Raw genomic sequence first — 57,671 nt, 5'->3', positions numbered from 1 at the left:
AATAAAACCGGTACACCGTAAAGCTTCGCAGCAATATGGGAACATATTGCTGCTGCACTTTCATCCTCTGCTGCAAGTATTGCAGCTTTTGCAGTTGACTCAACAGGGATATGTTCAATGTCATTAAAGCCATGTTCGCTTAAAAAGTCACGACACTGTCCGAACCCCTTATCTTTAGAGTAGATTTTTTTAATATCTTCAAGTTTATGTGCCTTCGTTGCAAAAGCAACATGGATAGGCATATACAGTTCTGAAACAATTTTCATAGATGATTTTGAAAGCAGATCAAGTGTTTCCCCGACAATACCATCACGGGAGTTTTCAATAGGTACTACTCCAAATTTTGCACGACCCGCTTCAATAGTTTTAAACACTGATTCGATAGAGTTAAGGGAAAGATACTCACTCATAGCACCAAAACGGCTCTCTGCCGCTTGATGGGTAAAACTCCCTTCAGGTCCAAGATATGCAATGCGTTCAGGAAGTTCAAGATTACGAGAAACTGCAAATATCTCTAAAAATATAGCTTCGATTGCCGCTCTATTTAAGATTCCATTTTCCTCTTGACTTAATTTAGTTAAACGCTCAATAATAGCTTTTTCACGCTCAGGTCTGTAGATCGCACCGCCAGTGTCCGCTTTGATCTCACCTACACGTTCAACAACTTTCATTCTTTTGTTTAAAAGTTCTAAAAGCTCTGTATCTATCGCATCTATCGCTACTCTACAATCATCTAAAGTTTTCATTCTCTCTCCAAATTGTGCTTATCTAAAATATCCTGCATATTTTTATAGATATAATCAGGTCGTAAATTCTCATCTAAAAACGGTACTATCTCATCAGCTGTTTGGTACTTTCCGCTTGTAACAAAGAGTGTCTTCATTCCAAGTTCTTTTGCACCTCCGAGATCACCTTTTACATCATCACTGATAATCTCAACAGTTTCAAAACCGGCATCACTTTCTTGTTTTTGTAATCTTTGTAAAGATTCATTGTAAAAAGCGGTACTTGGTTTTCCTACAACTTCATATGATGTACTTGTAGCAAACTCCAGCATCTTAAGCACTGCCCCGACACCCGGATATCTTTTTCCGTTTTTTGCATAGATAGATGTCTCATGCATTCCGACAAGTTTTGCACCTTGAAGTAAAAACTCTATCATCTGTGCATATTCATCAGCACTGAAATCCTCTTTGATCGCAACTAAAACCGTTTTAGGGTTTTCATAATCAAGTTTGTACCCCATAGATACAAGAGTATTTAAAAACTCCTGCGCTCCATATGCAGCTACAGCTTCTTTTTCAACTTTTTCCTCTAAAATCATCAACGGATCAAGATACTTATCAAATCCAAAATCAAATCCGATTGATTGCAGATAGTTATAAAAATCCTTAGAAGCTTTTTTTGTATTGTTCGTGATAACCATGTACGGTACTTGATTTGTGTTTAGATAGTTGATAAACTCTCTACTGCCCTCTATAGGCGATTTATCACTATCACTAATCAAAGTCCCTTGAACATCTATAAAATACAATTTTTCTCTTCCTTAGTTTTCTAAGAACTCTTGTTCAAGAGCGATAAGGTCTTCAAAGCTCTCTCTGCGACGAATAAGTCTTGCTTTTCCATCTTCAATAGCAACTTCCGCACTTCTTCCGCGAGTATTGTAGTTACTTCCCATACCAAAACCGTATGCTCCTGCTGATTTTACAACAAGTAAATCGTTATGATTTAACGGCGGTAATTTATAATCTTTTGCAAAGAAGTCACCACTTTCACATACAGGTCCTACGATATCAACTTCTCTTTCATCTTCAGTATTGTCCGTAATTGCTTCGATTCCGTGATATGCATTGTAAAGTGATGGACGCAGAAGGTCATTCATTGCACCGTCAACTACTACAAATTTTTTCTCACCGTTTTGTTTTTCATAGAGTACTTTTGTTAGAAAATATCCCGCATTAGCAGTTAAGAAACGCCCCGGTTCACAAAGGATTGTCATATCCATTGCAGTAAGTGTTCCTAAAATAGCTTGTGCATAATCGTACGGTTTGATTGTCTCTTCATCTTTATACTTAACACCTAAACCGCCACCGATATCAAAAAATTTCAGTTCAATATCAAGTGCTTGTAGTGAACGTACCAAGTCAGCTACGATCTCAGCCGATTCACGGATAGGATCAAGTTCTGTAAGTTGTGAACCGATATGAAAGTGAATACCTACAGGATCTAAATTCTCAGAATTTTTTGCTTTGATATACATTCTTTTTGCAGAATTAAGATCTACTCCAAACTTGTTGTCATGAAGTCCCGTTGAGATATACGGGTGTGTTTTTGGGTCAATGTTTGGATTTACACGGATAGAGATACGTGCTTGTTTACCTAACTCTTTAGCAACAAGTTCAACACGTCCAAGTTCCGCTTCACTCTCAAGATTGATGTAAAGGATATCTTTTTCAATTGCTTCACGAATCTCATCGTCAGTTTTTCCGACACCTGAGAAGATAATTTTATAAGGTGCAATTCCCGCTAATAATGCACGACGTACTTCACCGATCGATACACAGTCAGCTCCACTGCCCATTTTTGCAAAATGTTTTACAACACTTAAATTTGAGTTTGCTTTTACAGCATATGCAATTATAGATTTTCTTCCACGAAAAGCTTCTTTTAGTTCATCGAACTGTGCTTTCATGTAGTCAAAATCATACACATAAAGAGGCGTTTGATACTCATTCGCCAAAGATTTAAAATCGATCATAAAAATGTCCCAATCTCTTTATAAATTTTTGACGATTTTATCCAAAATGTGCTTATAAGTGCCTAAGTTGATAAACGATGTTTTTTCCACAGCCACAAGGCTATTGAAAGGAGTATAAAAATAGGCCCGATAAGCCCCAGTTCACTCGATATTGTTTTATGGTTTGAAAGCTCTATCAGCATATATAACATCCCCCATACTAAGAGTGTCGATAGAATAGCTCCAAAAGAGAAGAATGATACATTTAAAAAACGGACACTGATAGGTACTAAAAAGAAAATTATTACGATCAAAATCGGTGCAAAAAACGGATAGATAAAGATCCTGTAAAGTGCTCCACGAATATTACTTGTTTCAACACCTTGGGAGCTCAAAAGTTTGTACGCTTCATATGCATCGGAAATCGTAAAATCAACCTGCCCCAGATAAACCTGATCAAGCATTTTAGGTCTGAAGTCTTCAAGAATTTTCAACTCTTTTTCCTCTGTAACACTTATTCCGCTCGATCCAAAGCTTAGATCATCCGGTTTTGTAATTACATCTGCACTTTTAATGCGCCAGAAATTATCTTCGTAATGTGCCTCTTTCGCAGTCAAAATTGACTTGAGTGAACCATTGTTCACCTCAAAAACACGAATACCGAGTGCTTTTTCCTGAATAGGTAAAAGTTTTGAAAAATAGATATACTGCCCTTTATGTATAAAGAAAAGGTCACGGCTTGGATTAAGATATTTGCCGTGAACACGGATATTGTAAGCATACTCTTGTGCCCGAGAAAACTTCGTAAATGCGTGTAAAGATATAAATAGAAAAATGATTAAAGAGGCCACAACCACAAAGGGTTTAAGTGCATCTACTCGTGAATATCCCAATGAATAAAAAGAGACCAAAGCGTTTGAGCGGATAAGATAGATTTTAGTTGCTATCATCCCAAAAACAAGTGAAATCGGCAAAAGCATATCGATCGCAAAGAAAGTCTTATACACGAGGTAAATCAGAACAAGGTTGGCTGATTTTGAGAGTGCATCGGCATTTCCCATATAGTCAAAACCGACCATAAAAAGTACTAATGCAAGTAGTATTACTGAAAAATATTTAAGATAATGAAGTGCTATATATTTATAGGCTAACAAGGTGAGCCTTTCTTAGCATACTGCGAGCTTGTATCTTCTAAAGAGTTTTTTAGTAAAAACTCTATCGCATCTGCAGTATGTCCTATCCACTCATCCAAGTGTTCTTGTTCTTTAGGTGAAAAATCGCTTAAAACGTAAGAAGCAACCTCCCCTTTGTGTTCAGGTTTGCCGATCCCCATTCTCACTCGTGCATATTCGCGTGAGATATGAGCATCTATAGACTTTAAGCCGTTATGTCCGCCGTGTCCACCGCCGAATTTAAAACGGAGTGTGCCAAAAGGGAGGTCTAAATCATCATGTATTACAACAACTTTATCTATCTTGTAAAAGTTTTTTACCTTTATAACAGATTCCCCTGAAAGGTTCATGTATGTAAGTGGTTTTAATAAAAAATGATTTTCTAAAGAAACAGGGTTTTGAAATTTAAAGAGTTCACCCTTAAAATTTGAAGAGGATTGTTTAGAAGCACTAAGTCTTTTTCTTAGCTCGTCAATTACCATAAAACCGATATTATGGCGTGTTTTTTCATAGTCGGATCCAGGGTTTCCTAGTCCGACTATAAGCATAATAAGGGATTCCTTATTTAGCTTTGATCACACTTAGAACCGCTACACGGTCAGCGTCTGTGAAAGTTACGTTTTCGATTGCTGGAAGGTCACGAATAAGTCTTGCATCACCAACATCCATAGGAGTTACGTCAACAACGATTTCATTTGGTAAATCTTCGATTTTAGCTTTTACACGAAGACGTGGTTTAGAAATGAAAACCATACCTTTATTTTTAAGACCGATAGCATCACCTTCTGCTACAACTGGAACCATGTAGTGTGTTTCAACACCTGGTTGAGCTACCATTAGATCAACGTGTAATAGTTTACCTGTAACTGCGTGAGACTCATATGATTGAACAACAACATTCATCTCATTTCCACCAACTTTTACTGGGAATGCAATAGATTCTTTGTTGCGAACAGCACGGATATATTCATTTTCTTTGAATGCAGCATTGATATTCTCAAAACCTTTTCCGTAAATATTTGCAATTAGATAACCATCACGGCGAAGTGCTTTAACACTTTTCTTACCAGTACTCTCTCTAACTATACCTTCTAACATATGAAGTCCTTAATTTTAAAATAGGCGGAATTATACCTAAAATTGAATTAAATTTTACTTTAAGATTTTAGATCAAATACATCATCATCCATAGTGATCTCATGAGATTCACCCATAGCATCATGATTCTTACTTGATATTTTTCCACTCATTAAACCTGAAATTTTAAGTTCAAGGTCAGATGCACTTGTTGCATAATCTAATGCAGCATCTTTTGTAATTACACCTTCGTTGTAAAGGTCTAAAATACCCTGATCGAAACTTTGCGATTTATAGTGATCTTTACCGGCTTCAATAGCATCACGGATCTCAACATCTCTATCTTCCATAATAAGTTTTTCAATTAACGGTGTACGGACAAGAATCTCTAGTGCTGCACGTCTTCCACCATCTTTGGCAGGGACTAGACGTTGTGATATTACCCCTTGTAAAACACCAGCTAAAGAGATCCTAACACGGTTTTGTTCATCTGTCGGGAACTGCGCAATAATACGGTTAATTGTTTCTTTTGCATCAAGTGTGTGCAGTGTTGAGAAAACCAAGTGCCCCGTATCTGCAGCATGAAGTGCCAAGTTGATAGTTTCTCTATCCCTCATCTCCCCGACCAGAATAATATCGGGGTCTTCACGAAGTGCGGCACGAAGTGCATTTGAAAACGAGATCGTATCTTGTCCAACCGAACGCTGATTAATAATACACCCTCTATCTTTGTGAACGAACTCAATTGGATCTTCAATTGTAATAACGTGCTTTTTCTTATTAAGATTCAACTCATTAATAAGTGCTGCAAGAGTTGTTGATTTACCAGAACCGGTAACTCCCGTTACAAGTACAAGACCACGCTCTTTTTTTGTAAAGTTTCGAACAATTTCAGGAAGATGCAACTCTTCAAAACTTGGAATACGGACAGGAATAACACGAAAGACTGCCGAAACCCCGTCCATTTGAAAGAAAATATTTACACGGAAACGGTTGTTTTCATCAAAAGGGTATACAAGGTCAAGCTCTTTTTTCTCAACAAACTCTGCGAATCTTCCTTTGAGTAACTCTTTTGCGAATGTAAGGGCATCCTCTTTAGATAAGATTCCACCTGAGAACTGTTTAATCTCACCGTTAATTCTTGCACGAATTACGGAGTTAGCTTTAATGTGGAGGTCACTTCCCCCAACTTCGATCATCTTTTTAAGATGAACACGTATTTTTTTTAACTGCTCAAACGTTAGTTTGCTTACATCTACTTCATTCTTATTCATAATGCCCCCAATATTTCTTGAAATGCGTCTTTAAATGCTTCTAAGCCATCCTCGATTTGCTGTGTCAAGACAGCATCGAAATCTAAGCCGATATCAGCTATTTTATCAAAATGTGCTTGAATTGTTTGTGATTCAATAGGAAGTACTTTATTTTTCGAGCCGTTTTCATGAAATGCTTTAATTGTATCTATCGGCGCAGTATTTACACTATTATATGCAAGCAGCTGTTCAACATAATAATGTGCAGGAAGAGAATCATCTTTTACACCTGTACTTGCAAAAAGTGTACGGCATCCCGGTACCTGCATAGCTTCTATCTCATTATATATATCTGCCGAATTATAAATACCGCTTAGAGCCACTTCAATTCCGTGTTCTTTAAGATGCTTGTCAATTGCTCTGTCAACACGAGATACAAATATACTGATAACCGTATCTACTTTTGAACCGTGTTTTTCACCACCTTTTTTAAATGCCTCGGCACACTCAATAGCCTGAGACTTCTTAAAGATTAGTGTTGCATTTACAGGTATACCTTCAGCTGTAAGAGCTTCCATAGCGCCATACCCTGCATCAGTAGCGGGAACTTTTATCATTACATTTGGACGATTAATTGCAGCAAAAAGTCTTTTTCCCTCTTCTATTGTTCCCTCTGTATCATCACATAAATGTGGATCAACCTCTATACTCACATAACCGTCATCCCCTTTATCGAATAACGGTCTCATAATATCTGCAGCTTTTTGGATATCGTAAATTGCTACTGCTTCATATTTTTGTTTTGGTTCTAGATCTTCTAATTCTTGTAGTTGTGTAAGGTATGCAGGTGAGTTTAAAATGGCATTTTTAAATATCGCAGGATTTGAAGTCGCTCCGTTAACGATCTTGGCATCGATCAACTCTTGAAATTCATTGTCTAAAAAATCTCTTTCGATAAAATCTGCCCAAAGTGAAAATTTCAAATCCTCTATGTACATATATAAAGCCCTTTTAATATTTTTTGACTCTATTATAACCCAATAATTCTAAAACTCCTATAGAAATTCTCAGGGAAGATAAATTTTATCTAACATCTCTTGATACTCTGAGTGAGCATCACTATCAAGAGTTATCCCACCTCCGCTTTTATAGAGATATCCGTTGGGTGTTTTTTCGATAAAGCGGATCATCACACCGCTGTCAAAACTTTTGCCGTCAAAAAGACCGAAAACTCCGCTAAAATGTCCCCTTTCATACCCCTCTATCTTCTCAATCAGCTCCAGTGTGCTTTTCTTAGGTGTCCCGCTAATGCTTCCCGCCGGCAACAAGGCTTCTAAAATATCCCCTATTCTCTCTTGCCAGTTTTCCTCTAGTTCTCCAGATATGTGGGAACTCACTTGTAAAAGCTTTTTCTCTCCTGCTTCTATCTCATCTATATAGCGGAACTTCTCTACTCTTACATCTTTAGCCACAATAGAGAGATCATTTCGAAGCAGATCAACTATCATAATATGCTCAGCCATCTCTTTTTCATTGGAGAGTATCTTCTCTTCAGCATCTTCAATAGAAGCATCAATAGTCCCCTTCATAGGAAATGTTGCTATTTTATTGTTTTTTATCTGTATAAACTTCTCTGGAGAGAAACAGACAAACTGATCTTTATAACGCAGCTTATAATGAGCATTTGCAAGTGTATAGATCTCTTGCAGCGTTAAATCTATCGAGACCTGTGTCGGTTGTGTCAAGTTCAGTATATAAGTGTTTCCGGCCTTGATATTTTCAATAACCTGATCAAACTTTAGTTTATAGTTGCTAAAATCTATAGGTGTTTTTTTTAAAAAATGGGGATGTTGTTTGTAAGTATAGTTCTCTTCGATCGAAAACTCTATATTATTTTTTTGTAACTTATCCAAAGGGAAAACCTCTACCTTTTCCCCTTTGAAGTCGCTTATAAATAAAAAGGGTTCAGCCCTTTTTCCATAAGCATTTAACTCTTTAAATGGCATTTATGATTATTTATCGGCAATCAATTTTTTGAGTATCGCCATACGGATATTTACGCCGTTACTTACCTGCTCGAGTACTTTACATCTAGGATCATCAAGCATTGCATCTGAGATATCAATGTTTCTGTGAACCGGTCCCGGGTGTAAAAGAATAATGTCACGATCGCCAACTAACTCTTCCGTGATGCAGAAGTCACTTGCATAGTCTTTTAAAGACGCATAATTTTGTGAAGAGTGGCGCTCTGTTTGAGTTCGCAGTGACATAATAGCATCCACTTCATCGATAATATCTTTGAGGTGGTGCGTTGAACGTAAATTAGTTTTAGGTAAAAACTGCGGCGGAGCTACTAAGATAACTTCCATCCCAAAGCGTGTTAAGAGCTCTATATTTGAGTTTGCAACACGTGAACTTTTAATATCACCCACAATTGCAATCTTTTTCCCTTTAACATCACCGAAATGCTCTGTTAAAGTGTATAGATCAAGCAGTGCTTGAGATGGATGAGCGTGTGCACCGTCACCCGCATTTAAAATAGATGCTTTTGTATGGTTTGAAAGTATTTTCGGTACACCTGCATTTTGATGACGAACGATGATTGCATGTGGACCCATCGAGTCAAGATTCATAGCAGTATCTACAAGCGTCTCCCCTTTTTTTGTTGAAGATTTTGCAACATCAAGATGGACAACGTCTGCACCTAAACGCTTTGCAGCGATCTCAAACGAGCTTTTTGTACGTGTTGAGTTTTCAAAAAAGAGAGTGATTATAATCTTATCTTTCAAGATTCGCTCAAATCTTCCATCGCTAAACTTTTTAGCGTCTGCTAAAAGTGCTTTTATCTCATCTACACTAAAGTCATCTGTACGGATTAAGTGGCTCATTCTCTCCCTTTTTTCACTCGTTTTAAGTGGTGTAATTATAGCTAAATCTCTACTATTTTAGCAACAAGTTTTTCTATCTCTGCCGTTGTAAAAACATCAAAATCTCTCTTTTGAAAATATGGCAAAGAGATCTCTTTAAAACTTTGTTTCTCTTCATCTCGACAGTTAAATAGTACTTCATTTTTTATCCCGGAATCATCTAAAGCTTTTTTGTTAACTAAGGTATCGCTGATACATCCAAGGGAACAATGTGTCACAAGTACTGCCTGTGCATTAAGTACTTTAATAAGATCTATCATTATTATTTTCTCATCAACAGGGACAAATAAACCGCCTGCTCCTTCGATTAGTAAAATATCGCACATAGCCTCTTGCTCTTTGATCGCTTCATCTATCTTTTTATAATCAATAGTTCCAAAATGAGATGCGATCACAGGTGCAGCCGGAAGCTCGTAAGAGATAGGAACAATATTTTCAACATCCAGTGACCAGGCAAGAGGATTTATTTGCTTTAAAAGTGTCAGCAGTGCATCACCATCCGGATACACTCCATCTTTTACACCTGTCTCTATTGGTTTAATAACACCAACCTTATAGCCCTGACTAGCTAACTCTTGCATCAAAAGTTTAGTCGTATATGTCTTACCGATATCTGTATTTGTCGCTGTTATAAAAATTCTTTTTGCCAAAATAGATCCATTTTTTAAAGGATTATAACGAAAGAAGATATAAAAAGATTAAAAGTTTGAAAAACTAAAAGGTTTTTGGTTAATGTGCTTTAGATGTGGATGTTTTTGAAAAGGAGGCTACATATAGTAGCTGACTGCACAAATCATCCGCAGATGAAGTGCAGTAAGAAAAAAGAATTAGTTTTTGTCTTGGTCTACGATTTTGTTCGCTTTAATCCAAGGCATCATTTCACGAAGTCTTGCACCAGTTTTTTCAATTGGGTGTGCTTTTAAGTTATTTCTTTCAGCGTTCATTCTTGGGTAACCTGCTTGACCTTCAAGTACGAAGTCTTTAGCAAATTGTCCGTTTTGGATCTCTGTAAGAACTTGTTTCATAGCAGCTTTAGACTCAGCATTGATAACACGTGGTCCAGAAACCATATCACCATACTCAGCAGTGTTAGAGATAGAGTATCTCATATCAGCGATACCACCTTCGAAGATTAAATCAACGATAAGTTTCATCTCGTGTAAACACTCGAAGTAAGCCATCTCTTCTGGGTAACCAGCTTCAGTTAGAGTTTCGAAACCAGCTTGGATAAGTGCAGAAACACCACCACAAAGAACTGCTTGCTCACCGAAAAGGTCAGTTTCAGTTTCATCTTTGAAAGTTGTTTCAATAATACCTGTACGTCCACCACCGATAGCAGAAGCGTAAGAAAGTGCTAATTCTTTAGTAGTTCCGCTTGGGTTAGAACCGATAGCGATAAGGTCAGGAATACCACCACCTTTAACAAATTCGCTTCTTACAGTATGTCCAGGTGCTTTTGGAGCTACCATCATTACGTTGATATCAGCAGCTGGTTGAATTCTTCCGTAGTGGATTGAGAAACCGTGACCAAATGCAATTGTAGCACCAGATTTTAGGTTTGGAGCGATCTCAGCAGCGTAAATCTCAGCTTGGTTTTCATCTGGTAAAAGGATCATAACTACGTCAGCTTTTGCAGAAGCTTCAGCAACAGTTAATACTTCGAAACCTTTTGCAGCAGCTTTATCCCAAGAGCTTCCACCCTTTCTTAAACCAACAACAACGTTAACACCGCTGTCTCTTAAGTTTTCAGCATGAGCGTGACCTTGAGAACCGAAACCGATCATCGCAACAGTTTTACCTTTAATGATGTTAATATCACAATCTTTGTCATAATATACATTTAATGCCATAGTTATTTCCCTTGACTTTAAGAGTTGTCTCTTAAAAAATTTGTCGCATTATACTCAAAATATGGTAAAACTTTTATTAGACTAAACTTAGATTTATTTTTAACTCTATCACTTTAATATCATAACTTGTATAATGCTAAAAAAACTAATGGGGTCAACATGAAAAAATTTAACCTTTTTAAAGAGATCATTATAGTAGATAAACAAGAGTTACTTAGTGCCGTAAACTCACAAAAAGAGTTTGCTATCACTACAAAAGGGGAAATAGTTTTTACTCCACTTGCAGATAAAACAGCTGTTATCTATGTAGGGCAGCATATTCCAAAACCTGCAAGTTCACTGAGCCTGCCTAAACCGACAACTCTTGCAGAAATTCTCGGGCAAAACTATCAAATTGTTGAAGATGAGGAGAGAGTACTTATTAAAGCATTCTCTAACTGGCAAAACCTAATTGCTGCAAATGTGATTAGAGCTTCATACGATGATACTACAGGGGACGGTGTAGGAGAGTTCTCAAACAAAGAGCTTGAAACTATGGGATGGCATGCTACAGAGTTTAACATCACATATAGAGAACTAGTTGAACTTATCGAAGAGAGATGTGAAGGTATATTACTTTGTATCGAGCAGGAAGAACCTCAATACCAATTTAGCGGTCTTGGTTTTATAGAAGATGACGAACAAGCTCAAGAGATTGTTTTCGAGTACTGTCAACAAAGAGTTAAAAAGATGATCGCAGAAGATGAACTCTACGCAAAAGATAATCTTTCTGATGACGAAGAGGAAGCTGCACAGTTTTTCAAAGCTCTTTAATGATACCTGTAAAAATAGAACATAAATTTCGCGGTAAGATAGAACTACCAAACAACAGATACGCTAAAGAGCTCTTTTTTAGGGTAAAACAGGCATATGCCAACCATGAAAATATGGGTGTGCATCTGCTTTTTAACAAACATAAACTCAAAAAATTAAGCTCTTACCAAAAAGGTGGTGCTAAAACTGAGCTTGAAAATATAGAGTTTTATATTGAACTAGGCAAGCTCCTAGAATTTGATACAACAGATGCCCAAAAACTGAAGAACTCCATTCTCCTTACAAATGACTTTGCACACTCTCATTTTAATATCACTAAACGTCTTAAGCTTATCAGCGGTGAGAGAAAAAAAAATATGAAGCGTTCTTATCTTTTTTGGGATATTGAAAACTTTTCGGCAATCTCCTCAATATTTTCAGAGATTATAGAGCCATATAACATCAATGATAAAAATATCTATCTTGCCGCCAATCCAGATTCGCTTTATCTAAAACGTGCTGAATGGGAAGCAAATCTTTACGACTATGGGAAAACACTCAATTCATTTAACTTTATTAAGTGTGATTATGGGAAAAATGTAGCTGATGATCTTCTACTAAAGAACTATGAAGAGCTTAATATTAAAAATGCAAATATATTTCTACTCACATTTGATCGGGAGTTAAAAGAGAGGTTTTCAGAGGCTGCAGATAAGGATTCAAACCTTTATATAATGAAAAAGTAAAGCTTATATTGACTCTTTAGGAACTCCTAGGTAATACCCCTGCACATAATCAACACCCAACTCTTTTACCACATCGAACACCTCTTTAGAGTGTACAAATTCTGCCACAATTTTTTTGTTTAACTTTTTTGCAAAACCTATAATAGTCTCTGTAATAATTCTGGCATTTCTGTCTTTATCTATATTTTTAATAAGAGAACCGTCTATTTTCATAAAATCTGAACGGATATTTGTTATATATTCAAAATTTGCATAGCCACTACCAAAATCATCTATTGCGATCTTCGCATTGTGTGCATATACCTCATCTACAAAATCGAGTACCGTTTGCACATCTTGAAACTCTTGTGTCTCAAGGATCTCGATGGTGAGTTGCTGGGCAATATCATACTCTTTGATTTTTTCAAAAAGAAATTTTTTTATTTTTGCATTTGCAATGTCACTAAAATCAAGATTAATGCTAAATTTCAGCTCGTTCTTACTGAAAAAAGAAAATGTCTGTTCAATCATTGTCAAAGTGATCTTTTCATACAAACGTATCTTACGACTTATATCTAAAAATTGACACGGTAAAAGTATACTTCCATCCGGTTTTTTCAAGCGTACCAGTGCTTCATATTTTCGAATCTCTAATGTATGCACATCTATAATAGGCTGAAAATATGGAATAACATTGCCATCTGCCAAAGCATTTTTTATAAGACTAGCCATTTTTACATTATATTCATACTGCTGTGCCAATTTTAGGTCTTCATTAAAGAGCATAAAATTTTTGCCCTTATTCTTTGCAAGCTTGAGCGTCATATCGGCATTGACTAAACCTGTCTTGTTTGTATTTATAATAGCACCGGCAATTGTCACACCTATATGAATATGGTGTTCATTGAAAAAATACTCTTTACTTTCAATTTCAGATATTAACTGTTTAATATTTTTTTCAATAATGGTTTTATGATTTTTAACATCCAAAATCATGGCGAATTCATCTGATGGCAGCTTATATGCTCTAGAGTTATGTTCATGCGCAAAATGTTGCAACACCTCACCTATTTTTTTCAGTACTTCGTCACCGACCTGATATCCGTAGAAATCATTAATTGTAGTAAAGTCATCTACATTAATCAATAACAATACTTTTCCAATATGCTTTTCTAGTGCATTGATTAGACTTATACGGTTTGGCAGTCCTGTGAGCTGATTTATGTAGGCTTGTTGGAATATATATGCAGAATTTTCCCTCACGCGCTGTTCTAGATGCTCATTTAGATCTGCGAGTTCATTAGAAACAGTATTTGCCAAGTTTGCTAAAACATGTTGTGTAGTTATGATCTCCGATCTATTAAAACTTTCATCTTTCAAGATAACATGATGATCAATTTTCTGACATGTTTCAGAAAGGGTAATAAAAGTCATTGTTTCATTTAAAAGTTGATTTTTATCCTGAAAATGAAAGAACTCTCCATAGGTAAAAAAACCTGAACTGTTTCCTAGTTGAGAAAGTGTTTCTAGTTCATGTCTGATGTAGTTTTCTAAAAATCTTCTACGTGCCATGCAGGAGTAGATAAAAACAGCTTCAGATTGACACAGATTCTGATTTGCAAATGAGTGGATAGCGTATGTACCGTTGTTAAGTATCGCATCAATATCGCCGACACCAAAAGAGACCATATCGTATTCATCTATGTTCCCTGCAAATGTCAAAGAGCCGTCATCATGTTTTGCTAACGGTGCTCTTCCCAAGGACATCCCCTCTTTTTCAAAAACAAGAGGAAACTCTATACCGATCTGAGGCAGTTTATTTGCCAGTTCCTGACCCATATATTTTGCATATACATCGACAATCGGTAAACCGTCAAGTTCATATACTCTGTTATTGACAGCTTTTGTCACTCTCATTTTCTTACCGATAGGTTTCCAATCAAAGAGATAACTCGTTGCCACGTTTAAAGTGGGGTTTATAAGTCCAACACCTACTGCTCCCGAGTTTATGATTTCATAGTTATCAAAAACATATGTCTTTTTTAACTCACCGTTGTCTCCAGAGAGTCCGCCTGCTAAAACTGCATTTGGTACTACCTCTTCTATCCCTTTAACGAAATCTTCACCGTTGGTATTTATTCCGTCTGCGAAACATATTAGTGCTTTTAAATCTTTGTCTTGGACAGATGAAGCTAAAAGTTTTCCCGCCTCATAGACACAATGTTCACACTCACTGTATTTAATAAGTTTTGCTTGTAGTTTTGTAGATTCGAAGATAGAAAATGAAGCGACACTTTTAGATTTATAATATACTCTACTTGAATCAATAACACCGTCTGTAGTAGTACCGATTAATACACAAGAGGGTAATTTTTCTTGTATATATTTTTGAACACTCTTAATAAATTGTAAATCGGTATCTCCACAAAACAATTGTATAAGCAACTGTTTCGTATCTTTAATACTGTTATCATTAATAAAAGATTCTAATTCTTCAATAGTACTAAAAGGTAAATTGATATTTTTCATCTAACCATTCTAGTATCATTTAGCTTAATAATTCTTTTCTATTTAAAAATGTTATGTTTTATCAGTTTTCCTACTTTGAAAAGAGGTATCTTTGCAAGATAATCATAGCAGAAATTGAGTCAACTCGGCCGTCTCTAATGTAACGCATATCACCTTTCATAAGCTCTTCAGCTTCTAAAGAACTGTTTGCCTCATCTTGATAGAAAACTTCACCTGAGAACTCCACAAGGTTTAAAAAATGCTCTATTCGTCTTCGCATCTCATCTTCACTGCTCCCACCAAGTGGAATACCTACCACAAGTGCCTCAGCTTCCCACTCTTTGAGTACATTTTTAAGTTCGTTTGCAGCTTGATTTCTATTTTTACGGATGATCGCTGGGAGAGGTGTCACAATATCTTTGTGAGCTGAATAGGCTAAACCTATCCTTTTAAGACCAAGGTCTATTGCTATATATTTCAACTATTTTCCTAAACAGAATGAGCCGAACATTTTATCAAGCATCTCATCATTTTCAAATGGTCTGGTAATACTTGCCATCGCTTTTACTGCTTCATTGAGATGAAAAGAGAAGATCTCCAACTCTTGATCCTCTAATGGGTAAAATGCTTCGTCTATATTTTCCATCGTTTCTTCTACAGCCGATATCTGTCTTTGCGAAATCAACATTATCTCTTCACTGCTGTTTGAACGATCCATAATTGCTTCTAGTTTTTTGATCAATGGAGTAACATCATCTTTAGAGTTAAGCTCTATATCAAAATCAAATGCAACATTTAGTTTTGTTTCTAAATCTATTTTATTTTTAATACGAATCTGCTGCTTTTGTGTCTCTTCTAAAAGGGAGATAATCTGTTTATCTTCCTCATCCAGTTCTCTTGAGTTGTCAAAAACAGAAACAACAATGTCACTTTGCTCAATCGCCTCTAAACTTCTTTGTATCCCTATCTTTTCGATCTCATCACTTGCATCGCGGATCCCTGCAGTATCAACTATACGGATCAAATGTGTCCCTATTTTTACCTGCTCTTCGATCGTATCACGGGTAGTCCCTGCAATATCACTTACTATGGCACGGTTGTAATTTAACAGACCATTTAAAAGCGAACTCTTCCCAACATTTGGTTTTCCTACAATTGCTACGCGAAATCCTTGCATAAGACCTGCACGTGATTTTGAAGCCTGCAGTGTACGTTCTAGCTGTTTTTTAAGAGCTTCCAGTTTTGCTTTTATCTGCTCTACCAGATCTTCAGGTAGATCCTCTTCAGCATAGTCAATACTCACTTCAGAATATGCAAGTATATGTATAATCTCATCCCGAACACTTTCGATAAACTCTTTTAGAGAGCCTTTTACCTGTTTTGCCAGTATCTTTGCAGCATCTTCACTTTTTGCTTCGATCAGTTGTGAGATCGCTTCCGCTTCAGAGAGGTCTATTCTTCCATTAAAGAATGCGCGTTTAGAGAATTCACCTGCATTTGCAACACGTGCTCCTGCATCTAAACAACTTTGTAAAATAGATTGAGCAACAATATATCCACCATGACATTGGATTTCGACAACATCTTCACCTGTAAAAGAGTGTGGGTTTTTAAAATAGATAATGATCGTCTCATCTATAAGTTCATTGTTCTTGTCATATACGTTGGTAAGTGTTGCGTATCTAGGAGAAAAGTTATCTTTTTTTGAGAGTGTTTTGGCAATGCTCAGCGCTTTTTCACCGCTGAGTCTTATAATTGCAATTGAGCCTATGCCGTTTGCCGTGGCAATAGCTACTATAGTATCATTATCCATTTTTATACGTGATAATCGTTAATGATGATATATTTTAATCCCTCTTTAGTAGAGCGGATCACCACATATTTATCCGGGTATCTATTACGAAGTTCTTTAAGTGCAATCTGCACAAGTACGCCGTCAAGAATCTTTGTTTGAGCACGTCCGTCTCTCTCAACGATCTCATATACACCCTCAAGATATTTAGCAACAGCTTCCTCTTGGTTTTGTAAAAACTCTGCTATTTCTAAACGGAGTTGAAGATCATATTTTGCATTTATCCAGTTAAATAACATATATGAGAGTGCTTTGTATCTATACCCCTCTTTTCCAATAAGAAGAGCGGCATCTTCACCCTTGAATTCTATAAGTAAAGTTGTATCGTCGTATGCACTTACTTCAATCTCTTCAATATCAAAACATATTGTTTTAAAGAGCTGATTGATGTCGTGTTTCACCTCTGCAACAATCTCGGAGATGTTAGTATGGACAGGTTCATCCTCGTAGTCTACTTCATCATATGCATCATCATAATCAGCAGTATAATCAAGACCGCTTCCTAAATCTTCATCCAGGTCCTCTTCTTGATCACTTACAAAAGATTCAGGCAGTATAGTATCATTTAAAACCGTAGGTGTCACAGTTTTTTCTTTTTTTACTTCTTGTTTTTTCTTTTTTGGAGCTTCAGAAATATTTTTTACAGTCGCTACAATTACTGCCTTCTTTTTAAAAAAACCTAAAAAACCACTACTTGGTGCTTGTACAACTTCAACAACCAATTCAGTTACTGAACAATTAAGAGACTCTGCAGCCTCTTTATATGCTTGTTCTAAACTTATAGATTCTATCTTGATCATATCTATTTCCCGCTTTTTTTCTCGACAGTCGCTTTTGCATCTTTCGCATTTTTAAATTGTTGGTTTACAACAAACTGTTGTGCAATAGAGAATAAGTTATTTACAAACCAGTATAGCACAAGTCCTGACGGGAACGTAATAAAGAAGAATGTAAAAATTACCGGAAGGTATTTAAACAGTTTTTCTTGCATTGGATCTGTAAAGTTGTTTGGTGTCATATGTTGTTGTAAGAACATTGAAGCACCCATTAAGATCGGTAAAATATAGTAAGGATCCATACGTGATAGGTCATCGATCCATAAAATCCACTCTGCACCTTGCAGCTCAACTGCATTTAAAAGTACACGGTATATTGCGAAGAATACAGGAATTTGTAATAACATCGGTAAACATCCACCTAGTGGATTTGCACCGTGTTTCTTATACATCTCCATCGTTGCCGCATTCATACGTTGAGGATCTTTTCCGTACTTCTCTTTAATCTCTTTAAGTTGAGGAGCAAGCTCTTTAATCTTTTGCATCCCTATCATACCTTTATGAGTTAAAGGATAAAGTACTGCTCTTACGATGAAAGTAAGACCGATAATAGCCCATCCCCAGTTTCCAAAGATTCCATGTAACCATGCAAGTAATGCAAATAACGGCTTAGCAGCAAAAGTGAACCAACCGTACTCAATTGCATTAACTAGTACTGGATTAATTGTTTCTAAAACTTTATACTCTTTTGGACCGATGTATCCATGAAATACGTTATTGTTCTCTGCTTCGAAATAAACTGCAGGATTGTTATTCACACCACGCTCTACAATCACGTTTGTATCTGACTTAAATCCGTACATAATAGTTGCCGTATACTGATCAAACGCAGATGCCAATTCAACACCTTGGTATACTTGACGCCCTTCAGCCTCACCATCTTCTGTGATATGCGCCACATCATCACTTGTATAGATCATAGAACCCACAACAGTCATAAGCTGTTCAGTAATCTGTGGTCTGTCGCCTACATATACATAGTATCTTACAGGTGAAGATGTTTGTATATCTACATCATAATGTCCATCACTGTAAAATGTTAATTTTTTAGTTACTGTAAGTGTTGAAAGTTTTTGTGTTAAAGTTACTGCAACAGGTTGCTCATTTGTAAGAGTAGCTGCTGAAATACTAGCTGTATATGGAGTATTTAACGCTTCATCGTTAATCTTTTTATCGATAAAACGGATAAAAAGCGGTTTAGTACCATTTTTTGGAATGATCTGAGCATGAAGATCTTCTGCATCTCTAAACTTATCTTCTAGTAACTCTTTTGAAGCTATACGCCCTAATGAATCAATTTTTAAAATAAACTTCTCATTGTTAATTACAACAATATCACTTGAAGCACTCTCATCCACTTTTTCAGCTTCAGATATCTCATGTCCGCTTAGATTTTCAACAGACACTTTTTGTGTTTTTTCTACAGTTTGTTTTTCTTGAACCGGCTGTGGTTGTTCTGGTGGAAATATCGCTGTATACGCAACGAAAAATATGATAGAGATTAGTACAGCTACTAATAATCTTTGATTTGGTGTCATCTTCTCAAACACAAATTACCCTTTATATGAAAAATTTTTAATAATGTGATAACGGTTCTTTTTCTTGGGAACCAACCAATATTTTATAGAATCAAGCTCTATTTTTGAAGGTTTTAACTCTAGTTTATCCAGGACCGGATAGTCGATACCACCGTCAAAAAGTTGATTGCAACGTAGTATTCTAGTCAAAGAGTTATAAAAAGCACTTAAAAGTGAATTATTTTCAAAATTTATCCGTGCATACTCGCTACAAGTTGGGTAGTATCGACACGAGCCGTATCCGATAAGAGTAAAAAACTTCTGATAAAGCCATAAAAGCTTAAGCAATAGTTTTCGCACGATAGAGAACTTTTTTGAAGTCATTTTTGAAGTTTTCATGTGATGTATCAAAGAGAGCTATTTTTGCAACAAAAATATAGATACCATCTTTAAGATCTGGAGAAAATTCACAAAAGCATGCACGCATTCTACGTTTTGCACGGTTGCGCTTAACAGCATTACCCAATTTCTTGGTTGCTGTAAAGCCTACTTTGCGAATTCCATCTTGTGGTAGATAAAATAGCACTACACTAGCTGTATGCTGATTTTTACCTTTTTTATAAACATACTGAAACTCCTTATGGAGTTTTAGTGTGTTAAATCCGCCTAAACTGACAATCTTTTACGACCTTTTGCACGACGGCGATTTAAGATATTACGACCATTTTTAGTAGCCATTCTAGCTCTAAAACCGTGTGTTCTTTTTCTAGGTGTATTATGTGGTTGGTATGTTCTTTTCATGTGGACATATCCTTATTTAATTTAAGAGCGAAATTTTACAAAAATATTACTTAAACACTCTTTAAGGTTACTTTTTAAGCAATTTCAAATCAAACTGTCGTTCTTTTTACTTTTATTATATGATATAATATCATCATTAACTAAACTACTAAAATCTACTAGGAGAGTTTACCATAATTTTGAAAAAGTTTTTCACATCAGTTATACTTACCACTACATTGGTAACTCTTTTAAATGCAGATTCACAACCCTCAAATATAGAACTTTTAGCTAAAGAACTAAATCTATATGCCGGTTCAAAAGCGTCTATTCAATGGAAAAGAGTATTCTCATCACCGCGACATCTTAAGCGCTACAAACTTGAAAATCTTGATCAACATACAAGAGATCAACTTGAAGAGTATCTTATCAACCATGCTGCAGACTCTGAACAACCAATCGTACCAGGAATACTATAATGAAACGTCTAATACCACTTATCACTTTACCTATCTTTCTCGTTGGTTCTGAAGACCTCTCGCTTAAAGTTAAAAACTTAGAAGCACAACTTTTACAGCTTAAAGAGGAGATGAGAACACACCAAGAAGACCTGGATGAGCGCTTTCCGATTATAGAGCAGAATGAAAGGCATGCAATTTTAGATAAACTCAACATTTCTCCTGAACTTTTAGTACGTATGGATAAAATGGATTATACAAGCGGTTTAATAGGTGATGGTGATGCTACACTAATAGATCCAACAGATCCTACTTCTTCATATAGAAGGGATAGATACTCTAAAGATTTTGAACCTGCCGGATATATAAGAATGCGTTTAAATGTAAATGGAGATTTTGGAGATGTAAAATTTTACAGCCGTCTACTCTATGCAAACTCTTCTCAGTCCCATGAAAGACTTTGTATACTCTCTAGAGACATTAAATCAGCTCCGGGCGGAAGTGCTTTTGATCTTGATCGTGCATATATAGACTATACACCTAATAGATACAATGGAGGCACTCTTACCTTTTCATTTGGTATACTGCCTACTACCGGGGGGACACCTTCACACTTTTCACAGAATAAACAACGCTCTTCAATGTTTCCCGCACTTGTTTTTGATATGAATACATATGGAGCTATCCTTACAAAAAAATTTTATGACTCTTTGTATGTAAGAGCGATTGTAGCTAAAGCTTATACCCTTCGAGAAAATTTTTACCCGTATCAATGTAATCGTGAAAATATTGACAATGCAACGGTGTTTGGACTCTATAGTGATCTCTCATTTAACTTTTTAGGTAATTCATTACTCTCTTTTGGTGTAAATGTTTTAGATGATCTTAAAGCTCATCCATATCTGGGTCCCGATATTGATTCTTCACATGCTCATGAACTTGGAACAATGTTCACTTATGGACTTGGTTTAGATATCAATAATTTTTTAGATACTCAAAACATAGTTTTTGTTCATGCTGCAGCTTCAAATCCTAATCCTAATGGAAATATAGATGATTATAAAATTATCAATCCAGTAACAGAGCTTACGGCAGGTAACTACCCTGGCTTTACTGTAGAAGACTATGCAAGCGGTACAATGATCTCTAAAATGGGATACTCTTTCTATCTCGGCGGAAAATATAACCTAAACAAAGAGTTTGCACTTGGAGCTGAGTATAACTACGGAAGTAAATACTGGTTTGCTGCGACTCAAGGTGCTGAAGATATTTTCAATAAACTAGCACTAAGAGGTCAAGCTGCAGAAGTATACGGCTCTTGGAGTTTTCATCAAAACCTCAATGCAAAACTCGGTTATCTTTATATGAAAGAAAACTACACAGGAAGCGGTTGGCATTTCGGTGAGCCTGCGACAAAAGATGCAACACAAAATATTTACTATCTTAGTCTAGAGGCACGCTTTTAATGAAATCAAAGTCGCAGCAATGGGTATATTTCACACTGTTGGTCAGCTTTGGTCTGCTGATGTATTCACTTCTTATCAGTTACAAAAACTTACATAGAAGCAGTACTCTTTTAAAAGATTTATCAACAGAACAAGTTACCCTTAGCTACTATGCGAATCATCTTAACTATACCGTTAAAAAAAATCAATCAGATATTTTACAATACCTCTCTTTACATAATAATTTAGACCTTCTAAATATGCAAGAGGCTCAAAAAAAGATCCAAAGTGATATTAAAAAGTTAAAAAAACTGACACAACTCAAGCCTAATTTTTCAAAAAAACTTGAAAAAACACTCTTAACAATTGAAAAAAGAGCAATAGGTTACAATTTGGTTCAACAATCTCTTATAACAGCGGTTAACTCTCATGATACGGAAGATATTAAAGATGCATTGATAGGTTTTGATATGATCACAAGTAAGTTTTCTCACGATATTTCAATCTTAATGAATGAGGTAAAAACTTCACTAACGCAACAAATTTCAATACTTCAAGAAACAAATCAGCAAAACTCTTTAATTCTTATTTTTTCATTTATTTTTGCCAGTTTTCTTATTATCATCTCTGTATATAAATTTCACTCGGCTAATGTTAAGATCTCCAAACAACTCCTGCTTAAAGAGGAAGCACAAAACGGCTTGAAAAATGCACAAAAACAGCTGCTTTTATATAATGAAAACCTGGAAAATGAGATCACTAAAAAGACCCAAGAACTTCACAAAAAGATATATAGTAACTTCCTAAGCGGCCTTCCAAACAGAAATAAACTTCTTGAAGATGGAAATAAATACGATTTTGCAAAAATGGCAATTCTCAATATTGACAAATTTCAGTCTTTCAATGATGTTTACGGTGAAGAGGTTGGAAATGTTGCACTCAAACAAACAGCACAGTGGCTTATAGAGCATGTTGACACACAAGAGTACTCTTTATACCATTTAGGCGGAGATGAGTTTGTTATCACCTCTATAGATAGATATATCAACAATACAAAGTTTATAGACTTTATTCAAAAACTTCTTAATGAGTATAAAAATGTATCTTTTACATATGAAGATAAATCTTACCAATTCATTATGAGTTCCGGTATCACCTTTAGCGGTGAGAATAAAATGCTTGCTTATGCAGATATGGCACTCAAAGATGCAAAAAAGAAAAATATTCCATTTTCCGTATTTGAAGATGATAAAAAACTTGAGCGTTCACATCAAGAGGATATGGAAATTCAAAAGAAACTGCTTTATGGACTTGAAAACAATGGGCTCACATCTTACTTTCAACCTATCGTTCCTGTTAAAGAGACTACACACCCAGTCAAATATGAATCGTTAGTACGTCTGATTGATGAAGAGGGGAAAGTGATACCACCTTTTAAATTTTTAGATATTGCGAAACAGAATCGTGTCTATTATAAGGTTACAAAACAAGTTATCCATAATACACTTAACACTATCCAAAAGTACAAAGTACCTTGTTCAATCAACCTTTCATTAACAGATATTAAAAATGAACGTACTATAAAATATCTCTATTCCGTTTTAGATGAATTTGATCTCACTGAACTTTTAACAATAGAGCTTCTTGAAACTGAAGATTTTGACAACTATGAAGAGGTGTATTCGTTTTGTATGAAAATCAGAACATACGGGATTAAAATAGCCCTTGATGATTTTGGAAGCGGATACTCTAATTTTACGCATATCCTCCACTTACCGGTTGACTATATTAAGATTGACGCATCACTTATCTCAAATATAGACAGAGATCTTAGTTCACAGATCATGGTTGAAACAATCGTTGTATTAGCAAAAAAACTAAATGTTGAAACTATTGCAGAGTTTGTATCGTCGGAAGATATTTTAGATATGGTGAAATCTTTGGGTGTTGATTATGTGCAGGGCTTCCATATTGGAAAGCCTCTGCCGATAGAGGATCAGTTAAGTACTACATCAATCGCTTGATCGCGAACGATAAATTCAACTTTACTTCCCTCTTTCACACGACCCTCTAGGATAAGGTCAGCAAGTCTGTCTTCAACTATCTCATACAGAGCACGTTTAAGAGGTCTAGCACCGTAAACAGGATCAAACCCAGCTTCTGCAATATACGCTTTAGCATCATCGCTTAGAGTTAATTCTATATCTCTATCTTTAACTTTATTTTGAATCTCTTTAAAGAACAGATCTACGATACCGCGAATTTGATCTGCACCTAAGGCATTGAAGATTACAACATCATCAAGTCTATTTAAAAATTCCGGTTTAAAAGCCTGTTTTAACTCACCCATTACCATAGATTCTAACTCAGGTGATTCGGGATTATTTATAATCTTATCTGAAGCAATGTTTGACGTCAGGATTATAATTGTATTACTAAAATCAACCGTCACCCCTTTATTGTCTGTTAAACGTCCGTCATCAAGTACTTGAAGCAGTACATTAAATACATCAGGATGCGCTTTTTCAACCTCGTCAAACAGAACTACTGAGTATGGTTTGCGACGAACCGCTTCAGTGAGCTGTCCACCCTCTTCATACCCTACATATCCAGGAGCTGCACCAACTAAACGTGAAACTGCATGTTTCTCCATATACTCACTCATATCTATTCTGATCATTGCATCTTCAGAATCAAACAGAAACTTCGCTAAAGTTTTAGCTGTTTGCGTCTTACCGACACCTGTAGGTCCAAGGAACAAGAAACTTCCGATCGGAGAATTTGCAGAAGATAATCCCGCTTTATTTCTCTTAATAGCACGTGCTACGGCGTGTGTAGCTTTAGACTGTCCAACTACATCTTTATTTAACTCATCCTCAACATGTAAGATCTTTTCCTGTTCAGCCTGTAACATTTTATTTACAGGGATATGTGTCCAGCGAGATACAACCGAAGCGATAGATTCTTCATCTACAGAGTTTTTAAGAAGCGTTCCAACCTCTTGCATCTGCTCCCATTGTACATTTAAAGCTTTTTCATCTTCTAGCAGCTTAGGAATCTCACCGTATTCAATCTCAGCCGCTCTGTTAAAGTCACTTTGTGTTTTTGCCTGATCAGCTTCACGGCGTTTTGCTTCGATATCTCCTTTAATTTGTGAGACCCTCTCAAATACCTGTTTTTCACTTTCAAACTGAGATTCTAACTTACGTAACTCCTCTTTTACATCTGCCAACTCTTTTTCAATCTCACCAAGACGTTTTTCATTTGACGGAGTTTTCTCCATTTTAAGGGCTTCTTTTTCAACCATCAACTCGCTTACTTTACGCTTTGCAGCACTTAGTTCATGAGGCTCTGATTCGATCTGCATTTTAAGCTCTGCTGCCGCTTCATCGATAAGGTCAATCGCTTTATCCGGTAAAAATCTATCTGCAATATATCTGTCACTAAGACGTGCTGCCGCTACTAATGCAGAGTCAGTAATATTGACGTTATGGTGTGCTTCAAGACGCTCTTTAATTCCACGAAGAATTTGAAGTGATTGATTTACTGTCGGCTCATCCAGATTAATCGGTAAGAAACGGCGTTGCAGTGCAGCATCTTTTTCAAAGTACTTTCTATACTCTTTTAACGTTGTTGCTCCAATAGTATGCAGTTCACCGCGAGCAAGGGCAGGTTTTAAAATGTTTGCCGCATCCATACTACCTTCAGATGCACCTGCACCGACAATAGTGTGGATCTCATCAATAAACAGGATGATGTTTCCAGAACTCTTTACTTCATCAATTACCGCTTTTAATCTGTCTTCAAACTCACCGCGATATTTTGCACCCGCTACAAGTGAACTCATATCAAGCGCAATTACACGTTTGTTTTGCAGAGATGTCGGCACTTCATTATGATAAATTCTTTGCGCTAATCCTTCAACTAATGCTGTTTTACCAACACCCGGTTCACCCAAAAGCATAGGATTGTTTTTTGTCTTACGAATTAAGATCTGCATCATACGTGTGATCTCTTCATCACGTCCGATTACAGGTGAGAGTTTTCCCTCTGCTGCTTCTTTTGTTAAATCTACTCCATATTTAGATAAAGACTCTAAATTCTCATCTGCACTTTGAGAGTCGATCTTCGCACCTCCGCGAGAAGCTTCTAACTCTTTTTCAAGAGCCATAACATCTAGATACTTTTTGAAGAGCGTAGCATAAGGTTCAGTTTTTAAGTTTGCTAAGATATATGTATCAACCGCAAGATAGCTATCCCCATTTTTTGTCATTAAACCCACACCATTCTCTAACGTGCGTACAAAATTTTGTGAAAGTCTGATATTCTCTTTAGATACAGATGAAGATTTCGGAAGTTTTTCTGCCATCGATTTAATATCTAACTCCATAGCAACCTTATCGATTCCCATCTTATTAAACATTTGATTAAGTACAGAATCATGATTCGTTAAAAGTGCCCATAAAAAATGTTCAGGTGCTACTTCTTGATTATTATTGTGAAGTGCTAAAGATACTGCACTTTCAATTGCTTGTGTCATATTATGTGTTAGTTTCTCAAAAATATTATTACTCATTTATAAATCCTCTCGCAGTGTAAACCTCTGTGATGAGCAAACATAGAAAATGTTTAGCCGGAACAGATAAAGATTTACTCTGTTTATCCTTTTATTAAATCTTATTACGGATACAAGTGTACAACATTTTTAGAAACTGCAATGCAACTTATGTAGCATTGAACTTTTTTGCATACCGTGCGAGCATCGAAGCATTACCAGTCACACCTCCACTGTGGATATATAAGATAGATTCTGTAGTTTGCTCAAGCAATGTCTGCCACATTTGAGGTGCATAAAGCAGATCAAACTCAATACCTGAGTCTTTTAACTTGTTATAGAGTTCGTAAAACTCTTTATAAAGTTTTGCAAAGTGATACTTTCTTTTTGGCTCTAAGATTATCAAGTTCTTTGGAAGTTCTTTAACAAGAGAGAGCATTTGTGTTTGCAAGTACTCTTTATCACCTATGCTGGGGGTTGTATATATTGTGTACTCAGGAAGCGAAAGAGCTAAAAAAAGTGCTGTTGTCCCGGTTCCTGAAGGAGTTGCCAAACTTGTAATATTATTTTTTTCAAGAATCTCTTTTTGCGCTCTTACTTCCTGTGCTAAAACTTCCAACCCTTTTTGTGCCGCTTGGTCAGCCCCTCCTTGATCAACAATGGAGGTTTTATCATCCATATTAATTCTCAAAGAGGCTATAAAATCTTTATACAACTCCTGTTCTATCTCGATATGTTTCATCCCAAGAGTTAGCGCTTCATAATAGTTGCCTACTTCATTTTCTTTTTGTACACCACTTAAAGGTTTAGTATAGTAGATAAACTCCCAAGATTTTTGTTGACACAAAGCAGCAAGTGCAAGCATAGCGTTAGATTGTGTACCGCCGTAAGAGATTATTTTAGTATATTTTTCTTTTGGAGTTTGAAGAAGTGTATAGAGTTTTCTGTATTTGTTACCGGCAAGATGTCGATCAATCAGATCGTCACGCTTGACCAAAAACTCTCTTCCCTCTAAAGAGATTTTAGAGATAGAAGAGTGTTTCATTATTTACTTGATAACTGCTTTTTTTTGTAAAGAGTCCATTTTTTTCTTCATAGTCTCTTTGAATTTTTCCATTTTTAGACGTTGATCGATAAAGGCTTTTACTTCATCAAATTTTCTTGTCATTGCAGATTTTTTATCCTCTAAATAGATTACGTGGTAACCAAACTGAGTTTTTACAGGTTCTTTTGTTACCGTACCTTTTTTCATCGAAAATACTTTATCATTAAAAGCAGGTACCATTTGACCCTCTGTAAAGTAACCTAAATCTCCACCTTTTGGCCCACTAGGTCCTGTTGATTTTGCTTTTGCTTCTGCCATAAATTTATTTTTTAGTTTTTCACCGCTTAAAGATTTTAAACCGCTGATGATGTTCTTTGCTTCATCTTCTGTAGCTACAAGGATATGACGAGCATGTACACTTTTTGGTTCGTTAAATTCTTCTTTATTTTGTTTATAGTAAGTTTTTAATTCTTTATCTGAAATTTTGATCTCATCTAAAAGTTTCTTTTGCCATACTTGAATAGCCAGTTCTTCTTTCATACGCTCTTCAAGTTTTTTATATTCTGTTTTATACTCTTTAGAGTTTAAGATACCGTTTTTCTTAGCATCTTCAAAAATCAGTTCTTTTCCTATAAGTTGCTGTAGTACTTGTTGTCTAAAAGCTGCTTGCTTTTCAGGTGGGACTTGATTGAATCTTCCCTGAGTAGCTCTCATTAGCTCACTATCAACATCCTCTTGCGTAATCGCTTTACCGTTTACTGTAACTAACGTTTGTGCTGAAGCAATTGTTCCAGCAAGAAGAACAACAGAAAGTAATTTTTTTGCTTTGTTCATTATATATCCTTATAACATTTTGTATATAGAAAGTGTAATGAGAATTGGATAACGAATATTAAACGAACCTATACATGTACTTTTAAATGTTTTTCTAAAATAAGCTCTAATTTATCACGAGTTAACGGTTTAGAGAGATAATCATCCAGTCCTTCACTAAGGATCATCTCTCTATCACCATCCATTGATAATGCTGTCAATGCGACTATAGGTGTTTTTTTCGCACCTAAAGACATCACAGCTTTTATCTCTTTTGTTGCTACAATACCGTTCATTTGCGGCATATCTATATCCATAAAGACAATATCAAAATTATGCTTTTTGTACTGCTGTACAGCTTCCAAACCATTTGCAGCAGTCTCTACATCAATATTGTACCCTTGTAATAACAGTTTTATCAGTCTTTGATTGATCATATTATCTTCAACTACAAGAGCTGTTATATTTTCATCTTTTATAGAAAATTCTTCTTTTTCCTCTATATGCATCTCAATATTATTCATAGCATACAGATGTTTTGCCATATAACTTGGAAGAAGCGGTTTATTGATCACATCATCTACAATATGTGTAAGTTTTGTTTGCAGTTTTTCATTTTCATCAAGCAGTATTGAAACAGGTATTTTTTTAAAGTATGTTCCAAGTTCCAAGATCCATGAAGAATCATTTTGGTTTGCAACAATATAGAGTGCATCTACATCTTCATATACATGTTCATCGAGTTGATTTGATTTTACAACATCTAAAGCAAAAGCACGAAGATAGATAGTTAAAAAGTTTGCTTCTTCTATTTTAGACTGGTCAAGCAGTAAAACTTTTACTTTTTTCTTCGGCATCATTTTGTAGTTTTGTCCGCTAGAGTTTTTAAAGTTGAGAACAAAGTTTACATATGTACCGCTACTGTCACTTGTAATACGAAGGTCTGAACCAAGAAGCTTCACAAGTCCAGATGATAAACTTAGCCCAACACCGAGTCTCTCATCTGCCTGATTTCCTGGAGTAAAAGGTTCATTAATAAGTGCAATTTGCTCTTCAGATATCCCTTGACCTGTATCTTTTACACTAAAACCTATGCTACAGTCACCGTTTTGTTGACGTTTAAGCAATTTCACTTCAATGATCACCTTTCCGCCACGCGGTGTAAACTTGATCGCATTTGAAGCAAGTGCATTGAGAATCTGCATAATTTTTTTAGAATCACTGTTAAGTTCTTCTGGAATTTTAGGATCAACAAAGCTCATCACCTTGATCCCTTTCTCTTTTCCTTGTTTACAAAAACTGTATGACAGCATTTCAACTAACGGTAAAAGGTTAAAAGGTTCATTTGAAAGTTCTAATCTACCGCTTTGTAGTTGTGCAAGGTCTAAAAGTGTTTCAATATTTGTCATTAAACTTTTTGAAGAGCGATGGATCATATTGATATATTCACTTTGTTGTGAATCAAGATGAGTGTGTTCGAGAAGATCTACAAAACCTAAAATCCCATTCATAGGAGTTCTAAACTCATGTCCAATATTTGCTAAAAATTTTGTTTTAAGTTTTTCAATCTCTTTTGTTTTTTGTTCAGCTTTGTAGATATCTGTCACATCTTTTAGATGAAGTACATACATTCTGCTATTGAGTTTTGACTGATAGGCTTTTGCATCGATCATTATCACATCAGAACTGTTTTTATCAAGTATACTGACACGGTAACCATCTTTTTTATACTTTCTTATATAATCTAGCCAAGACTTATCTGACTCTGTAAAAATCTCTTCACTCTCATTTAAAAAGATATCTCTGATACTTTCATTTTCTCTATTAAAGTCTGATATATCATGATAGTTCATTTTCTTTAAAAATGTCTCATTAGCCCCTATCCAGCCTGTTCCCTGGAGAAAGTAAAGTAACATATCTTCATTTTCATCTGCAACTTCAAGAAAAAATTCACGACCTAAACTAGCCTCAAGTCCACTATGAAATGTTTCTTGTGTTCGTACAATATCTTTTGGTTCATTTGCAGTTTTATTTGATGAAAAAATAGAGAAGAAACCCATGAGCTACCCTTTGATAAAATTAAAATTTAACATAATCCATCGATTATACCATATAAATTAATCTTAATACAAGTTTGCTAAAATTAGCCCATGAAAAAAGCAACGAAAAAAGAGATAGCTGAGATCCACAAACGTTTTGTAGAGAGATACAGCGATGCGGTAACAGAATTAGAATATAAAAATGCATATGAACTGGTTGTAGCAGTAGCCCTCTCAGCTCAATGTACAGATAAAAGAGTGAACGTAATCACACCTGCACTTTTTGAGAAATATCCATCTCCAAAAGAGCTTGCACAGGCAGACATTGAAGATGTAAAAGCTCTTATTAACACTTGTTCATTTTTTAACAATAAAGCCAAGAACATTATAGAAATGGCAAAAAGAGTTGTTGAAGTGTATGACGGTGAGATTCCAATGAATGAAAAGGAGTTGCAGACTCTTGCAGGTGTTGGACAAAAAACTGCTAATGTTGTTATGATCGAATATACAGGTGCGAACTTGATGGCAGTCGATACGCACGTTTTTCGTGTTTCACACAGACTTGGTCTAAGCGATGACAAAACCCCGATCGCAACAGAAGCGACACTTGTAAAAAAATTTAAAAACGATCTCCATGCACTGCATCAGGGGATGGTACTTTTTGGTAGATACATCTGTCGTGCAAAAAATCCAAAATGTGAAGAGTGTTTTTTAACGGAATTTTGTAAAACAAAGGAAACTTTTAAAGTATAGGGAATACTCTTTGCTTAAGTAGTTGTATGAAAAAAATCAGTTTAACTTTTATTTTATTACTACTCTCATTTTCCGGCTGTGTAAACAAGCACGGAATTTCAATGAAATATTACAGTGATTGTAAAGAGTATTATGATCTGCAGGGGTATTACCATAAAGAGTGCGGGGAAGATGATATTGTAACTTATGAGCAGATGAAAAATGTTATTAAGAAAAAAGAGACACCTCCAAAAGGAAATGTCTGGTAAAGTATTACTTTATAGCGATGAAAGTTGCAAAGTTTGCCCAGCGAAACACCACTTCACAATGAGAAAATCCATTCTCTAAAGCCATCTTTATATTTTCCTCTTCGCTGTAAGGAACAAGCACATTTTCTAAAGCTTCACGCTTTTGCATAATCTCGTACTCGCTGTAGCCCTGCTCTTTTTTAAAGTCATAATAACACTCGATCAGATCTTTATTGAGCTTTGGATGGTGAGAGATCACCTTTTCACTGAAAATAAATACACCCTCTTTTTTTAGTGAATCGGCTATCTTTTTAATAAGCTTCTCTCTTACAAGCGGTCGGATAAACTGCAATGTATAGTTACTAATAAAAGCATCTGCTTCTTTGTACTCATACTCTAATATATCTCCAAGTTCAACTTGTACATCTGCACCGAATGCTTCTATCTTTCTTTTTGCACGTGCAAGCATCGCTTCAGAATTATCAAGTCCTATAAGGTTAGCTTTACACTCTAGGTCTCTGTTTATATTCAACAATAGACTTGCAGTTGAACATCCAAGATCATACACTATACCGTTTTCACTTAAGTTTTTGAGTACAAAAAACTTTGTAATTTTTTGACTCTCTTTATAAAAGGGTACACTGCGTTCCAACATATCGTCAAAAACAGCAGCGACCTCTTCGTCAAATTCAAACTGTTTTTTTATAGGTTTTGTAAATACTTTGTCATTCATAAAGCTAATTTTAGCCAAATTGTTATGATATAATCCACAAATGGACTTAAATACTTCAACATTTATGCTGATATTTTTCATAGGACTTTTTCTAATTAGTTTTTGGAAAATTTACGCTTTTCTACCCAATGAACAACTAAGCGATGATGACAATACTCCCGAAGCAAAAGCAGAGTTGTTAAAAATAGTACTCAAGGTTATACAAAATAGTAAACCAAGTCTGACGTTAAATGAATTGTATGAAAAAGTAAAAAATGATGAAAGTTTTGACAGGGAACATTTTTGGCGATTCAATCCAAATAAATTGCATCACCTTTTACAATACTATTATGCGAAACATCCCGATACACAAAGTATCGAAGATATTTACAAAAAACTAAACTCTTAGTTTCTATCCATAGCGTTAAGGTCTTTGAACGCTTCAATTACACGTTCAACTAAACTCTCTTGACCTGCACGTAACCATTTTCTTGGATCATAGTATTTTTTATTTGGTTTATCTTCACCCTCTGGGTTTCCGATCTGACCTTGTAAGTAATCATGGTTTTTAGCAACATATTCTCTAACACCATTCCAAGTAGCCCATTGTGTATCTGTATCGATATTCATTTTAATAACACCGTATGAGATAGCCTCAGAGATCTCTTCTGGAAGAGAACCTGAACCACCGTGGAATACAAAGTTAACCGGTTTGTCAGATGATGTACTGAATTTTTCTGCTATATATTTTTGAGAATTGTCTAAGATTTTTGGAGTTAAAACAACATTCCCCGGTTTGTATACACCGTGAACATTTCCAAATGATGCTGCAATTGTAAAGTTTGGAGAGATTTTTCCTAACTCTTCATATGCATATGCAACTTCCTCTGGTTGTGTATAAAGAAGAGCATTGTCAATATTTGTATTATCAACACCGTCCTCTTCTCCACCTGTAACACCAAGCTCGATCTCGATATGCATACCGATTTTGCTCATACGCTCTAGGTAAGTTTTACATGTAGCAATGTTTTCCTCTAAAGGCTCTTCTGAAAGATCTAACATATGTGAAGAGAAAAGCGGTTTACCGTATGCTTGGTAATGTACCTCACCTGTACTTAAAAGAGCATCGATCCATGGAAGCAGTTTTCTTGCAGCATGGTCAGTATGAAGAATAACAGCTACACCGTAAGTCTCAGCCATCATGTGAACATACATAGCACCCGCTATAGTTCCTGCGATTGCAGCTTGTTCATTTTCATTACTTAAACCTTTTCCTGCAAAGTAAGAACCGCCACCGTTACTAAACTGAATAATCACAGGAGAGTTTGCTTTTTTTGCAGCTTCTAAAACACCATTGATCGAATCAGTATTTACAACGTTTACAGCCGGGATAGCAAATCCAGTCTTTTTTGCATGCTCATAAACTTTTGTAACATCATCACCAAATAACACACCAGGTTTTACAATATCTAATATACCAGTACTCATACAATATCCCCAAAAAATTTAATTTCGAAATTATATAATACAGTTCATTTAAAACAACTTTATGTTACTATTTCATTCATGAAACAAGAGATAATCACCGATATCATTTTAGTAGACATCATAAACTTTTCCACGCTCACTTCAAAGCAACAGTTGGAGATCATTACCTTTTTAACCAAAAGCTATAGACGTGTAATTGAAAAAATGTTGGTAAGTTCTAAAATGCCCCTTTCAACACTTATAATGAGTTTTGTATCAACAGGAGACGGATTTTACTGCATCCTCGATCCAAAGCTAAAGGGTTACGGAACTTTTTTGGGTCTTAGTTTTAACCATTTCTCAGAACAAATCTCTAAAAAATACCCATATTTTCAAGGTATAAAGATAGCTGTACATACTGGTGGTGTCAGCCGTTTTACAGATATATTAGGTAATGAAAACTATATCGGTGACGGGCTTAATGACTGTTCACGTTTCATTGAGTTTAAAAACTTTACAATTTCAACAGTCATGATTTCAGACACAGCATATAATGAACTGAAAAAATTTTTACGCTATCACCGAGATTTTGAAAAGATATTGATTGAGAGAGAATTTAAACGCTCAAAAGCATATACTTTTCACGATAAACACCAAAATGAGAAAAAAGGCTACTTAGTTTGGCTCAGAAAATCGGGTATAATTACTCCACCAAAAATCGATTTTTTATAACTACATAAGGGATATTATGAGACTTACCTTAGATGAATACGCAAAACATTTCAAAATGTCTAAAGAGATGATCAACTCAAAACTCAGAGCAAAAAAGCTCAACTACATCATAGAAAACGGTGTTACATATATTATAGTTACAAGAAGTTCACTTGAACCTCAAAAGCGTGAAGCGATTCATCAAGAGAAAAAAGAGCAGCAGGTACAGCAAAAAAAACAAGCTCAAATCAATAATGCACCTACACCTGCAAAAGCAAAGACAACGGTATCTATGGTTATCTCTTTATATCAAAAAGAGAACCAGCAACTTAAAGACAAGATAGCCTATCTTGAAGCTAAAATTGATAAATTGATCGATGATAAAGAGCAGATGCTACGTGATGAGATGAGTAAAATAGAACAAGTATACAGTAAAAAAGATGAGCAACTCAAAAATATACTAGAGCTTATCAACACTAAACTAACTATTGAAAGAGAAAATGAGACTATTCACGAGATCGAAACTATCAAACCAATTGATAAAAAGAAAGAGACAAAAATTGTAGAGCTCAAAGAGTATCTTAAAAACCTTGATATTGAGCCGCAACAAAGAAAAATTATTAAAAAACGATTTTTAAGTGCTTACGGAAGCGATATAAGAATCATTAAACAAAACGGAAAAATCTACCTAGATTTCTCAAAATACGACTATTCAGATCTTCTAAACTAATCTTTTAAATCTCTAAGCCTTCAAAGCATCAAATGCTTTGAAGGCTTTTTTTTCATATTTAATATACAGTTTTCCGTGCATATTATTCAAAATAAATATTTTTTATATACATTTATATTATATTTAATATTATTAATTGTATATAATATATATATTTAAGTATATTTATATAAATTAAATGTATATTTAAGTATTTAATCCGTATAATCTTCCCTATGCAAATCGATGACTTGTTCAATATACTTCACAACTCGGTAGAATCACAAAACAATGGACGTAAGATATCTCTTAAAGATATGGCCAACTCTTTAGGAATATCTATGCGCACATACCAAGATTGGAAACTTGGTCGTGCAAAACCGCAAGCTGCCGCAACCGTGATCAAGATGTTAGGTATGTTGGATGATGATGAGATTATTCGCGCTGTAAGAAAAATCAATAAACTAAAGGATGCTTAATGGGAGCGTTAACTAAAAAAGAGAGAGAAGCTTTGGAAGATGTTTTTTTGTCAATTCACTCTAAAAATCGTTCTGAACAATTTTTTACATTAATACAAAAAATTAAGAAAAGAGTATTTACTTATATCAAACTAAGCACCCATAAGATGAAAAACAGCGCGTATTCTCTATATTTTAAGAGTATAAGTAAACGCAATAAATAGCTCTAATTTCACTCAAAAAGAGCTATTTAGGGTAAAAATTGCATCTTTTTTTCTAAAAAAACAAAAAAAGAAGAAAAATTTAAGGAAATAAACTATAAAGTACTTTTAGCTGAATTATTTTGTGTATCCCCCTTTATTAGGAGGATAGGCAGAGATTCGGAAAAATTTTAAATCAAGGGTAAATTTATGAATAAGGCACAATTCGTTGAATTAGTACAAGAATGTGGTAACTACAAAACTAAAGTAGAAGCAGAAGCAGCTATTAAAGCTTTCACTGAAGCTGTAACTGAAGCTTTAGTAAAAAAAGAGGATGTTTCTCTAGTAGGTTTTGGTAGTTTTGCTGCTGCACTACAAAAAGGTAAAAGCGGTACAGTTCCAGGTACTGATAAAACTTATACTACTCAAGATAAAATGGTTCCTAAATTTAAAGCTGGTAAAGGTCTTAAAGACCGCGTTGCAGCTGGTAAATAATCTCTTTATATCGCCTTCACGGCGATATATACTAAATTTATGAACTTTAATCTCTTCTCATTATTTCAAAAAAACAAATCAGACTTAGTCGTTCCCGATACAATCTTAGTCAAACGTATCAAATCTCTTGCAAAAAACAGTGATTTAAAAGTATTTTCTAACGTCGATATTTATCTCCATAAACAAAGTTACAATATAGAGCTTATGCTTTTTGATGAGACACGTGGACTCTATCTTTTTGAAATAAAAAAATGGTCATTTGACGATCTTAAAAACTCCGTTATTGAAAAAGCTCAGAATCAAGAACATGCAAGTAACACACTCGCTTTTGACAAAACACAAGAGCTTATAAAGAGAAAGTTTAATGAGATTAACCATACAGACGGACCAAAAATATACAATTACCTACTAATGGAAAATTTAAGTGCTGATGAGTATGAGCATTTAGATGATTCATTTAAAACACTACTTCCTAAAGAAAAGATCATATTTAGTGACTCCCAAACATCCGATATTTTCAAAAAACTTGAAAGTGAAGAAAAAGTTCCGTTAGGGGAACGTAGCAGAGATGGACTTGAAACACTTTTAACACAATATAGTAAACTTGAAGAGGATGGTTCGTTTACTCTGTGCAGTGATCAAGAGATAGAGTTTTTAAATACGCCGTTAAATAATTTCTCCAACCTCTCAGTCAACTTTCAAAGTGGACAGACATCTCTCTTGCTTCTAAAAGCGATCATGGAAGTGTTTAAAAAGAAGCATCAAAAAGTGATTATTATAAAAGCTACAACGTTAGCACGTGATATTGCCTATAAAAAACTGCTCGATATTATAGAACACGGTATTATTGAGTTTGATATGAATGCAATTGAGCTCCTTACACCGCTTGAGCTTCTAAATAAACACTTGCATAAATTAAAAAAACCTATGATCAATGAGTTATCTGAAGTAGATACTACACTACTCAAAAAAAGCTTTCAAATTGCAGACTTAATTATATGTGATAATGCAAATCTTTTAAACGAACAATTTATCAATTATCTTAAAAATATTCAAAAAGGTAAAACAGCACTGTTTGTAAACCTTAGCGATGAGCAACTAGCTACTCAGTTTGCATTGCCAAGTGATGAGGAACAAACGAAAGAATATCATTTTTTACAAACATATCCTTTAGCTAAAACAATGCAATTGGTACAAAAGCTTCTTCAAGAAAATTCACCAAACGATATTCTTATAGTTTCCAATTCCCAAAATCAACAAAAACTCAAAGAAGATCTAGAATACTTTATAGAACATAATGCTTTAGATATTGAAGGTGGAAAAACACTTTTAGAACAAAATCTTGAAGAGTTAAGACTCGCAACTTACAACGATATGTTTGAACTTTCTACTAAACATATTATATTGCTAGATTTATGTGAATATAATGAAAAACAGATAGAATATGCTTTTAATTTAGCCACGAATAGTGCTTATATTCTCTATGATGATTCTTGTTCAATCATAGAGCTGTTAAAGGAAAAGTATGAAAGTAGTCAAGAGTAAAGATGAATGGAAAAAACAACTAACTCCTGAAGCGTTCTATGTATGTAGAGAGCATGGAACAGAAGCACCTTTTTCCGGTAAATATTACGACTGTAAAGATGAGGGTGTATACAAATGTGTATGTTGTGATGCCCCGCTTTTTGAATCTTCTACAAAATTTGATTCGGGAACCGGTTGGCCGAGCTATTTTGAACCGATTGAAGATGCGGTAACTGAATATAAAGATATGAGTCATGGAATGATTCGTATAGAGGTAAGATGTGCATCATGTGACGCTCATTTAGGACATGTTTTTCCTGATGGTCCTGAACCGACAGGGATGAGATACTGCATCAATTCTGTATGCTTAACACTTGACGAGAACGAATAATGAAAAACCTGATTATCACACTGTTTTTAGTTTTATCGGCAACTATATTAAGTGCCCAAAATCCACATGTTGTTTTAGAGACCAATCAAGGGAATATAGAACTTGAACTCTATCCCGATGCAGCTCCTTTAGCTGTAGAAAATTTTACTACTCACGTAAAAAACGGTTACTACAACAACTTAACATTTCACAGAATCATTAAGAACTTTATGATCCAAGGTGGTGATCCGACAGGAACAGGTCGCGGAGGAGAATCTATCTGGGACAAAGAGTTTAAAAATGAGTATAAAGCAAACGTTATTTTTGACAAACCGGGTATATTAGCTATGGCAAATGCCGGACCAAACACAAACGGAAGCCAGTTTTTTATCACTGTAGCACCTACACCTTGGCTAAATGGCGGTTATACAATTTTTGGAAAAGTTGCAGACGAAGCTTCAATGAACGTAGTTCTAAAAATGAGCAATGTTGCAACAAACGGAAGATATGGGGGAGATAGACCAAATCAACCTCAAATCATTAAAAAAGCATACTTAAAATAGAGAGATTAGATGGATATAGAAACACTCAATAAGCTGGAGAAAAAAGCACTCAAAAAAAGTGGAATGGACTTTACAAGATTAGGGGTTGCACTCTTTTTTGCCGTTGCAGTTTTAACTTTTAGTTTTGTTTCAAACGGCGGCGTTCCAAATAATATGTTCCTGGCTATTGCAGCTCTTATCGGTGCATATATGGCGATGAATATCGGTGCTAACGATGTAGCAAACAACGTAGGGCCTGCTGTTGGTTCACGTGCTATGACTATGACAATGGCAATTATAATTGCTGCTGTTTTTGAAGCCAGCGGTGCACTTATTGCCGGTGGAGATGTTGTAAAGACAATTAAAAAAGGGATCATTGACATCTCTGCTTTTGGAGGCAATGCAGATCCTTTTATCTGGGCTATGATGGCTGCACTTTTAGCTGCTGCACTTTGGCTGAACTTAGCTACTGCACTCAGAGCTCCTGTATCAACTACACACTCAATTGTGGGTGGTGTAATGGGTGCAGGTATCGCGGCAGCTGGTTTTAGTATTGTATCATGGTCAACTATGGGGAAAATTGCAGCTTCATGGGTAATTTCACCTGTTTTAGGTGGGGTTATTGCTGCTGCATTCCTATTCTCTATAAAAAAAGCGATCGTCTTTAAAAAGAACAAGATTGATGCCGCAAAAAAATATGTGCCAATCTATGTAGCTATTATGGCGTGGGCATTCGTAACTTATTTAACACTCAAAGGGCTTAAAAAAGTATGGCCGTCTGTAGTAGAATTTCTTAATAACATCCCTTTCGTATCAATGGAAGTGACACAAAAGCCAACTTTTACAACAGCACTAATTTTAGGTGCTATTACAGCAATAATTGTTTATTTCTACATTGCAAATAAAATTAAAAACAAAGTATTTGATGATTCAAATGACGGGGTAAATACTCTCTTTACTATTCCGTTGATTTTTTCAGCTGCACTTCTAAGTTTTGCTCACGGTGCAAATGATGTTGCAAATGCTGTTGGGCCTTTAGCTGCTATTAGTGATGCCGTAATTCACGGCGGTGTATCTACAAAAGCATCTATCCCTCTATGGGTTATGGCTGTAGGTGCTATCGGTATTGCTCTTGGTCTTATGTTATACGGTCCAAAGCTTATTAAAACAGTTGGTGCAGAGATTACTGAGCTTAACCAAATAAGAGCTTTCTCAATTGCAATGGCAGCTGCTATTACGGTTATCATCGCTTCTCAACTTGGTCTGCCTGTAAGTTCTACTCATATTGCGATCGGTGGTGTATTCGGTGTTGGTTTCTTAAGAGAGTATCTTCACATAACTTCAAAAGAGACACATAGTGTTGAAGATGACTTACAGATTATCGAAGATGAAAAAGCTACAATGAATGCTTATAAAGCAGAGTTAGCAACACTAGAGAAAAAAGATGACAAATCTAAAGCTGACTATGAGAGAATTGTAGAGCTTTACAAACTCATAGCAAAAGAGGAAGAGCTCTTAAAATCTACGAAAAAACATATTAAGAAAATTGAAAAAGTACAGTATGTAAAACGTGACACTGTGAAGAAAATAATCGCAGCTTGGATCATTACGGTACCAGCAGCTGCAATCATTGCAGGTGTACTATTTTATGCTATTAAAGGGATTATGCTTTAATAGCATACCCTTTACCACATAACTTTATTTCTACCCGAAGATTTCGCTTTATAAAGTGCATCATCGGCTTTTGCTACTACATCTTCTAAAAACACCTTCCCAGATACTTCTGCTACACCGAAACTGGCAGTAACATGACCAACCTTATCTATTTCAAGTTGTTCTATTTTCCCTCTTATTTTTTCAGCAATAGTACATGCTTGTTCTAGGTCAACCGTAGGAAAAAGGATAGTAAACTCCTCCCCACCCCATCGACATACAATGTCAACTTCTCTCGTTTCATTTTTCAAGAGTTCTGAAATTTTTTGTAAAACATCATCTCCGACATTGTGTCCATACTGATCATTTACCTTTTTAAAAAAATCTATATCTAAAAGGACTAAAGACATCACCCCTGCTCTTTGAAGCATCGTTTCTAAAGATGAGTTAAAAAGTTGTTTGAACTTATATCTGTTATATAATTTTGTAAGTGGGTCGATTGAGGCTAATAGCTCATACTCTTGATTCTGAGCTTTTAAAATAGAGTTGATCTCCTGCAACTCCTCTTGATGCTCTTTCATCACCAACGCCCATCTGTTGTATGTTAAAAGAATCAACTCTTTTTGTGTGATAATTCCTGACAATCTCCCCTCGTCATCAACAACAATTAAACGTTTATAATGTTTTGCTTTGACAAACTCCAGTGCTTCTCTTATACTTGTTCTTTTATGTATACTCTCAACTGGTGAGTTCATATAAGCTTTGATAGGCAGGTCAAGATCAGCATTATGTTTAATTAACTGTACTACATCTTTTGTTGTAAGTATCCCTATAGGCTTTTGTTCCTCTACAATTATAACGCTGTCATTTTCCCCTGTGTACATGTGAGATAATACATCACTAGTACTCATCTCTTTATTGATCCAGCGCACACGTCGAGTAAGACGTAAAAAATCTTCTATAGTATAGTTATCCATTATAATTTCAGGATCTATATTGCTAGTGATATCTGTATGCGTTATTAACCCATAGATAGTTCTGTCTTCATTAATTACACAAATATATTCAGTTAATTCATCTAAAAATCTTAAAAGGTTAAGAACATTTGTATCTTTTTTTACAGCTGGAGTTCTCTTTAAAGTTAGATGTGAGATAGGGTCTATTAGTTTTATACTTGATTCGCGTAATTTTAAAACCTCTATGGCAGTCAGGACATAGAAAAGATCATAATCCTGTACAATGATATCACGATGATCGCTCACGATCATCATATCTATAGCTTTACTAATCGGTTCGTTAATGTTAATTGAAACTACTTGTGTACTTGCTATATCACCTGCACTTGGAAATTTCATATTTACACCTTTTGTATTTTTTTAAATACCTCTAGAGCCTGTTTATGTTCATAAACATCATGCGCACGTATAATAGAAGCCCCGTTTCTTATAGCTTCTAAATGAAGTACAAGCGTACCGGCAATTCTATCTTCGATAGCTGATGGTGTTATTTTATCGATCATAGATTTTCTTGAAGCACCAATAAGTAACTCTTTTCCGAGTAAACTAAAGTGTTCTAAATGCTTTAACAGTTGAAGATTGTCATCTAAGCTTTTCCCAAATCCTATTCCAACATCTAGAATAATATCTTTCACTCCGAAATCTTCCAGTTTTTGTGTTTGCTTCTCTAAGTACTTATATACATCAAGAATAACATCACTATACTGAGGATTTGCTTGCATTGTTTGAGGAGTCCCCTGCATATGCATCACTACCGCACTTGCATCGTACTCGGCACTCAGTTTACATAGTACGTCGTTTTCAAAACCTGTAATATCATTTACAATTTTAAAACCGTTATCTAATGAATATTGAACAACGCTAGGTGTATAAGAATCTATACTAAACTTTGCTTTTTCATAGAGCTTGTTTTTACCTATAGCATCAAGAATAGGCTGTACTCTTTGCAGCTCCTCTTCAGGGCTCACTTCCGGAGCATTGGGGCGTGATGAAACACCTCCGATATCTATAATGTCAGCCCCGTCTTCGATCAGTTTTTCTATTCTCTTTACCGCAGCTTCTCCAAAAAATCTTGAACCGCTAAAAAAGCTGTCATCGTTTGCATTTACAATACCCATAATCTCAACATCATGAGCTTGCCTTGTTTTTAAATAGTTTTGTAGTTGAAGGGCTAACTCTTTAAGTCCGAAAGGTTGTGCCAGCTCTTTTTTTGCAAGTGTTTCAATCTGCTTTGTTGTAGCTATTAATATACAATCAACATGGGGTGTTTTTGCAATTACTGTCCCTCGCGGAACTGCAAGATCTGCACCTATTGAGAGGGCATCCTGCTTTAAAATATTTGCCCCGCCGACTGCTAAATCTTTTATGTAAAAAATCTCTGTTTTTGCTTTTGAAGAGAGTATTTTAATACCGCCGCTATCTACACCTAAGTCAACAAGATACTTTTTAACATCGATCTCATTTGAGAGTTTTTTAATCTCCATTAGCGCTCCTGAGTAAATCCCATTAAAAGCATAGCAAAAACACTTTGTGGGCGTGAATTTAATTCTACCAACCTGTATGCTTTATCGAAAGTTTCAAGTTGTTTTTGAGAGAGTATAAGTTTTTCAACAACTACGGCTTTATAAAAAAGTGACTCAATCAACTCTTTTGCTTCATTTTTTGAGATTCTCGAATTTGCTTTTAAAAAAGAAAATATCTGTTCATAATCGAGTCTGGCCAAACTTATTTCAAGATCTTTTATATCGTGAGTAGTATCTACTTTTAAGATTGGCAGTCTTGATCGAATTGTAGGAAGCAGTGTTGATTTTGTAGTCGTTATGATAACAAATTCTATATTTGTCGGGGGTTCTTCTAAAAGTTTTAGAAGTGAATTTTGAGCAACATCGGTAAAATCAATCGCAGCTAAAATAATATATTTTGTCGATGATTCACTCACATACGCTGCAGCCATCACCTCTTTTGCATGTTCTATTTTAAAAGTTTCTTCTATAAACTTAACAACACGGTGGCCGCTTAAACGTTTCTCTAATTGTTCAATCTCATTCTCAAGCTCTTTTGAGATGATAATATGACCCTTTAGAGACTCGTTAACTTGCTGCATCAACCTCTCCAAACATTGTGGCATTTAAAGATGCATCAAACAGTCTATAAAGCTGTAAAAGTTTTATATCTAAAAGTGGATCGTAAGACTTTAACGTAAATGCATTATTAAAATCTTCATCAAAAGTCCAGAAGTAACTGTTGTCTTTTCTTTTTGCTATATCACTTCTTTTATCATCACCTTTTCCGATATACCAAAAGAAGTGATCATTTTTGTATGAAAGAGAGATGAGATCATCTACCATGTCGATCATCTCTCCCCCGTTAATATTGTTGTAGTGAGTATACAGAGAGTCTATAGTTACGATTGGTATTAGAGGTCTATCTATATCAATGCTGTTTATAGCATCTATAATGTAGCGCTCCAACCATTTTCTTTTTTGATCGGTAATTAAAATAACAGTCTTACCGTTTAAAATTTGTTCGAGTGCAAACGCAGTTGTTTTAGACCACTCAAATCTATGCTCTTCAAGCCAGCTTAGAGCCCCGCCCTCTTCACGAATAGCATCAAGACTCCACTGTGCAAAATCCAGCATAATTAACTTACTACTTCTCTAACTCGTATGCATCGTGTAAGCTTCTTACAGCTAACTCTGCATATTTTTCATCGATAACCATAGATACTTTAATCTCTGAAGTTGAAATCATATTGATATTGATGTTGTTATCAGCCATTGTAGTAAAAGCTTTTGCAGCTACACCGGCATGAGACTTCATTCCAACACCTACTACAGAAACTTTACAAATATCTTCGTTATAAGTATCATCTGCAATTTCACCATTTTGTACAAATTCATCTACAACTGCTTTTGCATCATGTAAATCACCAACAGCTACTGTAAAATCGATACTTGTTGTATCAGATGCCGCTTTATTTTGTACGATCATATCTACGTTTACATCAGCTTTTGCTAACTTATTGAAAATTTCACTTGCAATGCCTGGTCTGTCTTTTACACCTAAAAGTGAAATACGAGCTTGATTTTTATCTAATGCAATACCACTTACTAATGGTTTTTCCATAATGTTTTCCTCTTTTGTAATTAATGTTCCCTCTTCATCTGAGAAACTTGATCTTGTTACTAAATTTACATTTAATTTTTTTGCCATCTCTACTGAACGGTTTTGAAGAACTTTTGCCCCAAGAGAAGCTAGTTCAAGCATCTCGTCATAAGAGATTTTTTCCAGCTTATGTGCTTTAGATGTAATTCTTGGATCCGTTGTAAAAATACCAGTAACATCTGTATATATTTCACAAAGGTCAGCTTTTAATGCACCTGCAATTGCTACGGCACTTAAGTCACTTCCACCACGACCGAGAGTTGTAACATCACCATGTTCGTTTACACCTTGGAAACCGGCAACAACTACAATTTTTCCCTCTTTAACGGCATCTTGCATCGATATTGGATCGATATCTTCGATACGCGCTTTTGTATGGCTGTTATCAGTTACGATTCCTGCTTTTCTACCACTCATAGCAGTTGCTTTGTAACCCATCTCTTGAAGCGCAATAGAAAGTAATGATGCAGTTACTCTTTCACCAGAGCTTAAAAGCATATCCATCTCTGCACGAGCAGGAGTCTCTGAAAAATGCTCAGCATATCCTACAAGTTTATTTGTCTCTCCACTCATTGCAGAAACAACAACTACAACATCATTGCCAGCATCTTTTGTTTTTGCAACGCGATTTGCAACGTTTTGAATACGCTCCAAATCTCCAACACTAGTACCACCAAATTTTTGAACAATTAACATTAAAGTAGTCCTTCATCTTTAAAATAATTTATTACGCTTTCATAAACAGGTTTTTTGAAATGTGCAGTTATATCTAACACCTCATCAATATCGACAAACTTATATGAAGAAAATTCAGGGTGATGAGTATCAAGATCGATCTTTGCATCTTTATCAAGTTTCACTAAAAAATATCTCTGAGTCTGCCCTTTGTAAGGCTTCATGCTTTTAGCGATTTTTGCAGGGAAATCGTATGAAATCCACTCAGGATACTCTGCAACTATTTCAGCTGCTGCAGTACCTATCTCCTCCTCCATCTCACGAAAAAGTGCATCAAGCACCTCTTCACCTTCGTCAATTCCCCCTTGAGGAAACTGCCAGATATCTCCAAGGTCATTTCTTTGTGCTATAAAAATATTTTTTTTCTTCGGATACTCATGTGACACAATAATCATAGCCACATTCGGACGGTAATTTTCTTCTATTTTCATATAAGCACCCCATTTAATAATTATCGGGATTATACAAAATTTCTAATTAAAATAATATAATTTATGCTAAAAATACTCTTTCGAACTCTTTTGCAGGAAGTGGTTTAGAGTATATGTACCCTTGAATAAAATCACATCCCATATTTGTTAATATCTCTTTTTGCTCTGCATCTTCAACACCCTCTGCAATCACTTGAATATCAAGTTTATGAGCCATCGCGATCATCGCTTCTGAGAGTACTTTGTCTTGTTGTGATGTTGCTACGTTATCTACAAAAGATTTATCTATTTTTAGATAATCTATATCAAACTTTTTCAAATATGATAAAGCGGAATATCCTGTTCCAAAATCATCGATCGCAACCTCGATCCCTTTTTCTCTAAAAGTCATTAGCTTCTGCTTTACAAGTTCATCCTCTTCCATCAATATACCTTCGGTGATCTCAAGAATAATACTTGTACCGTCTATGCCCGACTCATCAATATGTGACATCCACTCATCTAGCGTTTGGGAGACTTTAAACTGTATCGGTGATTTATTGATACTTACTTTAAACTCTGGGTCATACTCTTCTCTCCACTTGGCAACCTGTGAAACTGCTGTTTTATATATCCAGCTTCCAACCTCCAGTATAAGCCCGCTCTCTTCTGCCAACGGAATAAACTCTGCAGGGCTGATTACACCGTTTTTAGGATGCTTCCACCTTGCTAACGCTTCTGCTTTTACAACTTTACCGCTTCTTGTATCAACAATCGGCTGATAATAAACTTCAAATTGCCCCTCTTTAATCGCCTTATGCATATCACTAAGCATTACATGACGTTTCTGTGCCAACTCTTGCATATAGCTTGTAAAATAATGAAATTGACTTCTTCCACTATGCTTTGCCTGATACATGGCCTGATCGGCATTTCGAAGCAAACTTAACTTGTCTCTTCCATCATCAGGATAAAGTGTAATACCGATGCTTGCAGATATATAAAGTGTTCTTTCTTGAATCTCAAACGGTTTTTTTACCGCATCTATAATATTCTGTGCTATTCGATCGATTACCGTTGTATTTTTAACATTGGGAAGTAAAAGTGTAAATTCATCACCGCCAAACCTTGAAAGTACATCTGTATCTCTTATCTCTTTTTTAATTCTATTTGCGACTTGAATTAAAATAGAGTCCCCTACCACATGACCTAAAGTATCGTTAATATCTTTAAAATGATCTAGGTCAATAAAAAGTACTGCAAAAGGGAGTTGATTTCTTTTTTGAGAGACTGATCGCTTCTTCTAAACGTTTTTCGAACATTTTACGGTTTGCCAGATCAGTCAAGGGATCAAAATTAGCTTGTTTAATAATAATATCTTCAGATTTTTTCTTTTCACTAATATCTGAAAAAAGCCCCACATAATGGTCTATTTTTCCCTGAGGATTTTTTACTACATTGATGTTTAACTCTTGAATGTAGAGTTCCCCATCTTTTCGTCTGTTAATAACCTCACCCGACCAACTATCGTGCTTAAAGAGATCGGACCACATTCTTTGATAAAACTCTTCATCAAGCTCCCCTGAAGCTAAAATATTTGGATCTTTTCCAATGACATCTTTAAGAGTATATTGTGTAATCTCCGTAAATGCAGGATTTATACTAATTATTTTATTATCCTGATCACAAATAAACATCGCCTGAGAACTGTATTGATAGATAATTGATGAGAGTTCCCTTTCAGTTATATCGCTATGGATACCGATAATTCTCTCGGCCATCCCGTCTTCACTGCGCTTGAGTACTTTTCCACGACTTAAAATCCAGTTCCAGCTTCCATCTTTTCGCAAGACCCGATGCTTATTATAATAAAACTCCGTTTCACCTTTTAAGTGAGCTAAAAAGTCCTTTCTCACCCTTTCTATATCATCAGGATGAATTTGTGAAAAATTATCAAACTTCTCTAAAGAGTTTGTAATAACTTTATCAACTACCGAGTCCTCTTTGGAGATACAAGCCTGATCTTTTTTAAGATCGCAATCCCAAATACTCTCATCGCTGTTATCAAGTATAAACTTCCACTTCTCTTCACTCTTTTTCAGTGCTTTTTCCGCTCTTATTCTCAGTGCTTTTTCACGCATCAAATCAAGTGTACGTGTCGAGATATCACTGTACATTTTAAGAACTGTATCGATGAGTGTTTTAATAGAGCCGTTCATAAACTCGTTAGATTGCTTCTTTGCTTCCTCTAAAGAGTGTCCTGCTTCAATCTCTAAAACAACTTTTGCCATCCTCTTATCGGTATCGAGAATATGGTAAGCCAGCCATTGTGCTAAGAAAAGGACAATCTCATAGATCACCTCATCAAACTCTTTATTCTCTTTATTCTCTTTAATCGCGACCACTTCATCCATAAAAGAGCCGTGTGTTTTTTCATGTTCACTGAACCACTCGTCATTTTCAAAGTATTGGCTCCAAACACCCTCTTCCGTTTTAAAGTGATAATCTGCATAATTTGCCAGTTCATCAAAAATATCATTTAGTTCATCTATATTGGAGAGGCTGGCTAGGTGTGCAGCTAGACGGTTTAAAATCTCTACAAGTTTTTTATGTTGCTCATCAACTTTTTCTATTCCCGTTTCAAAATTAGCATCCCACGGAAATATTTCAAATATATCTATATTTTTATCCATTTAACTATCATATCTTAGGTGTAATAACAAATTTCTTAAAGTAAATCTTAATATAATACACATTATAAAACTTTATATCTTCAGAGGAATCCAATGCTACTTTATTTTCATATCCCCTTTTGCGATTCCAAATGTTCTTACTGTGCTTTTAACTCTTATGTAGACAAGTTTCATCTCAAACAAGAGTATATGAAAGCCCTAAAAAAACAGCTGGAGTTTGAACTAAAAAGATGCAAGCCTAAAAAAGAGAGTATCAAGTCTGTTTTTATAGGTGGGGGAACACCTTCAACCGTCTCACCAGAACTTTATAAAGAGATTTTTGAACTTATATCACCCTACTTAAAAAAAGATGTTGAGATCACTTCCGAGGCAAATCCTAACAGTGCAACTAAGCATTGGCTTGAGGGGATGCGGGCACTGGGAGTTAATCGTATCAGTTTTGGGGTACAGAGTTTTGATGAGAAAAAACTCAAACTGCTTAACCGTGCCCACAATCCGAATCAAGCGATTGAAGCTGTAAAAAATGCAAAAAAAACGGGTTTTGAAAATATATCACTTGATCTTATCTATGCAACACTTGGTGATACAAAAGAGCTGCTTCAAAACGATCTGAACCTTGCTTTTTCACTTCCGATCAACCATTTAAGTGCTTATGCCTTAACTATTGAAGAGGGAACTGCTTTTGAGAGTAAGCCACAAATGTCAAAAGAGCAGCTTGAGATTACACAATGGCTTTTTGAAGAGATCGAAAAACGGGGCTTTTCTCAGTATGAGATCAGTAATTTCGGAACATACAGGTCTGTACACAACATTGGATACTGGGAGTATGAGGAGTATATGGGTGTTGGTGCCGGTGCAGTCGGCAGAATAGCAAACAAACGCTATTACCCTCAGCCAGATATAGAAAAATATATTCAAAACCCGATTGATATCAATACCGAAGAGTTAAGTGATGAGGATATTAAAATAGAGAAAATCTTTTTGGGACTTCGATCGATTGTGGGAATTGATAAAAATACTTTAGATAAGCAAGAGATTCAAAAAGCAGACCTGTTAGTCCAAGAGGGAAAATTAATTTTTCAAGAGGGAAAATATTTTAATAAAGAGTATCTCTTAAGTGACGAGATAGCTCTTTATCTGACTTCTTAGTTCATATCTACTTTGATAACGATATCATCACCGTTTTCTACAGCTTGGAAAACATGTTTTTTACAAAATACTTCATTCATATCTTTTGCGATCTCTAAAGCTTGTGTTAAAGCTTCCTCTTTTGTTGCATACTCTACATTGTTTTGATAATCACTTCTTTTAAAACAACCACACTCTTTTTCAATAATTACACGACTCATATACTTCTCCTAATTTTTTCCGAATTTTATATATTTATGCTTTATTTCAATTGAATTTTTTATTCTTGAAGAATTTTTAACCATTCTTTAGATAAAATCACGTCAACTATAATTTTTAAAGGCACTTATATTATGTTTGGTATGGGTTTTACAGAGATACTTATCATCGCCATTATTGCTGTTTTATTTTTAGGGCCGGACAAGCTCCCTAGCACTATGGTAGAGATCGCAAAATTTTTCAGAAGTATGAAAAACACGTTAGGTACTATGAAAAGTACTATAGAGGAAGAGATGCATGTTGCAGATATTAAACAAGAAGCCCTTGCGTACAAACAAGAGTTAGAACGTGCATCACACAATGTTTCAAATGCTGCGAATATCAATTCTCACATAGATAATCTTATGGATGACGAGCCGCAACCTGAAACAAAAAAGGCTTCTAGTGAACCTGAAGAAGTGACTTTTAAGAAAAAGAAAAAAAAGAAAACTGAAGAAGAAAATATAGATGTTTGAAGAGATTAGACCCCATTTAGTTGAGCTTAGAAAAAGATTAGGTATTTCAGTCGGAAGCCTGATCGTATTGTTTTTTGTAATGTTTTACTTCCACGAACCGATCCTTGATTGGATGGTATCACCACTGAATGATGCCTTGATCGAAGTTGGTAAAAAATCTGTGCATGCAGCTGACGGTATGGTGACAACGAGTCAAGTGGGTGGTGCATTCTTTGTAGCGTTAAAAGTTTCGTTTTTTGCAGCTATTTTAGGAGCATTACCTGTTATTCTTTCTCAAATCTGGATGTTTATAGCACCGGGCTTATATTCACATGAAAAGAAGATGCTCATACCATTTATAGTGGGTGGAACATTTATGTTCTTGGTAGGCGTTTTATTTGCCTACTACATCGTTACCCCTTTTGGTTTTGATTTCTTGATCACATTTGGTTCTTTTAAATTTACACCGCTTATTAATATTGAAGATTATGTAGGGTTCTTTACAAAGATCATGTTTGGTTTCGGTCTTGCGTTTGAGCTCCCTGTTTTTGCATATTTCTTAGCTCTTTTAGGCTTAGTTGATGATAGACAGATGGCAGCATTTTTCAAATATGCAATCGTTATTATCTTTATCGTAGCAGCACTTTTAACACCGCCGGATGTTTTAACTCAGCTGCTTATGGCAGGTCCGCTTATAATTCTTTATGGTTTTTCTATCCTTATAGTTAAGATGGTAAACCCTGCTCCGCCTCTTGAAGAAGAAGAGGATGATGAGGAAGATGAAAAAGAGGAAGAAAGTGCAAGATAAGGCACTTCTTACTTCTAGCTATGATTTTCATCTCCCAGATGAGCTCATCGCTACTCACCCTGCAAGTCCTAGAGATCATGCAAAACTTTTGGTATATGATCGCAAATCCGATACTATTACCCATGCACACTTTTACGATCTTGAAAAATTTATTCCCAAAGATTGTGCCCTTATATTTAACGATACGAAAGTTATAAAAGCAAGACTTTACGGTCATAAGCCAAGCGGTGGAAAAATTGAACTGCTTATAAACCGTGCATTAAATGCAAACGATGTTCATGTATATATCCGCGGGCGTGTAAAAGAAGCTCAAGAGATACTCTTTGAGGAAAATCTCAAAGCGGTTATTAAAGAGCTTAAAGATGACGGTACACGTATAGTAAACTTCTTTCATAATGAGCAACTTCTCCGTTTTGAAGATCTTTTACCAATCATCGATAAAATAGGTCATATCCCTCTGCCTCCATATATCCAGAGAGAGGATAATGAAGAAGACGCTACAGAGTACCAAACAGTGTTTGCCAAAGCTGAAGGTGCCGTAGCAGCTCCAACTGCCTCGCTTCATTTTACTCCCGAACAACATGAGAGAGTATGTAAAAACCATAAGCACGCTTATGTTACTTTACATGTAGGAAGCGGAACATTTAAACCTGTTGAAGCGGATGTAATCACTGAGCACCCTATGCACTCTGAGTTTTATGAGATCTCTGAACAGGCGAAAGAGATTTTAGATTCCGATCAGCCAATTCTTAGTGTAGGAACAACATCAACAAGAACCGTAGAGTTTTATGCAAGACATAAAGAGCAAACAAGCGGTGAAGCGAATCTTTTCTTACATCCAAACAATAAACCGCTTCGAGTGAATCATCTCCTTACTAACTTTCACTTGCCAAAATCAACACTTATTATGTTGGTAGCTTCTTTTGTAGGACTTGAAAAAACTTTAGAACTATATGAGGAAGCTATTAAAAATAAGTACCGTTTTTATTCTTACGGTGATGCGATGCTTATCATCTAAGATGGTATAATCTTTCTCATGAATGTGTTTATAAAAAAAATCTCTTATATATTTGGGATGTTACTGCTGATCTCAATTATCTCATTTTTAGCAATCCATGCGGCACCTAACAGCTTTTTTGGTGCCGGTGAACTAAACCCTAATATGACACCCGAAGCAATAGAGAAACTCAAAGCAGTTTACGGTTTAGACAAGCCTCTGCTTACTCAATATACCGACTGGGTAAGTAATATGGTGCAACTAAATTTCGGCATCTCTTTTGTAAGCGGTGGGGATGTAGCTTCTGAAATCCTAAAGCGACTTCCGATCACACTTACAATTAACATAACTTCACTCGTATTTGTATTTATTCTCTCTTTATATCTCGGTATAAAGGCAGCTCTAAACTATGAGAAAAAATCTGATCTAGCTATTAGACAACTTTCACTTTTATCATTTTCTATGCCCTCTTTTTATTTGGCCCTGCTTCTGATCATAATTTTTTCGGTGAACTTCAAACTCTTTCCGATCGCAGGTCTGCACTCTGTAGATATTGAAGGTGAAGGTTTAAGCTATTATCTTGATATGCTCTGGCATTTGGTACTGCCAATTTCCATTATGATATTCGGGGGACTGGGAAGTATGATCATCTACATCCGCTCACTGACACTAGAGATACTTAAAAGTGATTATTACTATTTTGCACGCTCACGCGGACTCTCTACAAAACAACTTTTACGTTACTATATTTTGCCGAATCTTTTACCGCCGATCGTGACACTACTCGGTCTTTCATTACCTGCTTTAATAGGTGGGAGTGTTATTTTAGAATCAATCTTTGGAATAGACGGGATGGGACAGTTCTTTTATATAAGTGCACTTTCACGTGATTACCCGACTATTATGGGGATCCTTATGATAAGTGCTTTTTTAACGCTTCTTGGAAACGTGATAGCGGATTTAATCCTTTTAAAATTAAATCCATATATGCACAAGGCTTAGTTAAATAAAGCCTCTAGTGCATCTACACCATCTTTTTCTTCCTCTTGTTCAACAGCAGCGTTTTCCGGAGTCATAGAGTCGTTTTCAACAAGTTCAATATCCATACCACATAACATAGAAGCAAGACGGATGTTTATACCGCTTTTTCCAATCGCTTTAGATTTTTGATCACTTGGAAGAGTTACAACAGCTTTTACATTTTTTCCCTCTTCATCTTGTTGAATTTCAACATGAGAGATAATAGCAGGGCTCATTGCACGAGAGATAAAAAGCTCAGGAATATTCGTATACTCGATACAGTCGATATTTTCACCGATAAGCTCTTCACTTACAGAGTTGATACGTACCCCTTTTACACCAACAGTAGCACCAACTGCATCAACTTGCGGATGTGTAGAGTAGATAGCAATTTTTGCTCTCTCCCCAGGGATACGAGCAGATTTTTCAATAACAACACTACCATCTTCAATCTCAGGTACTTCAAGCTCTAAAAGTGCTTCTAGGAATTTTGGAGATGTACGTGAAAGTTCAATTTGGATACCGTTTTCTTTATCCATATTTACACGACGAACTACAGCTTTTAGTACATCACCAACTTTAAATACTTCACCTTTAATACGGCTTTTCATAGGAAGTACGGCACGGATCTCATCTACTTCGATATATGTTGCGTTGTTTGAATCCACACGTGTCACACGACCGTTTACAATAGTTCCCACTTTTGATTTGTATTTACTAAATACTTCATCCTCTACCATTCTTTGGATATGGTATTCAATTTCACGGTGAAGTTGTGAAGCAGCAGTTCTGCCGTAATCTTCCAGATCGTGTTCCTCTTGAAGTTGGTCTCCAAGTTCTACTTGATCATCGTAACTTCTTGCATCACTGATTGCCATGTATGCAGGTGCAGTCTCTTCATCTTGTAATTTTTCATCATCGTCTGCTACGACTGTAATTGTTTGAATAATTTTTATTTTTTTATTGATCTCATCTACTTGTGCTTCAAAAGCAAAATTTGGATTGATTACTCTCTTTGCAGTTTGTACAAAAGCTGTTTTTAACGCTTCTAAAACTTTTTCCGGTTGCAAACCTTTTTCATTTGCAATAGCTTCTGCGATATCTAATATTTTTTCCACAGTAATATCCTTTGTTTTTGTAAGAAATCTGACAATGATAAGTAATAATTGGGGGATTTCTTATTTGATAGTGTGAAATTGTACCGAAGTTGTTATAAAAACATCTTTAATCGGACTTTTATTACAAATTAAGTATAATTCACGAACTATAAAAGACTATATAAGGAAAAGTTATGGATTTAAAGCTTGTAAGAATGGAGCTAGACGCTAAACCTAAGAAAATTGACTTAGCAAAAATCGAATCTTTAGTTGAAAAAGAGAAAAGTGTAATTCTTTATTTTGACAGAGAAAACTCACACAAAGATCTTTTAGCATTACAAGATCACTTTGAAGCTGAAGGAAAAAGCTTCTACATGAATGAAGTAAAATACGCATTAAGCGATAACGATTACATGTACCAAGTACATATAATGGCGTAAACAGAGAGAAAATATATGAGTAAAAAGTTATTTATTGAAACATTAGGTTGTGCGATGAATACTCGTGATTCAGAGCATATGATAGCGCAGCTTAAAGAGCGTGAAGGGTATGATACAACGACAGATCTTAAAGAGGCTGACCTAATTTTAATAAATACATGTTCAGTACGTGAAAAGCCTGTACAAAAACTTTTCTCGGAACTGGGTGCTTTTAACAAAAAGAAAAAAGAGGGAGCAAAAATAGGTGTTTGCGGCTGTACAGCTTCACACCTCGGTGATGAGATCATTAAACGTGCTCCTTATGTAAGTTTTGTTCTGGGTGCTAGAAACGTTTCTAAAATCTCTGAAGTGCTTCACAAGGATAAAGCAGTTGAGATCGACATCAACTACGATGAGAGTGAATTTGCTTTTGACGATTTTCGTACATCTCCGTATAAAGCTTACATAAACATCTCGATCGGATGTGACAAAAAATGTACATTTTGTATCGTTCCAAAAACTCGCGGTGAAGAGATCTCCATCCCCGATGAGCTAATTATCCAAGAGGCACAAAAAGCTGTTGATACAGGTGCAAAAGAGATCTTCTTACTTGGACAAAATGTTAACAACTACGGTAGAAGATTTTCAGACTCTGAACATGAAAAAGTAAACTTTACGAAACTTTTACGCCGACTTTCAAAAATAGAAGGCTTAGAGCGTATCCGTTTTACTTCACCGCACCCATTTCATATGGATGATGAGTTTATCGAAGAGTTTGCTTCAAACCCTAAGATCTGTAAATCTATGCATATGCCGCTTCAATCAGGTTCAACAAAAGTACTAAAAGATATGAAACGCGGATACACGAAAGAGTGGTTTTTAAACAGAGTTGAAAAACTGCGCAAAGAGTGTCCTGATGTGAGTATCTCCACAGATATCATCGTTGCTTTCCCTGGTGAGAGTGAAGAGGATTTTGAAGATACATTAGATGTTATGAAACAGGTGGAGTTTGATCAGATCTTCAGCTTTAAATATTCAGCTCGTCCACACACCGAAGCGGAACACTTTACAAATGTAGTTGATGAAGAGATAGGTTCTGCTAGACTTTCTCATCTTCAATCAATGCAAACAGAGATAATAGATAAAAATATGCAGAAACATCTAGGTAAAACGTATGAGGTTTACTTTGAAGACCTTAACCGTGACAACTATGTTTCAGGTCGAACAAATGCTAACCTTGTTGTTAAGGTAAAAGGTTCAGAAGAGCTTTTAGGAAAATTTAAAAACGTTAAAATTACACAGATTGGACGTACAATCTGTACGGGGGAGATAGTTGAGTAAAAAACTATCTCGCTTTTTAGCGCTTGTATTTATTCCGCTTCTAGGATCGCTTCTGATCCGTTTTTTATACCGAACAAATAAAAAAATATACCACTCTCCCGAATCAATTTCTGGGGACCCTATTATATTTGCATGTTGGCACGGAGAGCTTTTAATGCTTCCATATCTTTACAGCCATTATAGAAAAAAACCTCATGCTAAAGTTTTAATCTCACCCCACTTTGATGGAAAACTGATCTCTAAAACGATCTCATACTTTGGGCTAGGTACGCTTGCAGGTTCGAGCGATAAATCTCCTGCAAAAGTACTGATACAAGCGATTAAAACTTTAAAAGAGGGGTATGACATAGGTATAACACCTGACGGTCCTAAGGGGCCTCGCCATGAAGTAGCAGATGGTATAATAGTTATGGCACAAAAAGCAAAAGCGAAAATAGTGCTTGTAGAGATCAAACCTACAAAGTACTGGCAGTTTAATTCTTGGGACCGCTTTACAGTTCCAAAACCTTTTGGTACAATACATTACTACTCCACACAAGAGATAGATATAAGTGGGATGGAACTTGAAGCTGCAAGAGCTCTAATAAAAGAAGGTTTACTTAAACATGAACATTAAAAATCTCTTTATTTTTATAGCCGTTTTTATAGTCTCTTTTATGATACTTTTCTTTTTAACAAATCCCTCTTACGAAAAATCTCTTGAAGCAAAATACCACTACGAAATGGGTGATTACAACAAAGCATATACACTTGCAAGTGAAGCTTTTTCAGAAGATGTCTACAACAGAATGGCTTCAACTATAATGGCACAATCAAAAACTTCTATGAAGTATGAAAAATACATCAAAGAAGCAAAACAATACCTCAGAGAGATTAACGAGATGATTTCTCAAGATACTATTGATGATGCACAAAGAGCTAGAATAAAGCTTATGAGTGAAATTATGGTTGAGAGTTATATAAAACTTGCTCCTAGCGTCATAACAAATAAAGAGCTTGTCAGCCAAGCAGCAAAATATCATAAACAGTTCGAGAAAATCCTTGAAAAAGTCGATAGATGAGTATAAAGAAAAGTTTTTAGAACATCTAAAAAACTACAAGGGCTACTCAGACCTAACTATAAAAACCTATAAAGAGGCTTTGGATGAAGCCCTTGGTATTATAGAGGTTGTTGAGGAAAAAGATCATCTTCTCTTTAACCTTATGCCCTATCGCATCCATATCTCCTCCCTACAATCTAAAACAATCAGTAAAAAATTGAGTGCCATTAGAAGCTTTAGCGAGTATCTCGGTGAGCTGCAAATCAAAGTAACTCTCAAAGCTGATGAGAGTGTAAAAGTTGCTAAAACACTCCCTAAACCGATTGCACATAAACATATTATTGAAGCTCTGCAACAAGCCGATCTGCATGAAAAAACCATTATAACTATTCTTTATACTATGGGGCTTCGTATATCTGAACTAGCAAACCTGAAACTAGAAGATATATCTGATCAGTGGATACGGGTTATCGGGAAGGGAAACAAACAAAGAGATATCCCTATAATAGAGTCAACAAAAAAAATCCTAGAGGAATATTTACGAGATTTTTCGCCAAAAAAATTTCTTTTTGAGAAAAATGGCGAAAAATTAAGCGAAAATAGTCTAAGATATATCATAAATAAAGTTTTTGCTAGAATTTCATTAAAAGTAACACCTCATCAACTGCGCCACTCGTATGCAACATCTCTTTTAAACGGTGGAGCTCCTATTGTTGATGTAAGTGAACTTTTAGGACATTCTTCGATGGCAACAACGCAAATCTATACGAAATTAGGTAGTGCCTTGAAAAAACAAAACTATGACAAAGCACATCCGTTATGTGGGGTTAGTTCTTAGTGCTAAGTAAAATACTGGAGTCTTTGTACTTAAAAGTTTTTATTAACAT

The 57,671-nt window shown here is 35.6% G+C and carries 63 protein-coding genes (2 of these 63 cut by a window edge); 27 read left to right on the top strand and 36 right to left on the bottom strand.

The annotated features are described in order from the left end of the window. The 12 genes from pheA to ilvC form a co-directional block, all read right to left on the bottom strand. Positions 1 to 746, bottom strand: the 5' portion of a protein-coding gene (gene pheA, locus FJR03_RS02455) for a prephenate dehydratase (RefSeq protein WP_193114084.1). Its footprint begins 340 nt before the window's first position; the window shows 746 of its 1,086 coding nt (coding positions 1-746); it begins with the start codon at positions 744 to 746; the stop codon falls past the left edge of the window. Further along, the gene (locus FJR03_RS02450; RefSeq protein WP_193114083.1) at positions 743 to 1,534 is read right to left on the bottom strand and encodes an HAD-IIA family hydrolase; all 792 of its coding nucleotides are present in this window, start codon (positions 1,532 to 1,534) and stop codon (positions 743 to 745) included. The genes pheA and FJR03_RS02450 overlap by 4 nt, the downstream gene beginning before the upstream one ends. A 12-nt stretch (positions 1,535 to 1,546) precedes the next feature. Beyond that, a complete protein-coding gene (gene lysA, locus FJR03_RS02445) occupies positions 1,547 to 2,758 on the bottom strand; it encodes a diaminopimelate decarboxylase (RefSeq protein WP_193114082.1) in 1,212 nt (403 codons plus the stop codon). Between the two features lie 62 nt (positions 2,759 to 2,820). Then, entirely contained in the window at positions 2,821 to 3,891 is a 1,071-nt protein-coding gene (locus tag FJR03_RS02440; protein ID WP_193114081.1) for an LptF/LptG family permease, read from the bottom strand. Next, complete coding sequence (gene pth, locus FJR03_RS02435; RefSeq protein ID WP_193114080.1) at positions 3,885 to 4,457, bottom strand: aminoacyl-tRNA hydrolase; 573 nt, start codon at positions 4,455 to 4,457, stop codon at positions 3,885 to 3,887. The genes FJR03_RS02440 and pth overlap by 7 nt, the downstream gene beginning before the upstream one ends. Before the next feature lie 13 nt (positions 4,458 to 4,470). Beyond that, complete coding sequence (locus FJR03_RS02430; RefSeq protein ID WP_193114079.1) at positions 4,471 to 5,007, bottom strand: 50S ribosomal protein L25/general stress protein Ctc; 537 nt, start codon at positions 5,005 to 5,007, stop codon at positions 4,471 to 4,473. Positions 5,008 to 5,066: 59 nt separating this feature from the next. Further along, positions 5,067 to 6,260, bottom strand: coding sequence for a type IV pilus twitching motility protein PilT (locus FJR03_RS02425; RefSeq protein ID WP_193114078.1), 1,194 nt, complete (start codon positions 6,258 to 6,260; stop codon positions 5,067 to 5,069). Beyond that, positions 6,257 to 7,237 (bottom strand): transaldolase, encoded by a 981-nt coding sequence (locus tag FJR03_RS02420; RefSeq protein WP_193114077.1) that lies wholly within the window; start codon positions 7,235 to 7,237, stop codon positions 6,257 to 6,259. The genes FJR03_RS02425 and FJR03_RS02420 overlap by 4 nt, the downstream gene beginning before the upstream one ends. Before the next feature lie 69 nt (positions 7,238 to 7,306). Further along, positions 7,307 to 8,245, bottom strand: coding sequence for an aminodeoxychorismate synthase component I (locus tag FJR03_RS02415; protein WP_193114076.1), 939 nt, complete (start codon positions 8,243 to 8,245; stop codon positions 7,307 to 7,309). Between the two features lie 6 nt (positions 8,246 to 8,251). Further along, positions 8,252 to 9,127, bottom strand: coding sequence for an aspartate carbamoyltransferase catalytic subunit (locus tag FJR03_RS02410; protein ID WP_193114075.1), 876 nt, complete (start codon positions 9,125 to 9,127; stop codon positions 8,252 to 8,254). Between the two features lie 41 nt (positions 9,128 to 9,168). Then, positions 9,169 to 9,816 (bottom strand): dethiobiotin synthase, encoded by a 648-nt coding sequence (bioD, locus tag FJR03_RS02405; RefSeq protein WP_193114074.1) that lies wholly within the window; start codon positions 9,814 to 9,816, stop codon positions 9,169 to 9,171. A 177-nt stretch (positions 9,817 to 9,993) separates the two neighbouring features. Continuing rightward, on the bottom strand, positions 9,994 to 11,016 hold the full coding sequence (gene ilvC, locus FJR03_RS02400) for a ketol-acid reductoisomerase (RefSeq protein WP_193114073.1): 1,023 nt from the start codon (positions 11,014 to 11,016) through the stop codon (positions 9,994 to 9,996). 159 nt (positions 11,017 to 11,175) lie between these two features. Between ilvC and FJR03_RS02395 the strand changes: the two genes are divergently transcribed. Further along, positions 11,176 to 11,829, top strand: a complete 654-nt coding sequence (locus tag FJR03_RS02395; RefSeq protein ID WP_193114072.1) for a hypothetical protein — start codon at positions 11,176 to 11,178, stop codon at positions 11,827 to 11,829. Further along, the gene (locus FJR03_RS02390) at positions 11,829 to 12,554 is read left to right on the top strand and encodes a hypothetical protein (RefSeq protein WP_193114071.1); all 726 of its coding nucleotides are present in this window, start codon (positions 11,829 to 11,831) and stop codon (positions 12,552 to 12,554) included. The genes FJR03_RS02395 and FJR03_RS02390 overlap by 1 nt, the downstream gene beginning before the upstream one ends. A gap of 3 nt (positions 12,555 to 12,557) precedes the next feature. Here FJR03_RS02390 and FJR03_RS02385 read toward each other — a convergent pair whose 3' ends face one another. From FJR03_RS02385 to rpmH, 8 genes are all read right to left on the bottom strand, one after another. Beyond that, complete coding sequence (locus FJR03_RS02385; RefSeq protein ID WP_193114070.1) at positions 12,558 to 15,062, bottom strand: bifunctional diguanylate cyclase/phosphodiesterase; 2,505 nt, start codon at positions 15,060 to 15,062, stop codon at positions 12,558 to 12,560. Between the two features lie 70 nt (positions 15,063 to 15,132). Next, positions 15,133 to 15,522: a Holliday junction resolvase RuvX gene (ruvX, locus tag FJR03_RS02380; RefSeq protein ID WP_193114069.1), complete on the bottom strand. Its 390-nt coding sequence runs from the start codon at positions 15,520 to 15,522 to the stop codon at positions 15,133 to 15,135. Next, the gene (gene mnmE / locus FJR03_RS02375) at positions 15,523 to 16,854 is read right to left on the bottom strand and encodes a tRNA uridine-5-carboxymethylaminomethyl(34) synthesis GTPase MnmE (RefSeq protein WP_193114068.1); all 1,332 of its coding nucleotides are present in this window, start codon (positions 16,852 to 16,854) and stop codon (positions 15,523 to 15,525) included. Positions 16,855 to 16,856: 2 nt separating this feature from the next. Continuing rightward, entirely contained in the window at positions 16,857 to 17,693 is an 837-nt protein-coding gene (locus FJR03_RS02370; protein WP_193114067.1) for a Jag N-terminal domain-containing protein, read from the bottom strand. Between the two features lie 2 nt (positions 17,694 to 17,695). Beyond that, entirely contained in the window at positions 17,696 to 19,279 is a 1,584-nt protein-coding gene (gene yidC, locus FJR03_RS02365) for a membrane protein insertase YidC (protein ID WP_193114066.1), read from the bottom strand. A 3-nt stretch (positions 19,280 to 19,282) separates the two neighbouring features. Next, a complete protein-coding gene (yidD, locus tag FJR03_RS02360) occupies positions 19,283 to 19,630 on the bottom strand; it encodes a membrane protein insertion efficiency factor YidD (RefSeq protein WP_193114065.1) in 348 nt (115 codons plus the stop codon). Next, positions 19,587 to 19,925, bottom strand: a complete 339-nt coding sequence (gene rnpA / locus FJR03_RS02355; protein WP_193114731.1) for a ribonuclease P protein component — start codon at positions 19,923 to 19,925, stop codon at positions 19,587 to 19,589. The genes yidD and rnpA overlap by 44 nt, the downstream gene beginning before the upstream one ends. After that, on the bottom strand, positions 19,913 to 20,047 hold the full coding sequence (rpmH, locus tag FJR03_RS02350) for a 50S ribosomal protein L34 (protein ID WP_193114064.1): 135 nt from the start codon (positions 20,045 to 20,047) through the stop codon (positions 19,913 to 19,915). Before rpmH ends, rnpA begins: the two co-directional genes overlap by 13 nt. A gap of 179 nt (positions 20,048 to 20,226) precedes the next feature. Here rpmH and FJR03_RS02345 point away from each other — a divergent pair, with 179 nt between their 5' ends. From FJR03_RS02345 to FJR03_RS02335, 3 genes are read left to right on the top strand one after another with little or no spacing between them, the layout of a single operon-like run. Next, entirely contained in the window at positions 20,227 to 20,505 is a 279-nt protein-coding gene (locus tag FJR03_RS02345; protein WP_193114063.1) for a hypothetical protein, read from the top strand. After that, complete coding sequence (locus tag FJR03_RS02340; protein WP_193114062.1) at positions 20,505 to 21,950, top strand: DUF3373 family protein; 1,446 nt, start codon at positions 20,505 to 20,507, stop codon at positions 21,948 to 21,950. The genes FJR03_RS02345 and FJR03_RS02340 overlap by 1 nt, the downstream gene beginning before the upstream one ends. Further along, positions 21,950 to 23,953: an EAL domain-containing protein gene (locus tag FJR03_RS02335; RefSeq protein WP_193114061.1), complete on the top strand. Its 2,004-nt coding sequence runs from the start codon at positions 21,950 to 21,952 to the stop codon at positions 23,951 to 23,953. Before FJR03_RS02340 ends, FJR03_RS02335 begins: the two co-directional genes overlap by 1 nt. Here the strand turns inward: FJR03_RS02335 and FJR03_RS02330 are convergent. The 4 genes from FJR03_RS02330 to FJR03_RS02315 form a co-directional block, all read right to left on the bottom strand. Then, positions 23,926 to 26,505: an ATP-dependent Clp protease ATP-binding subunit gene (locus FJR03_RS02330; RefSeq protein ID WP_193114060.1), complete on the bottom strand. Its 2,580-nt coding sequence runs from the start codon at positions 26,503 to 26,505 to the stop codon at positions 23,926 to 23,928. The genes FJR03_RS02335 and FJR03_RS02330 overlap by 28 nt on opposite strands. Before the next feature lie 148 nt (positions 26,506 to 26,653). Beyond that, a complete protein-coding gene (locus FJR03_RS02325; RefSeq protein WP_193114059.1) occupies positions 26,654 to 27,529 on the bottom strand; it encodes a 1-aminocyclopropane-1-carboxylate deaminase in 876 nt (291 codons plus the stop codon). A gap of 3 nt (positions 27,530 to 27,532) precedes the next feature. Continuing rightward, on the bottom strand, positions 27,533 to 28,363 hold the full coding sequence (locus tag FJR03_RS02320) for a peptidylprolyl isomerase (RefSeq protein ID WP_193114058.1): 831 nt from the start codon (positions 28,361 to 28,363) through the stop codon (positions 27,533 to 27,535). A gap of 68 nt (positions 28,364 to 28,431) precedes the next feature. Next, positions 28,432 to 30,402, bottom strand: a complete 1,971-nt coding sequence (locus FJR03_RS02315) for a response regulator (RefSeq protein ID WP_193114057.1) — start codon at positions 30,400 to 30,402, stop codon at positions 28,432 to 28,434. A 90-nt stretch (positions 30,403 to 30,492) separates the two neighbouring features. Between FJR03_RS02315 and nth the strand changes: the two genes are divergently transcribed. Beyond that, positions 30,493 to 31,134: an endonuclease III gene (gene nth, locus FJR03_RS02310; protein ID WP_193114056.1), complete on the top strand. Its 642-nt coding sequence runs from the start codon at positions 30,493 to 30,495 to the stop codon at positions 31,132 to 31,134. Between the two features lie 26 nt (positions 31,135 to 31,160). Continuing rightward, positions 31,161 to 31,382 (top strand): hypothetical protein, encoded by a 222-nt coding sequence (locus FJR03_RS02305; protein WP_193114055.1) that lies wholly within the window; start codon positions 31,161 to 31,163, stop codon positions 31,380 to 31,382. Positions 31,383 to 31,386: 4 nt separating this feature from the next. Here FJR03_RS02305 and cmoA read toward each other — a convergent pair whose 3' ends face one another. Further along, positions 31,387 to 32,094 (bottom strand): carboxy-S-adenosyl-L-methionine synthase CmoA, encoded by a 708-nt coding sequence (gene cmoA / locus FJR03_RS02300; RefSeq protein ID WP_193114054.1) that lies wholly within the window; start codon positions 32,092 to 32,094, stop codon positions 31,387 to 31,389. Positions 32,095 to 32,134: 40 nt separating this feature from the next. Here cmoA and FJR03_RS02295 point away from each other — a divergent pair, with 40 nt between their 5' ends. Continuing rightward, on the top strand, positions 32,135 to 32,482 hold the full coding sequence (locus FJR03_RS02295) for a hypothetical protein (protein ID WP_193114053.1): 348 nt from the start codon (positions 32,135 to 32,137) through the stop codon (positions 32,480 to 32,482). Here the strand turns inward: FJR03_RS02295 and fbaA are convergent. Then, positions 32,479 to 33,561, bottom strand: a complete 1,083-nt coding sequence (gene fbaA, locus FJR03_RS02290; protein ID WP_193114052.1) for a class II fructose-bisphosphate aldolase — start codon at positions 33,559 to 33,561, stop codon at positions 32,479 to 32,481. The two genes, FJR03_RS02295 and fbaA, sit on opposite strands and share 4 nt — an antisense overlap. Before the next feature lie 78 nt (positions 33,562 to 33,639). Between fbaA and FJR03_RS02285 the strand changes: the two genes are divergently transcribed. The 8 genes from FJR03_RS02285 (at position 33,640) to FJR03_RS02250 (ending at position 40,223) form a co-directional block, all read left to right on the top strand. Next, positions 33,640 to 34,272 carry a hypothetical protein gene (locus FJR03_RS02285; RefSeq protein WP_193114051.1) on the top strand — a complete coding sequence of 211 codons (633 nt, stop codon included), beginning with the start codon at positions 33,640 to 33,642 and terminating at the stop codon, positions 34,270 to 34,272. A gap of 16 nt (positions 34,273 to 34,288) precedes the next feature. Beyond that, positions 34,289 to 34,981, top strand: a complete 693-nt coding sequence (locus tag FJR03_RS02280; protein ID WP_193114050.1) for a hypothetical protein — start codon at positions 34,289 to 34,291, stop codon at positions 34,979 to 34,981. A gap of 215 nt (positions 34,982 to 35,196) precedes the next feature. Beyond that, complete coding sequence (locus FJR03_RS02275) at positions 35,197 to 35,439, top strand: helix-turn-helix domain-containing protein (protein WP_193114049.1); 243 nt, start codon at positions 35,197 to 35,199, stop codon at positions 35,437 to 35,439. Between the two features lie 389 nt (positions 35,440 to 35,828). After that, entirely contained in the window at positions 35,829 to 36,113 is a 285-nt protein-coding gene (locus FJR03_RS02270) for an HU family DNA-binding protein (protein ID WP_193114048.1), read from the top strand. Positions 36,114 to 36,152: 39 nt separating this feature from the next. Next, on the top strand, positions 36,153 to 37,658 hold the full coding sequence (locus FJR03_RS02265; RefSeq protein WP_193114047.1) for a hypothetical protein: 1,506 nt from the start codon (positions 36,153 to 36,155) through the stop codon (positions 37,656 to 37,658). Next, complete coding sequence (gene msrB / locus FJR03_RS02260) at positions 37,639 to 38,028, top strand: peptide-methionine (R)-S-oxide reductase MsrB (protein WP_193114046.1); 390 nt, start codon at positions 37,639 to 37,641, stop codon at positions 38,026 to 38,028. The genes FJR03_RS02265 and msrB overlap by 20 nt, the downstream gene beginning before the upstream one ends. Continuing rightward, a complete protein-coding gene (locus FJR03_RS02255; RefSeq protein WP_193114045.1) occupies positions 38,028 to 38,570 on the top strand; it encodes a peptidylprolyl isomerase in 543 nt (180 codons plus the stop codon). Before msrB ends, FJR03_RS02255 begins: the two co-directional genes overlap by 1 nt. A gap of 9 nt (positions 38,571 to 38,579) precedes the next feature. Beyond that, positions 38,580 to 40,223 (top strand): inorganic phosphate transporter, encoded by a 1,644-nt coding sequence (locus FJR03_RS02250; protein ID WP_193114044.1) that lies wholly within the window; start codon positions 38,580 to 38,582, stop codon positions 40,221 to 40,223. Positions 40,224 to 40,234: 11 nt separating this feature from the next. Here FJR03_RS02250 and FJR03_RS02245 read toward each other — a convergent pair whose 3' ends face one another. From FJR03_RS02245 to FJR03_RS02210, 8 genes are all read right to left on the bottom strand, one after another. Further along, a complete protein-coding gene (locus FJR03_RS02245; RefSeq protein ID WP_193114043.1) occupies positions 40,235 to 41,557 on the bottom strand; it encodes a GGDEF domain-containing protein in 1,323 nt (440 codons plus the stop codon). A 2-nt stretch (positions 41,558 to 41,559) separates the two neighbouring features. Further along, positions 41,560 to 42,702, bottom strand: coding sequence for a dihydropteroate synthase (gene folP / locus FJR03_RS02240; protein ID WP_193114042.1), 1,143 nt, complete (start codon positions 42,700 to 42,702; stop codon positions 41,560 to 41,562). Further along, positions 42,702 to 43,322 (bottom strand): DNA polymerase III subunit delta', encoded by a 621-nt coding sequence (locus FJR03_RS02235; RefSeq protein WP_193114041.1) that lies wholly within the window; start codon positions 43,320 to 43,322, stop codon positions 42,702 to 42,704. Before FJR03_RS02235 ends, folP begins: the two co-directional genes overlap by 1 nt. Beyond that, on the bottom strand, positions 43,309 to 43,857 hold the full coding sequence (locus FJR03_RS02230) for a HobA family DNA replication regulator (protein WP_193114040.1): 549 nt from the start codon (positions 43,855 to 43,857) through the stop codon (positions 43,309 to 43,311). The genes FJR03_RS02235 and FJR03_RS02230 overlap by 14 nt, the downstream gene beginning before the upstream one ends. A gap of 10 nt (positions 43,858 to 43,867) precedes the next feature. Beyond that, entirely contained in the window at positions 43,868 to 45,079 is a 1,212-nt protein-coding gene (locus FJR03_RS02225) for an aspartate kinase (protein WP_193114039.1), read from the bottom strand. Then, entirely contained in the window at positions 45,079 to 45,549 is a 471-nt protein-coding gene (locus tag FJR03_RS02220) for an RNA pyrophosphohydrolase (protein WP_193114038.1), read from the bottom strand. Before FJR03_RS02220 ends, FJR03_RS02225 begins: the two co-directional genes overlap by 1 nt. Positions 45,550 to 45,610: 61 nt before the next feature. Further along, positions 45,611 to 46,753 carry a putative bifunctional diguanylate cyclase/phosphodiesterase gene (locus FJR03_RS02215; protein WP_255524270.1) on the bottom strand — a complete coding sequence of 381 codons (1,143 nt, stop codon included), beginning with the start codon at positions 46,751 to 46,753 and terminating at the stop codon, positions 45,611 to 45,613. A 19-nt stretch (positions 46,754 to 46,772) separates the two neighbouring features. Continuing rightward, positions 46,773 to 48,221 carry a bacteriohemerythrin gene (locus FJR03_RS02210; protein WP_193114036.1) on the bottom strand — a complete coding sequence of 483 codons (1,449 nt, stop codon included), beginning with the start codon at positions 48,219 to 48,221 and terminating at the stop codon, positions 46,773 to 46,775. Between the two features lie 93 nt (positions 48,222 to 48,314). Here FJR03_RS02210 and hemW point away from each other — a divergent pair, with 93 nt between their 5' ends. Then, a complete protein-coding gene (gene hemW / locus FJR03_RS02205; protein ID WP_193114035.1) occupies positions 48,315 to 49,370 on the top strand; it encodes a radical SAM family heme chaperone HemW in 1,056 nt (351 codons plus the stop codon). On the opposite strand, the gene FJR03_RS02200 is transcribed toward hemW, so the two are convergent. Further along, positions 49,367 to 49,570 (bottom strand): hypothetical protein, encoded by a 204-nt coding sequence (locus tag FJR03_RS02200; RefSeq protein WP_193114034.1) that lies wholly within the window; start codon positions 49,568 to 49,570, stop codon positions 49,367 to 49,369. The two genes, hemW and FJR03_RS02200, sit on opposite strands and share 4 nt — an antisense overlap. A 132-nt stretch (positions 49,571 to 49,702) precedes the next feature. On the opposite strand from FJR03_RS02200, the gene tatB reads away from it, so the two are divergent. From tatB to FJR03_RS02180, 4 genes are read left to right on the top strand one after another with little or no spacing between them, the layout of a single operon-like run. Then, positions 49,703 to 50,083 carry a Sec-independent protein translocase protein TatB gene (gene tatB, locus FJR03_RS02195; protein ID WP_193114033.1) on the top strand — a complete coding sequence of 127 codons (381 nt, stop codon included), beginning with the start codon at positions 49,703 to 49,705 and terminating at the stop codon, positions 50,081 to 50,083. Beyond that, complete coding sequence (gene tatC, locus FJR03_RS02190; RefSeq protein ID WP_193114032.1) at positions 50,076 to 50,870, top strand: twin-arginine translocase subunit TatC; 795 nt, start codon at positions 50,076 to 50,078, stop codon at positions 50,868 to 50,870. The genes tatB and tatC overlap by 8 nt, the downstream gene beginning before the upstream one ends. Continuing rightward, the gene (queA, locus tag FJR03_RS02185; RefSeq protein ID WP_193114031.1) at positions 50,842 to 51,888 is read left to right on the top strand and encodes a tRNA preQ1(34) S-adenosylmethionine ribosyltransferase-isomerase QueA; all 1,047 of its coding nucleotides are present in this window, start codon (positions 50,842 to 50,844) and stop codon (positions 51,886 to 51,888) included. The genes tatC and queA overlap by 29 nt, the downstream gene beginning before the upstream one ends. A gap of 18 nt (positions 51,889 to 51,906) precedes the next feature. Then, complete coding sequence (locus FJR03_RS02180; protein WP_193114030.1) at positions 51,907 to 52,869, top strand: ABC transporter permease; 963 nt, start codon at positions 51,907 to 51,909, stop codon at positions 52,867 to 52,869. Here the strand turns inward: FJR03_RS02180 and nusA are convergent. Next, entirely contained in the window at positions 52,866 to 54,005 is a 1,140-nt protein-coding gene (gene nusA / locus FJR03_RS02175) for a transcription termination factor NusA (RefSeq protein ID WP_193114029.1), read from the bottom strand. The two genes, FJR03_RS02180 and nusA, sit on opposite strands and share 4 nt — an antisense overlap. 173 nt (positions 54,006 to 54,178) lie before the next feature. Here nusA and FJR03_RS02170 point away from each other — a divergent pair, with 173 nt between their 5' ends. The 6 genes in view from FJR03_RS02170 to FJR03_RS02145 are tightly spaced (at most 40 nt apart) and all read left to right on the top strand, a layout consistent with a single transcriptional unit that may run on beyond the window. Further along, positions 54,179 to 54,424: an HP0268 family nuclease gene (locus FJR03_RS02170; protein WP_193114028.1), complete on the top strand. Its 246-nt coding sequence runs from the start codon at positions 54,179 to 54,181 to the stop codon at positions 54,422 to 54,424. 15 nt (positions 54,425 to 54,439) lie between these two features. Next, complete coding sequence (gene miaB / locus FJR03_RS02165; protein ID WP_193114027.1) at positions 54,440 to 55,744, top strand: tRNA (N6-isopentenyl adenosine(37)-C2)-methylthiotransferase MiaB; 1,305 nt, start codon at positions 54,440 to 54,442, stop codon at positions 55,742 to 55,744. Beyond that, positions 55,737 to 56,360, top strand: coding sequence for a lysophospholipid acyltransferase family protein (locus tag FJR03_RS02160; protein WP_193114026.1), 624 nt, complete (start codon positions 55,737 to 55,739; stop codon positions 56,358 to 56,360). Before miaB ends, FJR03_RS02160 begins: the two co-directional genes overlap by 8 nt. A 40-nt stretch (positions 56,361 to 56,400) precedes the next feature. Next, positions 56,401 to 56,805, top strand: coding sequence for a hypothetical protein (locus tag FJR03_RS02155; RefSeq protein WP_226962156.1), 405 nt, complete (start codon positions 56,401 to 56,403; stop codon positions 56,803 to 56,805). Continuing rightward, positions 56,786 to 57,622 carry a tyrosine-type recombinase/integrase gene (locus FJR03_RS02150; protein ID WP_193114024.1) on the top strand — a complete coding sequence of 279 codons (837 nt, stop codon included), beginning with the start codon at positions 56,786 to 56,788 and terminating at the stop codon, positions 57,620 to 57,622. Before FJR03_RS02155 ends, FJR03_RS02150 begins: the two co-directional genes overlap by 20 nt. 23 nt (positions 57,623 to 57,645) lie before the next feature. After that, positions 57,646 to 57,671 carry the beginning of a hypothetical protein gene (locus tag FJR03_RS02145; protein WP_226962155.1) on the top strand. Its footprint extends 982 nt past the window's final position, so 26 of the gene's 1,008 nt are visible here — the first part of the coding sequence; the start codon lies at positions 57,646 to 57,648; its stop codon lies off the right edge, out of view.

Source organism: Sulfurimonas marina, assembly GCF_014905095.1.
In the GTDB taxonomy this organism is placed as follows: domain Bacteria; phylum Campylobacterota; class Campylobacteria; order Campylobacterales; family Sulfurimonadaceae; genus Sulfurimonas; species Sulfurimonas marina.
Note: the sequence above shows the minus strand (reverse complement) of the source record. Positions and strands in the feature narration are given on the sequence as shown.

What these genes read in the sequence shown, in the direction of transcription:
- FJR03_RS02385 (WP_193114070.1), bottom strand. Translation starts at nt 15,062, where the DNA reads ATGAAAAATATCAATTTACCTTTTAGTACTATTGAAGAATTAGAATCT.
- FJR03_RS02395 (WP_193114072.1), top strand. Translation starts at nt 11,176, where the DNA reads ATGAAAAAATTTAACCTTTTTAAAGAGATCATTATAGTAGATAAACAA.
- mnmE (WP_193114068.1), bottom strand. Translation starts at nt 16,854, where the DNA reads ATGGATAATGATACTATAGTAGCTATTGCCACGGCAAACGGCATAGGC.
- ilvC (WP_193114073.1), bottom strand. Translation starts at nt 11,016, where the DNA reads ATGGCATTAAATGTATATTATGACAAAGATTGTGATATTAACATCATT.
- FJR03_RS02200 (WP_193114034.1), bottom strand. Translation starts at nt 49,570, where the DNA reads ATGAGTCGTGTAATTATTGAAAAAGAGTGTGGTTGTTTTAAAAGAAGT.
- miaB (WP_193114027.1), top strand. Translation starts at nt 54,440, where the DNA reads ATGAGTAAAAAGTTATTTATTGAAACATTAGGTTGTGCGATGAATACT.
- FJR03_RS02340 (WP_193114062.1), top strand. Translation starts at nt 20,505, where the DNA reads ATGAAACGTCTAATACCACTTATCACTTTACCTATCTTTCTCGTTGGT.
- queA (WP_193114031.1), top strand. Translation starts at nt 50,842, where the DNA reads ATGAAAAAGAGGAAGAAAGTGCAAGATAAGGCACTTCTTACTTCTAGC.
- FJR03_RS02250 (WP_193114044.1), top strand. Translation starts at nt 38,580, where the DNA reads ATGGATATAGAAACACTCAATAAGCTGGAGAAAAAAGCACTCAAAAAA.
- FJR03_RS02410 (WP_193114075.1), bottom strand. Translation starts at nt 9,127, where the DNA reads ATGAGCCACTTAATCCGTACAGATGACTTTAGTGTAGATGAGATAAAA.
- FJR03_RS02295 (WP_193114053.1), top strand. Translation starts at nt 32,135, where the DNA reads ATGGACTTAAATACTTCAACATTTATGCTGATATTTTTCATAGGACTT.
- FJR03_RS02230 (WP_193114040.1), bottom strand. Translation starts at nt 43,857, where the DNA reads ATGCTGGATTTTGCACAGTGGAGTCTTGATGCTATTCGTGAAGAGGGC.
- rpmH (WP_193114064.1), bottom strand. Translation starts at nt 20,047, where the DNA reads ATGAAAAGAACATACCAACCACATAATACACCTAGAAAAAGAACACAC.
- FJR03_RS02220 (WP_193114038.1), bottom strand. Translation starts at nt 45,549, where the DNA reads ATGAAAATAGAAGAAAATTACCGTCCGAATGTGGCTATGATTATTGTG.
- cmoA (WP_193114054.1), bottom strand. Translation starts at nt 32,094, where the DNA reads ATGAATGACAAAGTATTTACAAAACCTATAAAAAAACAGTTTGAATTT.
- tatB (WP_193114033.1), top strand. Translation starts at nt 49,703, where the DNA reads ATGTTTGGTATGGGTTTTACAGAGATACTTATCATCGCCATTATTGCT.
- nth (WP_193114056.1), top strand. Translation starts at nt 30,493, where the DNA reads ATGAAAAAAGCAACGAAAAAAGAGATAGCTGAGATCCACAAACGTTTT.
- FJR03_RS02370 (WP_193114067.1), bottom strand. Translation starts at nt 17,693, where the DNA reads ATGATCAAGATAGAATCTATAAGTTTAGAACAAGCATATAAAGAGGCT.
- FJR03_RS02325 (WP_193114059.1), bottom strand. Translation starts at nt 27,529, where the DNA reads ATGAAACACTCTTCTATCTCTAAAATCTCTTTAGAGGGAAGAGAGTTT.
- FJR03_RS02285 (WP_193114051.1), top strand. Translation starts at nt 33,640, where the DNA reads ATGAAACAAGAGATAATCACCGATATCATTTTAGTAGACATCATAAAC.
- FJR03_RS02225 (WP_193114039.1), bottom strand. Translation starts at nt 45,079, where the DNA reads ATGTTAATTGTTCAAAAATTTGGTGGTACTAGTGTTGGAGATTTGGAG.
- hemW (WP_193114035.1), top strand. Translation starts at nt 48,315, where the DNA reads ATGCTACTTTATTTTCATATCCCCTTTTGCGATTCCAAATGTTCTTAC.
- FJR03_RS02265 (WP_193114047.1), top strand. Translation starts at nt 36,153, where the DNA reads ATGAACTTTAATCTCTTCTCATTATTTCAAAAAAACAAATCAGACTTA.
- FJR03_RS02425 (WP_193114078.1), bottom strand. Translation starts at nt 6,260, where the DNA reads ATGAATAAGAATGAAGTAGATGTAAGCAAACTAACGTTTGAGCAGTTA.
- msrB (WP_193114046.1), top strand. Translation starts at nt 37,639, where the DNA reads ATGAAAGTAGTCAAGAGTAAAGATGAATGGAAAAAACAACTAACTCCT.
- FJR03_RS02320 (WP_193114058.1), bottom strand. Translation starts at nt 28,363, where the DNA reads ATGAACAAAGCAAAAAAATTACTTTCTGTTGTTCTTCTTGCTGGAACA.
- FJR03_RS02235 (WP_193114041.1), bottom strand. Translation starts at nt 43,322, where the DNA reads ATGCAGCAAGTTAACGAGTCTCTAAAGGGTCATATTATCATCTCAAAA.
- FJR03_RS02430 (WP_193114079.1), bottom strand. Translation starts at nt 5,007, where the DNA reads ATGTTAGAAGGTATAGTTAGAGAGAGTACTGGTAAGAAAAGTGTTAAA.
- FJR03_RS02170 (WP_193114028.1), top strand. Translation starts at nt 54,179, where the DNA reads ATGGATTTAAAGCTTGTAAGAATGGAGCTAGACGCTAAACCTAAGAAA.
- tatC (WP_193114032.1), top strand. Translation starts at nt 50,076, where the DNA reads ATGTTTGAAGAGATTAGACCCCATTTAGTTGAGCTTAGAAAAAGATTA.
- FJR03_RS02420 (WP_193114077.1), bottom strand. Translation starts at nt 7,237, where the DNA reads ATGTACATAGAGGATTTGAAATTTTCACTTTGGGCAGATTTTATCGAA.
- FJR03_RS02415 (WP_193114076.1), bottom strand. Translation starts at nt 8,245, where the DNA reads ATGCCATTTAAAGAGTTAAATGCTTATGGAAAAAGGGCTGAACCCTTT.
- FJR03_RS02255 (WP_193114045.1), top strand. Translation starts at nt 38,028, where the DNA reads ATGAAAAACCTGATTATCACACTGTTTTTAGTTTTATCGGCAACTATA.
- FJR03_RS02330 (WP_193114060.1), bottom strand. Translation starts at nt 26,505, where the DNA reads ATGAGTAATAATATTTTTGAGAAACTAACACATAATATGACACAAGCA.
- fbaA (WP_193114052.1), bottom strand. Translation starts at nt 33,561, where the DNA reads ATGAGTACTGGTATATTAGATATTGTAAAACCTGGTGTGTTATTTGGT.
- FJR03_RS02390 (WP_193114071.1), top strand. Translation starts at nt 11,829, where the DNA reads ATGATACCTGTAAAAATAGAACATAAATTTCGCGGTAAGATAGAACTA.
- yidD (WP_193114065.1), bottom strand. Translation starts at nt 19,630, where the DNA reads ATGACTTCAAAAAAGTTCTCTATCGTGCGAAAACTATTGCTTAAGCTT.
- FJR03_RS02315 (WP_193114057.1), bottom strand. Translation starts at nt 30,402, where the DNA reads ATGGGTTTCTTCTCTATTTTTTCATCAAATAAAACTGCAAATGAACCA.
- FJR03_RS02305 (WP_193114055.1), top strand. Translation starts at nt 31,161, where the DNA reads ATGAAAAAAATCAGTTTAACTTTTATTTTATTACTACTCTCATTTTCC.
- FJR03_RS02155 (WP_226962156.1), top strand. Translation starts at nt 56,401, where the DNA reads ATGATACTTTTCTTTTTAACAAATCCCTCTTACGAAAAATCTCTTGAA.
- FJR03_RS02270 (WP_193114048.1), top strand. Translation starts at nt 35,829, where the DNA reads ATGAATAAGGCACAATTCGTTGAATTAGTACAAGAATGTGGTAACTAC.
- folP (WP_193114042.1), bottom strand. Translation starts at nt 42,702, where the DNA reads ATGGAGATTAAAAAACTCTCAAATGAGATCGATGTTAAAAAGTATCTT.
- FJR03_RS02275 (WP_193114049.1), top strand. Translation starts at nt 35,197, where the DNA reads ATGCAAATCGATGACTTGTTCAATATACTTCACAACTCGGTAGAATCA.
- FJR03_RS02280 (WP_193114050.1), top strand. Translation starts at nt 34,289, where the DNA reads ATGAGACTTACCTTAGATGAATACGCAAAACATTTCAAAATGTCTAAA.
- FJR03_RS02180 (WP_193114030.1), top strand. Translation starts at nt 51,907, where the DNA reads ATGAATGTGTTTATAAAAAAAATCTCTTATATATTTGGGATGTTACTG.
- FJR03_RS02335 (WP_193114061.1), top strand. Translation starts at nt 21,950, where the DNA reads ATGAAATCAAAGTCGCAGCAATGGGTATATTTCACACTGTTGGTCAGC.
- lysA (WP_193114082.1), bottom strand. Translation starts at nt 2,758, where the DNA reads ATGATCGATTTTAAATCTTTGGCGAATGAGTATCAAACGCCTCTTTAT.
- FJR03_RS02245 (WP_193114043.1), bottom strand. Translation starts at nt 41,557, where the DNA reads ATGAAATTTCCAAGTGCAGGTGATATAGCAAGTACACAAGTAGTTTCA.
- pth (WP_193114080.1), bottom strand. Translation starts at nt 4,457, where the DNA reads ATGCTTATAGTCGGACTAGGAAACCCTGGATCCGACTATGAAAAAACA.
- FJR03_RS02210 (WP_193114036.1), bottom strand. Translation starts at nt 48,221, where the DNA reads ATGGATAAAAATATAGATATATTTGAAATATTTCCGTGGGATGCTAAT.